The organism is Sorangiineae bacterium MSr11367, from assembly GCA_037157805.1.
In the GTDB taxonomy this organism is placed as follows: domain Bacteria; phylum Myxococcota_A; class Polyangia; order Polyangiales; family Polyangiaceae; genus Pendulispora; species Pendulispora rubella.
This window is the reverse complement of sequence record CP089983.1, coordinates 10,663,086-10,720,756: the sequence shown is the minus strand read 5'-3', so window position 1 is coordinate 10,720,756 and position 57,671 is coordinate 10,663,086. Positions and strand designations below refer to the sequence as shown.

Genomic DNA, 57,671 nt, shown 5'->3' with positions numbered 1-57,671 from the left:
CACTCGCGTAGACGGGATGCAGTGACTCCGGCGATTGTGGCCACACGTCGAAGGTCAGCGAGTCTCGCTCGGATGTGCGGTTCGGAAGGCACTTTTCGAGGCTTTGGTGCGTGATCCCGACGCGCGTCTTGCGCAATGGGACTGTGGTGCAGCCCACTTGCGCGGACGTGGTGTCCTTGGCCTTCATCTGCAGGGAATCCGAGAGCGCGCACGCTTCGGCGACCTTTTCGCCGCCGATGGAATTGTCGGGCTTCGTCCCGAGCAACCACGCCACGTCTCCGCGCTTGCCGTCCAAGAGCGAGGCTCCGTTGGGCAGGGTGAACGCCCACGTGCGGGGCGTGCCGGTTGGCGCGGCGATGCCGGAGGAGACGCTTCCACCGATCTTCCAAGTGACACCACCGCTCGACGACGTGGTCTCGGTGACGGTGAGCTTCTCCCCCGATGCGGGCACGGCATCCGGCCGCCCGAGAACATCGGTACCGATGTCGAGGCGATGTCCCTGAACGACGTAGAGCCGGCGGTCCGCCCCATCGAGCACGTAGCGATCGCCCTCCGGTGGCGCGTCGAAGCGCACCCCGCCATCGACCCGGGCGCCATTTTGCAGCGGTCCGCGAAAGCCCGCATTGGTGAGCACGTACACCTGAATCGCACTTGGTTCGAGCGCCCCGACCGTGCAGCGCACGTACGACGCATCCGGTCCGGCATACCCTGTCGTTTTTTGCACGAAGAAGGCGCTTGGATCCCCGGCGTCCGCATCGTCCGAGCGCGCGACGCAACCCGTCGGCAAAACAGGCGCATCGCTCTTCGCATCGCCGATCGGCTCCGAGCCATCCTGCCGTGCATCGGGCCCGCCATCGCCCGCCGAATCATCGCGCAGCCGTGTCTCGTCGAGCCCAAGGATGGAGGTGCACCCCAAGGCTGCCGCCAGCGAACCAACGCCCGCGAGCATCGCCAGCCGAACGATCCTCCTCCTCGTCATGTGCGCATGATACGTCAATCGGTCCTACGATACGATCCGGACGATGGCATCCTCGAGCGAGATTCACACGGACCGACTCCTCTTGCGCGACTTCCGCCCATCGGATGTCGTCGAGGTCTTCGCGTACCAGCGCGATCCCAGGTACCTGCTGCACACGCCCTGGGAGGAGCGCACCGAGTCGGAGGTGCGCAGTTTCGTCGACTTGATGATCGCGTGGGCGGAGGAATCACCGCGAACGAAATTCCAACTTGCCATCGAGCGCGAGGGTCGCGTGATCGGCAGCTGCGGCATCCGGCTGGCGGCGGCCGGCGAGCGCGAAGGCGAATACGGCTGCGAGCTCGCCCCCGCCGCATGGGGCCAGGGCTACGCCATGGAGGCGAGTCGCGCCATCGTGAACTTCGGATTCACCTCGCTCGGTCTCCATCGAATCTTTTCGAGCACCCTGGCGGCGAACGCGGCCGCCATCAACCTCGCCGAGCGTCTCGGCTTCCGCCAGGAGGGCCGCCTGCGCGCGCAATCGTGGATCCGCGATGGCTGGCGGGACTCCATCCTGCTCGCCATGTTGGAAACCGATTGGGGCCTGCCGCAGGTGCCGGGCCCCTAGCGTCTCGCGAGCTCAGCGACGAGAGGCCCTCGTCGCTCGAATCCCATGCCCTAAGGTCGAAGGCGCATGAGCACTTCGACCCGGAAGCACACGGTGGTCACGTCCCATGGAGCTCTCGCCGTCGAGGAACGCGGGGAAGGGGGGCTGCCGGTGCTCTTGATCCACGGCAATTCATTCTGCCGCGATGTATTTCGTCATCAATTGCAGGGACGGCTCGCGGAAAAGCACCGTGTCATTGCCTTCGACTTGCCGGGACATGGGCAGTCGAGCAACGCCGTCGACCCCACGACGACGTACGCGCTCGGTGGATTGGCGGACGCCGCCTTGGAGCTGCTCGATCGCTTGGCGGTGACCGAGGTCATCGTGTTCGGGTGGTCCCTTGGTGGCCATATCGGTATCCACATGCTTTCCCGCTTTCCGGGAATGCGGGGGCTCATGATCACCGGCAGCCCGCCCGTTCCGATGGGCGGCATGGCACAAGGTTTCAACGCCGGGCCACACATGGCGCTGGCGGGCAAACAAGATGTTTCGAATACCGAAATCGAATCCTTCATTCACGCAATTTTCGGTGACGGCGCCGAGCCATTCCTTCGCGACGCCGTGGCCCGCGCGGATGGCCGTTTTCGCAAACGGCTTTTCGAAGCTGCGCGCGCCGGCGACGGTGTCGACCAGCGCATGACGGTGGAAAGTAGCCCCGTTCCCATCGCCGTGGTGAACGGTCGTGAAGACCCCGTGATCAAACTCGATTACTTCGACACTGTCGCCTTTGGCCATTTGTGGGAAGGCCAGTGCCATCGTCTCCCCGGCGTCGGTCACGTCCCGTTCTGGTCGGCGCCCACCGATTTCAACCCCATCCTCGAACGCTTCGTTCGCGACGTCGATATCGGCTGAATTGCAAAATCAGCCCTGGCCCGCGATGCGGGACGGGTCGAAGTCGCTCGACGGGCCGAGCCGCTTGGCGCATCTTTGGGCCATGGCCGACACACGACTCCATACGTGCATGCTCTGCGAGGCTGTCTGCGGCGTGGCGGTGAGCATCGAGGACGGACGCGTCCTCTCCATCCGCGGCGACGATGACGACCCCTTCAGCCGCGGCCACATCTGTCCCAAGGCGGCCGCCATCGGTGACGTCTCCGGCGATCCCGATCGCATCCGCGAGCCCATGCGACGCGTCGGCGACCGCTGGGAGACCATCTCGTGGGACGCCGCGCTTTCCGAAGCCGCCGAGCGCCTGGCCGCCGTGCAAAAGGAGCACGGACGCAGCTCCGTCGGGCTCTACCTCGGCAACCCCAACGTGCACAGCTATGGGGCCACCTTGGGGGCCATCTACTTTGGCAAAGCGCTCGGCACGCGTTCGCGCTTTTCGGCCACGTCGGTCGATCAACTGCCGCAGATGCTCGCGGCGCTGGAGATGTTCGGCCATCAGCTCGCGTTCTCCGTTCCCGACGTCGACCGCACCGATCACATGTTGATCCTCGGCGCCAATCCGCTCGCCTCCAACGGCAGCCTCATGACGGCGCCGGGCATCAAGAAGCGCCTCGAGGCCATCCGCGCCCGCGGGGGTCGCTTCATCGTCATCGATCCGCGCCGCACGGAGACCGCGCAGATCGCCAACGAGCACCACTTCATTCGCCCCGGCAGCGACGCGTTCCTGCTTCTCGGCATTCTGCATACGATCTTCGCCGAGTCGCTCGAGCGCACCTGGCGCCAAGGGCAGCCCGTAGAAGGTTGGGACGACCTTCGCCGCATCGCCGCGGCGTTTCCGCCCGAGCGCGTGGCCGCACGCACCGGCATCGCCGCGGAGACCATCCGCACGCTCGCGCGCGACTTCGCCAAGGCCGAGAGCGCCGTGTGCTATGGCCGCATCGGCGTGTGCACGCAGGAGTTCGGCGGACTTGCCGCGTGGCTCGTGGTCGCACTCAACGCCGTCACCGGCAACCTCGATCGCGTGGGCGGGGCGATGTTCACCACGCCCGCGGTCGACATCGTCTCCCTCGGCAGCAAGCTCGGACAGACGGGCCACTTCGGCGTCTGGAAAAGCCGCGTGCGCGGCCTCCCCGAGTTTGGCGGCGAGCTCCCCGCGATCACCATGGCCGAGGAGATGGAGACCCCAGGCAAGGGCCAGATCCGCGCGTTGGTCACCGTCGCGGGCAACCCCGTGCTGTCCACGCCCAACGGCGCACGCTTGGATGGCGCGCTCTCGAAGCTCGACTACATGGTGTCCGTCGACATCTACCGCAACGAGACGACGCGCCATGCGAACCTGATCCTCCCCACGACGTTCGGCCTGGAACGCGATCACTACGACGTCGCACTTTATGGCCTCGCCGTGCACAATGCCGCGCGCTACGTGGAGGCCGCGATCACGCCGCCGCCGGGTGTGCGCTCGGACTGGGACGTGCTCTTCGGTCTGGCGTTGGCCCTCCATGCGAAGGGCGGCGGCAAGCGCGATCGCAAGTTCAACCTGATGATGCGTGGCCTGAAAGCACTGGGCCCGAAGCGCGTGCTCGACCTGCTCCTGCGCATCGGCCCGCACCGCCTCTCGCTGGCCAAGTTGAAGAAGGCGCCGCACGGCATCGACCTCGGGCCGCTCGAGCCGCGTCTCTCGCACGTGATGCGCGGTCGCCCCGTGAAGCTCGCGCCCCGCCTTTTCCTCGACGACATCCCGCGCCTCGAGGCCGCGCTCGAGCGGCCGGAGCCCACGAGCCTCGTGCTCATCGGCCGTCGGCACCTTCGCAGCAACAATTCGTGGATGCACAACAGCCTTCGCCTGGTGAAGGGCAAAGACGGGTGCACCCTCTTCATGCACCCCGACGACGCGAAGCCGCGAGGCTTGAAGACCGGCGATCGCGTCGTAGCTGGCTCGCAGCGCGGACGCGTGGAGACCACCGTCGAAGTCACCGACGCGATCTCACGCGGCGTCGTGAGCCTCCCCCACGGCTGGGGCCATGGCCGCCGCGGTACCGCGTTGAGCGTGGCCAGCCGCCACGCCGGCGTGAGCATCAACGATCTGACCGACGAAGCCGAGTTCGACACGCTCTCCGGTACGGCAAGCCTGAGCGGCGTCCCCGTCACCGTCGAACGCGCCGCCCAAGCCGAATTGGGCACCGCCGTCCCCGCGGAGTGATCCGCGAGGGCCGACCGGTGGCTCACCCCAAGAATGCGCGCGCCGTGCGCTCGAAGTCGGCGCGCCATTCGCCGAACACTGGCGTGTGCTCGCCGTTGGGGAGCACCCAGAGCTGCGAACGCGGGATGGCTCGATAGAGCTGCACGGCCATCTCCACCGGATAATACGGATCGCGATCCCCGTAGACGATCAACGTGCGCGCCGCAATCGTCGCCAGGTGCGGCGGTGTGAAGCTCAAATCGTCGTGCGGTGTGCCCGTCACCGCGCGCACGTCTTCCGGCAGATACGGTGCCGGTGACACGAGGACCATCGCCTCGACGAGCTCGGGCCATTGCGTGGCCACGTGAAGAAGGGTCTTCGCCCCGAGGCTCACCCCCACCGCGCGAACGCGCTCGATCTCGAGATGATCGAGCAGCGCTCGCACATCACGCGCGCACTGCCGGAACGAGAACGCCTTCTCGGGATCCGTCGATTTCCCGTGCCCCCGAGCGTCCGGCATGACCAGCCGCCGCCCCCGCGCCAGCTCGTCCACATCGAACAGATGCTGCCAATCCTGATTCGAGCCCCCATACCCGTGGAGCAAGAGCCACGGCGTGCCATCCCCACGCTCTTCCCAATGCAGGTTGATGCCATGAATCGATGTATCCATGGCCTCCTCATAGGCTGGGCGCAAACTCCTTGATATCTAGTTCTTTTGCCCGTAAAATACGGATTCCTAGGTAGAGATGCGAAGTTTCATCCCTTCGTGCGAGCTCTCGAAGCCCAGCTTCGCGTAAAAGCGGTGCGCGTCGGTGCGTCGCTTGTCGGTGGTCAATTGCACCAAGCGACAGCCGCGCTCCTTGGCGCGTTCGATGGCCCACTCCATCATCTGCCGTCCGAGACCGCGGCTGCGCAGATCGCTGCGGACGCGCACACTCTCGATCAGTGCGCGCTCGCTTGCGCGGCGGCTCAGGGACGGAATGTATGTAATCTGCAATGTCCCGACGATGGCCCCGGCCTCCTCGGCCACCACGAGCCAGTTGCGCGGATCGCGATCGATCGCATCGAAGGCTTGCTCGTAGTCGGCCGGCGCGTCGTCGGCTCGGTAGCGTGAGAGCGTGATGGCATCATCTTCCAGAAGCGCAACGATGGCCGGCACGTCTTCGCGCCGGGCACGACGAAATACGACGGAGGGGTGGCTCATGCGGTCTCGACCTCGGGGCGGAGCATCGGTATGGTTCCATCGCGGGTTATATGGACACGATCGCGGCCGTCAATCGTCAACCAGGCGCACTCTGGCGCTTCCTGCAGTTCCCGTTGACGCGGCTCGTCCTCGCCGCGGTGAGCATTGCGCTGGTCATTGCCCTTGCGCAGTTGCTCGGGGGGCCGCTGCCACGCCCCGTCGTGCACCTGCTTTCCGCGGCTGCGGCCACGGCGGTCTACATCGCCAACGTGCGCGCGATCGAACGGCGCGAACTCGTTGAATTTCGCCTCGATGGGGCAGGGCGCGAAACCGCGATGGGTCTGCTCATCGGGGCCGCATTGTTCAGTGTCACCATGGCCATCTTGTGCATCGGCGGGGCATGGACGCTCACCGGCGTGAATTCCGTCGGGGCCATGGGCTACCCCCTGGTGAGTGCGCTCGCGGCGGGCGTATCCGAGGAAATCCTCTTTCGCGGCGTCTTCTTTCGCATCGTCGAAGAAAGCTTGGGAAGCTGGATCGCGCTGGCGCTGTCGGCGATCCTCTTCGGACTCGTGCACGCGCCCAACCCCGGTGCAACCACGGTCAGCACGGTGGCCATCGCGCTCGAGGCGGGCATCTTGCTGGCTGCGGGCTACATGTGCACACGCCGTCTCTGGCTGGTCATGGCCCTGCACATGGCTTGGAACTTCACGGAGGGCGGCATCTTCGGAACGAGCGTCTCGGGCACGGAGGCCCATGGCCTGCTCGCCATCGAATTCCACGGCCCCGATCTTCTCACCGGCGGCGCGTTCGGTCCCGAAGCCTCGCTCGTGGCCGTCGCCGTTTGCATGGTTGCAGGCGCAACCTTTCTCGCGCGAGCCCATCGGACGAATCGCATCGTGCGGCCCTTTTGGCGGCGCAGCTGACTAAAGTTGATTAGCGTCCCACCGTTGCAAGTTGGCAGATGTCGTCCACCTCCAGGCCCCATTGGCGTGCGATGTTTTGATAATAGCTACCGGGGTGATGCGTCACGATGCAGAGCGCGGCCCATGGGGCACCCTCCGCGCGTGCCGCGCGTAAAGTGCCGACGACCCCGCTCGTAGCCGCGAGCAATGCGGAAAAATGTTTGAGAGGGTGCATCACCCTCCAGGTGTTGCATCGCGAATGCCATTCCCACGCTCGAGGCCGGAAGGCGCCCCATGGCACCCGCGTTGCCCCGTGCGGCCGGGGAGGTGATCAGGATGCTTTCCACGGAGCTAGACCATCGGTCTTTGTGGCAGGAAACGGCGTCGGGCGTAACGTGCCCGCGCCTCGAACGGGGGCTGCACGTCGACGTCGCCATCGTGGGCGCCGGCATCACCGGATTGACCGCCGCGTTGCTGTTGAAACGCATGGGCCATCGGGTCGCGGTGCTGGAGGCTCATACCGTCGGCGGGGAAAATAGCCTTCACACCACCGCGCATCTGACCGAAGCCGTCGATGCGCGCTACGCCACCATCGAGAAGAAATTCGGCCTGACCGCCGCCCAAGAGGTCGCGTTCTCGGGCCAAGCCGCACTCGCGCGCATCCGCGGCTTCGTGCGCGAGCTGAACATCGACTGCGTGCATCGCACCGTGCCAGGCTTTCTCTACACCGAGCGCGAAGACGGCCTTCGCGATCTGCACCTGGAATACGAGGCGGCAGCACGCGCCGGCGTCCACGTCGACATGGTGCGCGACGTGCCCCTGCCATTTCGCTGCGCCGCCGCGGTGAGGTTCCCGGATCAAGCGCAGATCCACGCCGCCCGCTACCTCGAGGGCCTCGCCCACGCGATTCCGGGCGACGGGTGCCACATCTTCGACGGCGCCCTGGTGCGCGAGGTCGAAGAGGGAGAACCGTGTACCTTGCACGTAGCCAGTGGCCTCGATGCGGGGGCCCCCGAGCAGCGCGTGACCTGTGATCGGGTCATCTTCGGAACGAGCGCGCCGCCGACTCGATTCGCCTTGCAGACCAAGTTGGCGCACTATCGTTCGTACGCCATTGCCCGCGTGGATTCGGGCGACGTGCCCCTCGCGCTTTTCTGGGATACGGACGACCCCTATCACTACACGCGCATCGCCGAGATCTTCGGAAAACGCTATTTGATCGTCGGTGGCGAAGACCACAAAACCGGTCAGAAAGGCAATGCCGAGGATTGCTGGACGAGGCTCGAAGAGTACGCGCGCGTCCGTTATGGCGCCGCGCCGGTGACGCATCGTTGGTCCGGCCAGATCCTCGAGCCGGTCGACGGCCTTCCGTACATTGGGAAGATACCCGGCAAGGAACGGCTATCCATCGGCGTCGGCTACAGCGGCAACGGCATGACCTTCGGGACCCTCGCCGGGATGCTCCTGGCCGAGCCGGAATCGGCGCGCTCGAAGGACCTCTTGCAACTGTATGCCCCGTCGCGCATGACGCCGGTGGCCAGCGCCAAGGACTTCGTGACCGAAAATGTGGATTTTCCTGCGCACTTCCTGGGCGACCGTTTGCGCGCGCCCGACGCGCGCTCGGTCGAAGACGTGGAACGCGGCGAGGGCAAGATCGTCAAGCTGGGCGGCGAGCGGCTCGCCGTTTACCGCGACGACGGCGGTGCGCTCCACACCTTCTCACCGGTGTGTCCGCACCTCGGCTGCCACGTGGCCTTCAACAATGCAGAGCGCTCGTGGGACTGCCCGTGCCACGGTTCGCGCTTCGACACCGAGGGCCGTGTGCTGCACGGCCCTGCCACGCGCGGTTTGACCGCGAAGAAAATATAGCTCGAGGCGCTACTCGACGAAGGTCGTGGCCGTCGTGATGGAGTTCCCGGCGCGCGTCTGGATGTTTCCCGTCCGCGTGATCCCATTGTTCGTCGTCGGGTATCGCGCCATGGTGCACCCGTCGCGGGCGACCGCGAGCGAAAGGGTGGTGCTCACGGCCACGTTGTAAATGATGGCCGACGTCTCCTGGCCGGCGCGCACGTTCGTCGCGCTGGCATTGGGGACGCCGTCGCGGAAATAGGCAATGCGCGAGGCGCCCGCCGGCGAGATGGTCAATGTGGCGCCATCCTCGTTCGTGCACGTGCCGCGCGCGAGCACGCGCACCGCCACCGCGCCCAAGCTTGCATCGTAGCCGGGCAGCGCACTGCGTAGCGCGGTTTGCCCCTCGAGCGACAGAATGGGAATCTGACCTTGGTCCGCATCGACGTTGACCGCGAGCTCCTCGTAGAGCCGCTCGCTGTAGTCGGCCTTCGTCACGGTGGGTCGCGCATAGACGCCGGTCGGCACGCGCAGGGCGAAGCGCCCCACCACGTCGGTCACCGCGGTCAGCGAGCCGGCGGCGATGGTCGCACCCTCGACGACTCTTCGACTCGTCACGTCGACCACCCGTCCCGTCAGGAGCGCCGTGGTGGCGGCGTCCACCTCGGCATCCGGCGAGCCGGCATCTTCCGCGCTGGCATCCCCGCCGCCATCGTTTCCGCTGTCTTCGGTGCTGGCATCCCCCGAGTCGTCGCCGCCACCGTCGAAGGCTGCATCGGATTGCGCATCGCCGTCGGGGCGTGCATCGGCCGCATCCTCTGCAGCATCCTTCGCCGCATCGGCCGGCGCGTCGGTGCGCGTATCCGTGAAGGTGCCGTCGCGCGGGCCCCCATCGGACGTGTTCCCCACACGCGCGCCGTCCGTACCGGAGCACGCGGCGGCGAAACAGGCCACCGCGCACGAAGGTGCCACCACCAGCCAACCGAACGCGAGCAACCGCCTACGCTTGGGTTTCGATGCAAGCTGCATGCGATGGAAAAGCTACGCGAACGAATCCCAGTTTGCCAGTACGCGCCCCAGGCCCGTTCGCGGGCCGTTCCTGATTAGTGAAGCCCCAAGTCGTAGGAGAACCTGAAAACTCCGAGGATATTGGAATAGTCATCGCTCCACGGTGCAGTTTCGGGTTTGGCCTCGAGCCTCTTCCATTCCCGCTTCCGTGGCGTCTCTCGCGCCAGCAGCGCATCCAAGGCGGCGGGATCTTTGGACATCACGACCCACTCCGAGGACATGTATTCCTCGGCGGCGGCGCTCCGTCCTTCGGCTTCGTCCATATCGGTCACATCGACCCGCTCCACGATGGCCAACCCGTTGGCGCGCGCCAAGCTGGGCATCTGCTTGTTCAACTTCAAATACTGATTCGAAATGTGGAACGCCAGGAGCCCATCGGGCGTGAGCTTTTTCGCATAAAGCGCCACTGCCTCCTGGGTCAGAAGGTGCACCGGGATGGCATCGGAGCTGAACGCATCCAGGATGATCAGCGAATAGCCGCCATCCGCCGCATCCTCCATCCTCAGCCGCGCATCGCCCACCTCGATGTGCAGGTTGCGCTTGTCGGGGAACGCATCGGAAAGGAAGGTGAAGTACCGCCTATCCTCGGCCACGCGCACCACCGCCGGGTTGATCTCGTAAAAGGTCCACGCCTGATCCGGTTGGGCATACGCGGCCACGGCCCCCGCGCCTAGCCCGACCACCGCCACGGATTTGCCCTTTAGGCGCTCGCCGAACACGTCGAACACGTCGCCGAGCGGTCCTTTGCGATGGTAATACGCCAGCGGTTCACGCTGCCGCGCTGGCTCGATGAACTGCAGACCGTGAACGATGTGTCCATGGATGATGCGATGGAAGCGCTCCGTCGGGTCCACGGTCACATCGAGCACACCGAAGAAGTTGCGCTCGGTCATGAGCGATCGCCCCAACGCCCCGGTATGAAAGGCGCTGGCCAACAGAATGGCGCCAAGGCCGAGCGCAAACCGCCGCGGGCGTTCCCGCCCGGCATAGTTGACCAAGGCCAGCAACCCGAGCGCGAGCCGGAAGACGATCGACGTGCGATCCTTCCCCAGGAGGACGAACACGGCCACCGCGGCCGCACACAAGGCCAGCGGAATCGCGATATCGAGCACCCTGGCCCGCGTGCCCTCGTCTTCGCGTTTTGGCGTGGGGCGGGCGAGGGCGGCCAGCACCAGGGCCAGCGGGTACTCCGTGATGTGCGAGAAAATCGCCGGCGCGATCAAGGCATTGAAGAAGCCTCCGGCCACACCGCCGATGGATATCCAAAGATAGAAATCGGTGAGATGCGTTTCCCCCGGCCGATTGGCCGCGAGCCGCCCGTGGCACACGTAGGTCGCAATGAAGAACGCCGCCAAATGAATCAGGGCCATCGGCGCCGACGCCGTGAGCAACGTGGCAATCGCGGCCAACGTCAGCCCGAAGAGGAGTGGGCGATCCATGGCTTGGAGCCCGACCCATTGCTTCTTGGCGAAAACGAGAATGAACGTCACTAAATACAAAAGAAGCGGGAAAACCCAAAAGAGCGGAATGGGCGTCACATCGGTGGTGATGTGCGTCGTCACACCCATCAAATACGTCGCCGGAATGAACGCGAGAACGAACCACGAAAGCCGCTGTTTCCAGCTCACGGCCTCGTCTGTCGCCGCCGCGGCGAGGGGCATCGAATCCGGCGGCGCCGAGCGAAACAGCGCCACGGCGCAAAAGGCCACGGCGAGAATGAAAACGCAGTATCCGTAGCTCCAATACGACATTTGATGGGACAAACCGACCAGCGGCTCGACCAAGAGCGGATACGCCGTGAGTGCGGCCACGCTGCCCGCGTTGCTGGCCGCGTAGAGAACATACGGATCCCGCCCCGTTTTCAGCGACGCAAACCAACCTTGGAGGAGCGGCGCACTCGTCGAGAGCACGAAAAACGGAGGCCCCGCGGTCACCGTGAGCAAGAGCAACAAGCGCAGTGCGGGATCGCCGCCGCCCGACCACCCGCGCACGGCGTTGGCATCGACATGGATGGGCAAGAAGAAGAGCGGGACGAGGACCACGGCCAATTGCAGCAGGGCCTGCCTTCTCGCGCCGAGCCATCGCAGAACGACGTGTGCATACACATATCCAGCGAGCAGCAGCGCCTGGAAGAAAAGCATGCACGTGATCCACACGGCGGACGCACCACCGAGGAGCGGCGTAATCGCTTTTCCTACGACCGGTTGAATGGAGAACAAGAGGGATGCGCTCACGAAAAGCGCGGCACCGAAGCGCAAAAGCGGAAAGCCCGCCGTCGCCGACTTCGATGAATCCGTTTGCAAAGGGAAGCGAGCCGCTCCGAGCGACATCCACCGGGGTCGATTCATCAATCGGCACCCGCAATCAACTTCGGTGCCACGCGCAATACGACGTACCACTCACTCGGTTTGCGTGATGGTCTTCGAAACAGTTGCTGCGCGCGCCCCGCCGAGTGGCGCGTGACCCTGGTGGAAGCGATCCACCTTGGCCGGCTCCATGTTCTGTGGGCCGTCCGAGGACTCTATAGGTATTTCGTGTGTTTCGAGATTGTGACGGAGCGGGTGGCCGGACGGGTGGGGATCGATCTAAGGTGTCCGCATGCGAGGATATCTGGCACCGCTCCTACTGCTCTTCGTGGCCTGTAGTTCCAGCGATAAGGACGAATCGACATCGTCCGACGTGGCCCAAGGCCAGGCTGGCGCGCTCGCGCAAAATCTACGCGCCTCGGGATTTGGACATTCGAACGTCGATCGCGTCAATCCGATGATCGGCACGACGGGAACCGATCCTGCCGAATACGGCGGGATGATTCCGAGTGTGGCGCCTCCGTTCGCTATGACGCGCTGGTCGGTCATGACCCGTGAAAACTGGGTAAGCCGGCTTCCCTATCACCATGACGATAAAAAAATCCGCGGGTTCATTGGTACACACCAACCCGCAATTTGGATGGGCGATTACGGGTACGTCGTCGGCATGCCCGGCGTGGGCGAGGTGAAAGTCGGTGCGGAGGCGCGCAGTTTGGCATTCACGCACGACGACGAGATCGCCACGCCGTATACGTATGCGGTCGACATGACCACGGGCGGAGGCCAAACGCTGAAGGCCGAGCTCACCGGAACGTCGCGCGTCGGGTTCCTGCGCTTCGATTTCCCCAAAGGCCCCCAACCGCACTTCGTGCTCGAGGCGACGCGGGCCAACATCATTGGAAATGTGCACATCGATCCGGTGAAGCGGGAGATAACCGGCTATAACCCGGACCGCCAGGACGACAAGCTGGGACCGTTCAAGGCACCTGGCTTCAAAGGGTACTTCGTGGCGCGCTTCGATGCGCCGTTCGAGAGCTTCGGCACCTCCACGGGCGAGGCCCTCCACGCGGGCGAGAACGACCGCACGGACGCTGCGGCGGGCGCTTATGTCCGCTTCCCCGCGGGCACCCGCCGCGTGCAGGTGCGCATGGCGTCGTCCCTCGTCTCGGTGGAGCAGGCGCGCGAGAACCTGGATCGGGAGATCCCCGATGGGCGCCGCTTCGAGTCCGTTGCTAGGGCAACGAAGTCGGCCTGGAGCGAGAAGCTCGATCGGGTGGACATCAGCGGAGCCACCGACGACGAGTTGGCCACGTTCTACACGGGCATGTTCCACGCTCTGCAATATCCGTCGGAGGCGTCGGAGTATGGCCGCTATTACAGCGCATACGACGACAAGGTGCACGAGGGTGAGAGCTACAACAGCTATTCGATCTGGGACACCTTCCGCGCAGAAAATGCGTTTCTCACGTTGTTCGCGCCCGAGCGCATCAACGGGATGATGACGTCGATGCTGCACGACTACCAAGAGGGCGGTTGGCTGCCGATGTGGAAGAACCCCACCGAGACGAACATCATGGTGGGAACGAATGCCGATTCGCTCATTGCCGAGGTGATCAACAAGGGCTTCACCGGCTTCGATCTCAATCTGGCATACGAAGCCGTCTACAAGGACGCGATGCAGCCGCCCGAGCGCGATACGGAATTGCGTTATCGCGATCGGGAGGAAGGGACGCCGGTGGAAGCGCGCGCCGGGCTGACCTGGTACAAGGAAAAAGGCTGGGTCGCCGCGGATCACACGGCCGAATCGGCGTCGCGCACGCTCGATTATGCCTACGAAGATTGGGCGGTGGCCCAAGTGGCCAAAGCCGTCGGCAAGGAAGACGATGCGAAGTTCTTCCTCGAGCGAAGCAAGAACTACCGCACCATCTACAACGCGGCCACGGGCTTCATGCAGGCGCGCAACTACGATGGCTCATGGGCACCCGGCGGGTGGACCGAGGGCAATCAATGGGTCTACACCTTCGACGTGATGCACGACGTTCCGGGCCTCATCGAGCTGGAAGGCAAAGAGGGCTTCACGGCGCTTTTGGATCGGCATTTCGGTGAGGGGCACAACAACCATACGAACGAGCCGAGCCATCACATTGCGTATCTGTACGACTATGCGGATCAAGCGTGGAAGACGCAGGCCCAGGTGCGCGCCATCGCCGAGTCCAATTATTTCAATCGGCCCGATGGTCTGAGCGGCAACGACGACTGCGGGCAAATGTCCGCGTGGTATTTGCTGTCGTCGATTGGCATTTACCCGGTGAATCCCGCATCGGGCGAGTATGCGATGGGCAGCCCCTTCTTCAAGAAGGTGACCATTCGGCTGCCGGGCGTTCACCGTCCGCTGGTGGTGCTGTCGCCCAACAATTCGACCACGAACAAATACGTTCGCGCGGCCTACCTCAATGGTAAGCGCATCGAGAAGCCGTTCTTGAAGCACTCGGACATCGCCCAGGGCGGCATCCTCTATTTCGATATGAGCGACACTCCGCGGCCGTGGGGGGGGGAATAAGCCCAGAGGAGCGAACCGCCAAGACGCCAAGGTCGCCAAGAGTGGAAGAGGAAACGATGATAAACAGAATTTGGTGTTTGTCGTTTTCTGTTTGACGATCTTGGGCGAATCTGTCTTGGCGGTTGAAATCTCTCGCTCAGTAGCGGTCCCACAATTGGCATAGCAAACAGACGACCGTGGTGAGCACGACGACGAAGGTCGTAGCCGATGTCATCATGGTGGCGATCCTCGTGTGCACGAATTCTCGTGCGGAGGCCCTTCCGCCGGGGAAGATATGAATCTCCGCACCGGGGGCAAACGCGAGAGCGCTTCCCCGGTAGGGCCCTTCTTCGGTCGAACCCGAGAAGCGACTGGCCAGTACACATGGGCCTTGAAGCGGTGCGCCGCGCACGAAGCCCCTGAGACGGACGTGTGCACGCGGTAGCGTAAAAACCCCGGCGGTGGAACGAATGGCCATTTCCGTTCCGCGGTCCTGGACAATCTCCCCTTCGATGGCCCCGAACGCGATCTCGTGTGCAATTCTTTGCCATCGGAGCCGCAAGCCGGCACCGATCAGCAGCACCAAGAGAACCACGCCCGCCGCCGCGCGGACGAAGATGACCTGCGGGGTCCACGGGAGGCTCGCCTCCGGTAGCGGCGGGCTTGGGGGCGTCTCGTGAGAAATGGACCGTGGCTTCAGATTCGCATCCAGAAGCAAGTAGCGAGACGGGCACGCGTCCGCCTGATAGCGTGATATCTGGGAGCAGCCGAACTCGATGCAGTGGCGGTCGGAAGCATGACCGATGCGGCGGAGAAAAAAGTGGATATCGGGTCCAGATGGCACCCGAAAGGTGCGCGGTTGCGCGAGGTCCTGGAGGTCGGCTCCGAGATGGGCCACCGTCACCTCGGCGATCGAATTCGTCACCATGTAAAGACCTCCACGGCCGTCGGGGTCGAAGAGTTGCTGCCCGCCATCTGGACTGATCCCGCGGCGCTCCGCGACGACGTTCAGCGCATCATCGAGCTTGCGCAGCGTACCGTCGGAGCTTACGTCGGCCGAGAAAAAGCCGTCCCCCAACTCTCCGAACGTCGATGGATACCCAGTGACGTCTTCTCGAAATGCAAGCACTCGATGGCCGGGTGATGCATCGACCCTCGCCAGCCAGTGAGCCTTTCCGGCATTCATTCCGATCAGGGTCCCGCGCGAGGTCACTTTGGGCGAGACAACGGACTCCGTGGGCCTCAGCGGGATGGTGGGAACCCCGGACAGCGGCGAAGTGGCTCTCAATTTGTCGAGCTTCTTGAGCCGAGCGGGCCAACCTGCCGCAATCAAGGCGTCGTCCGACATCCATTCGAATTTTTGGTAACTGGGGCTCTCCAGTGAAGGGCATGACGCACGTTCGAACGTCGCTTGATCCACGAACGGCCCGGCCGAATTCTCAGTGCTCCGTGGCGGTGGCGCCTCCGCGGCACTCACGGGTTGCGGTGGTTGCTGCAGGATGGAGACCCAGCAGAATACGACCCATGCAACCAAGACGAAGAAAAGCACACGCGCGCCGAGCTGCCGCCACATGACGCCATCTTGCAACGGCAATGGCGCCTGTCCAGTTGAGTTGCGTCCGCGAAGGCTCCTTCTCGAGCAAAATCGTGCATCGAGCAACATCTGCACAACGGAGTGCGCGTAATGAGCAAACGTTGCTCAATATGCTCATACTCCGAAATGCGCGCCGTCCGGAGTAGGAGAATTCACAGGAGAGCGGGAAGACGGAAAGGGGTGAGAGTTGGCGCCGCTCATCGCGGTTTCGCCCATTTCAAGCCCTTCCTGTCTTCCCGTCTTCCTGTGAATTCTCTCTCTTCGGTTATGGCTGCACGGTTGCCGTGTATTTCGCTTTGTTTTGTTCGATGGTCATGATGACCGCGCTCTTGATCGGATTGTGATCCCCGTCGATCGTCACGTTGCCGCTCACGCCCTTGAAGTCTTTCGTCTTCTCCAGCGCATCGCGAATCGCCGGCCCGGAGAGCTCCGTTGCGCGTTCCATGGCATCCATGGCCACTTTGGCGGCGTCGTAGCCGAGGACGGCCAGCGTGTCCGGCGGCGTGTTGTAGATGGCCTTGTAGCGCGTGATGAAGTCTTGCACCGTCGGCGACGGATCGTCCCCGCTGTAGTGCGTCGAGAAATATGACCCGTCCAGGGAGCCCTTGGCTACTTCGTAGAGCTTCCCGGAATCCCACCCATCGCCCCCGGCGAAGGGCTGCTTGATCCCGAGTTCGCGCGCTTGACGGGCAATGAGCGATACTTCGGTGTAGTAGCCCGGCACGTAAATCAACTCGGGATTCTTCCCTTTGATGGCCGTGAGCTGCGCTTTGAAGTCCTGCTCCCCGGACTTGAAACTTTGCTCGGCCACGATCTCGCCGCCGCGCTTCTGAAAGGTCTCGCGGAAGAACTGCGCGAGGCCCATCGAATAATCGTTTCCGACGTCGCGCAGGATGGCCACCTTCGTCAGCTTCAGATTCTCGGTGACGAATTTCGCCATGACCGTTCCCGCGAAGTTGTCCAAGAAACAGATGCGGAACACATACGGCCGTGTCTTGTCGCCATCCTTGGTGACCCGCGGGTTCGTCGAGCCGCTGCTCACCATGGGGATGTGGTTCGAGTCCGCAATGCTCGCCATGGCCAGCGAGCGCGTGGACGCCACCTCGCCGAGCAGCACCGAAACCTTGTCCTGCGTGATGAGACGCGTCGCCGCGACCGCAGCCTCCTCGGGCTTGCCCTGATCGTCGAGCGTCTTGAGCATCACCTTCTTGCCCTTGATGCCGTTCTTCTTGTTCTGCTCTTCGACGGCGAGCTTCGTTCCGTTGTCGGTCGACTGGCCGAAGACGGCGTCGGTGCCGGAGAGCGACCCGATGTGGCCGATCCAGACCGTGTCCCCCGTCGTCGCGGCGCCCGTCGTCGGCGTTTCGCTCTTCGCCCCGACGTCAACCTGTTGCTTTTTCTCCCGGCACCCAAACGCCGCGATGGTCAGTGCGGCGAGAACGAACAAGCGCGCGTTGCGCATGACAAAACTCCATCTTGAAAGACTTGGACGAGCCAAGTTTGGCCCCACACTCGGGCCATGATTCCGAAAGCGTCGGCTTGGCTTAGCATGGCCCTAGGTTTGTGGGCATCCTCGTTCTGTATCGCCTGCTCGGGCAGCGCCAAGACCGCCACCGACTCGCCACAGTCGCAGCGCGTCCGGCTGTACACACTGGATTGCGGCCACTTCGAAATCGACGATATGGGGTTCTTTTCCGCTGATGGCAAACCCACCGGGAAAGGGGAGCGGATGCCCGTTCCGTGCTTCGTCATCCGCCATCCCAAAGGCATACTTCTCTGGGATACGGGCCTCAAAGACTCGACCGCTCAATCGAAAGAGGGCGTAAAAGACCTGGTCGGTCGGGAGTTTGTGGACGTCCCGCTGAGCGAACGACTGAAAGCCCTTTCACTGAGTCCGAGCGACATCACGTTCGTGGGCCTCTCGCATCTGCACGCCGATCATGCGGGCAACGCGAACCAATTCACGTCATCGACCTGGCTCCTCAACCGGCACGAGTTCGAGAACGGTACCAAAACGCCACCGGCCCTCGGCATCGATCCTTCCGTCTTTTCCGAATATCGAAAAGCCAACATCAAGCTGCTCGACGCCGACTACGACGTGTTCGGCGACGGCAGCGTTCGCATTCTGCAGACACCCGGACACACGCCGGGCCATCAGTCCCTCGAACTGCACCTCGCCAACAGCGGGGCGCTCGTTCTCTCCGGAGATTTGGCGCACAGTCGCGCGAATTGGAAAGGTCATATCGCGCCAAGTTGGAACTTCGATCGCGCGCAGACGCAGGCGTCGATGGATCGCGTCGAAGGCCTGCTGCGCACCGAGCACGCTCGGTTCGTCGTCCAGCACGATCCCGAAGACTTCGCCTCGCTGCCGAAGGCACCGGCATTTCTCGACTGAAACGGGGGGCTCGTGTAGATTGCAGGCTGCCGATGAACGACGTCAAATTGGCAGAGCTGCGCCGCACGCCGAATGCACTCGCGCCGCACTATTCGCAATTCCAAGTTGCCAAACGGCTTTTGCTGTCGGGCCATTCGCATCAGGCGTGGCCCGACTTCGCCTTGGAGGGCCAAATCGAGGCCTTCCAAGACGCCGCGCGCGACGTCGACGAGAAGTGGGGGCGCGCGTTCGCCAAGGCCGACGAAGTGCGGGCCGGCCTGCGCACCTTTCTGGACGATCCCCAGGCGGAACTGGCACTCGGCGCCAGCACGCACGAGCTCGTTTTGCGCTTCCTCTCCGCGCTGGATCTGCGCCGCCGTCCGCGCATCGTCACCACGTTGGGGGAATTTCACACCCTGCGTCGTCAGCTCACGCGCCTCGGCGAGGCAGGGCTCGACGTGGTCGCCCTGCCGGTGGATCCCGTGGACACGTTGGCCGAACGTCTCGCGGGCGCGGCGGACGAACGCACCGCGGCTGTGTTCGTGTCGTCGGTGCTCTTCGAGACCTCGCGCATCGTCCCCGGGCTGGGCGAGCTCGCGGAGCGCTGCCTATTGCGCGGTGTCGAGCTGGTGGTCGACGCGTACCACGCCATCGGGCCCGCGGCGTTCTCCATTCCGGGGCAGGGGCTATCGTCGGCGTGGGTGCTCGGCGGCGGGTACAAATACCTGCAGCTCGGCGAGGGAAATTGCTTCATGCGCGTGCCCGCGCACGCCGAGGGCATGCGGCCCGTCGTCACCGGGTGGTTCGCCGAGTTCGACGCGCTCTCCGACGAGCACGAGCCCGGCAAGGTCGCCTACGGCACGGGCGCGAGCCGTTTCGCCGGCGCGACCTACGATCCGACGAGCCACTACCGCGCCGCCCGCGTGTTCTGGTTTTTTGCGCAGCACGGCCTCACGCCGGCGTTTCTGCGCCGTGTGTACCAGCATCACGTGGGCCTGCTCGTCGCGCGCTTCGACGCGCTGAATGCGCCGGAGGCGCTCATCACGCGCGATCGCACGACGCCGCTCGAGGGCCTGGGCGGCTTCCTCTCACTCCGCACCGCGCGGGCAGGGGAGCTGCAACGCGCACTCGCCGCACGCGGCGTGCGCACGGACAGCCGCGCCGACTACCTTCGCCTCGGCCCCGCACCGTACCTCTCCGACGACCAAATCGTCTCCGCGGTGGACATCCTCGGCGAGGTGCTTCGAGAAACGCCATGGACCTGAAGAAGATCGCCGCGGAAAAAGCCCGCGAGCTCATCGAGCCGGGCACCAAAGTAGGCCTGGGCGCAGGCTCCACCATCGCGTACCTCGTCGAGCTTCTCGCGGCCAAGCCCGTGCAAGGCGTGGAGTTCTACACGTCGGCCGATCCGACCGCGGCGCTGCTGCGCGCGAAGGGCATTCCCGTTCACGACACCGCGAACGTCGCGCGGCTCGACCTGTACCTCGACGGGTGCGACCAACTCGATCGCGAGCTCAATGCACTCAAGAGCGGCGGCGGCATCCACACGAGTGAAAAGCTGCTCGCCTGCATGGCCGACGTCTTCGTCCTCATCGGCGATACGTCGAAGCTCGTCGATCGGTTGGACACGCGTTATCCGATCACACTCGAGGTCCTGCCCGAGGCCGTGGAGCACGTGCGCGCGCAGTGCCTTCGCGCGTTCCCGACCTCCCGCATCGAGGTGCGCCGCGACGCCGGCGGAAAGCCGCTGGTCACCAAACACGGTCATTGGCTGGCCGACGTGCGATTCGGTGAAATGCCGGAGCTCGCGGCGGCGAACCAGGTGCTCAAATTCACCGCCGGCGTCGTGGAAACGTCGCTGTTCTACCGCATTGCCCGCAAGGCCATCCTCGCGGGCCCCGACGGCATCACCGTGCTTACTGCAGGCAATTCGCCTTCGTCTGCGTAGACGCGCCGAAAAGCACGTTCGACGTACCAGAGAGGTACGACTGCGAGCTCTTGGTCACGTTGTAGACCATGAAGCTCCCAATCCCATTGTCCTTCACGTACTGCGCGGCCCGCGGCCCATCGCTCCCGCCCGTGGAAGCGCCAATGCCCAATTTGGCCTTGGTCATCCCATTGGAGAGGTACCCACTCAGGCGGCTGCCGTAGTTGGTCGCCCCGTAGGTCATCTCGAAGCCATAATCGAGGTACTCGGCGAGCTTGTGCCCATTCCACGAGGCCTGGAAATACGAAAGATCCGTGAACAGGGCCTTGGAGATGATCTTGGTCGGCATCGCCGCGCGCATTTTGCTCGCCACGATGATGAGCGACGTATTGTTCGACGTGCAATTCGAATACTCGTCGTCGATGTCGATCCCATCGAGCCCATATTTGTTCACCGCATTGGAAAGCTGCTGCGCGAAGTTTTGGGCGGTAGCTTCATCGCGGAAACACGCCCAGCCGGCATTTTGATGATTGCCGAGCACTGTGAGCAGCACCTTGATGCCTTGCGATTGCAGGTTCTTGACGTAATTCGTCCCATTGAGAACCTGGTCGACCTGGGGGTTGAAGTACAATATAGGCTTGCCGCTGGCGCTGTCGTAATTGATATTGGCCGCAAAAATCGAGGCCATGTTGAAGTATTGTTTTGCGGGTGAGCCGTACGTATAGCAACCAATGTTGTTGAAGTTGTTCGAATTGACTTCGACGTACGCCATCGTCTTCGGCACGGCGTTCACCGCATCCGCTTCGAGCTCCGAGGCATTGGACACCGGATCGGCTGCATCGTCGTTGGCGGAGCCGCTGCTACTGCAGGCGGAGCTAGCGAGTGCAATTCCCAATAGGAGAAGCGCGGTAGTTTTCATGGCGACCCTTCGTGCGGTTGACGCGATTGGTGGTGCGTGACGTGGGCACTTCGAGGTCGCGGACGATATTGAAGACGATATGGCGATGCAATTGCCTACGCAACGTCCCGCCATAATTGAATGTGCGTGTGAGCGCGCCTCTCCAAACAGGCGCGCACAATCGAACCAGATTGACCAGTAGGTCCGTCTAATTTGGCTCGGAACTCATTGCTGCAGGCCGCGAAACGCAGCCGCAATCATCGCTTCGGCGTGGGCGTCGTCGAGGGGGGCGTGGCCCGCCAATAGGCGGTAAATCATTGGCCCATAAATCAGGTCCATGACCGTGTCCTCATCCAACCCGTCGCGGATTTCACCGCGTTTCACCCCGCGTTCCCAGATGATGCGCACCTCGGCGCGTCGATTTTTCAGGAACCGCTCGCGAAACAGGGCCAAAAACGCAGGATCGCTCTGCCCTTCGGCGATGAAGTGGCGGATGCACGCCCCGCCCGGGCTCGTGTAAAAGCGAATGACCGCTTTGATCTGCTCCGTGAAGTCTTGGCACGCCGAACCCGTGTCGGGAACCGGGACGCTTTGCCTCATTTTCGCGGTGAACGCGTCGAGCGCGATGAGGTTCTTGTTCGGCCACCACTTGTAGAGGGTGGCTTTGCTCACACCCGCCCGCTGCGCGATCGCATCGGCCGTGACCTCCCGAAGACACTTTTTTCGAAGCAGATCGATGGTCGCCGTCATGATGGCCGCTTCGGCCTCCACGCTGCGCTGGCGCCCGCGTGGTTTCGGTTCCGTGCTTCGAGACGCGTGTTTCGTCCGGGCTTCGGTCATGCGATCTCGACTATAGCTCAAACTGTACGTTCAGTTTTGCTCGACTTCCAAAAAAGATTCAGGGGCAGAGGCGCGCGTTCGGGCTGCTCATGATGCCCGCGCCCACCGAGGTCGGCGCTTCGTTGCAGCCCACGCCGCGGTAGCCCGGCGACTGAGCCGTCGCATTGACAGGAGCCTCCTCGACGCGGTTCGGCGAGGGCGCGTAGGTCGTCGAGCGGTCGATTTCCGCGTAGGAAACGGCGCTACCCGACGCACTTTGCGGGGCGGTGACGCCGCTGCTTGCGCAACCCAGGAGAGCCAGACTGAGGGAAACGAATGCCGCGGTGCCTTTCAACGAGATCATGGGAGCCTCCGAATCGACCTTTAGAAAACTGTTCGTTTAGTTTCGTTACACCCCGATATGTAAACCGCACGTTTAGTTTGTAAAGTGCTCGACCAAGCGGAAGCCCAACCTTTTTCTTCCAGTTAAAGATCCGATGCCGGCGCGTAGACCCAGTGCGCAAAGAACGGCTTCAAATCGCGCCCCGCGGCGGCCTCGAGCGCGGCGCGGAGGTGCTCGGTATGCGCCGCGCGACCGGACTGCTCGCGGACGTAGCGTTGGATCCCCGCCCAGAACGCAGCATCGCCGAGTTCGGTTCGCAGCTTGTGGAGGACGAGGGCACCCCGCGAGTACGTGACGCCGCGGGCGGCAGGTTCGGCGGGATGGCCTGGCAGCGAAACCGGCGCATCGCGCCCTTCGTCGTGGACCTTCGCCGAACGCGTGCGCCACAAGGCGACCTCGCGCGCATAGGCCTCGTGTCCCCAGCGCTCTTCCTTGTAGGCGGCCACGAGAAACGTCGCGAAGCCTTCGTTGAGCCAGAAGTCCCCGAAGTCGGCGCACGCGACGCGCCAGGCGAACCACTGATGCGACAGCTCGTGCGAGAAGATCCAATCCTCGGTGGGATCGGTCCGCACGTCGTCCAGCGATTCGGCCGAGAGAAACGCAAGCCCTGCAGCTTCTTGTGCGGCGTCGCCGTGGACGAACACCTGCGTGTACTCCGTGGACGGGATGGCGAGGCCAGTTCGCTGCCGCAAGAAGCGGTACATCGGCGCCGTGATGGCCAGCGCGCCCGCGAGATCGGCCCCCGCCGGCCCGAGGGCCCGCAGCTTCACGCCGTCGACTGCGAGCTCCGCCTCCGCGAAGCGACCTGCGGCAAAGCCAAAGAGAAACGTGGGCGCGGGCTGCTCCAACGCGAATGCATGGGTCGTGCGGCCTTCACCGGCGGGGCGGGCACCGAGGGCGCGCCCGCTCGCCACGACCTTCAACTCCGCGGGCGCCGTGATGCGCAACGCCAGGGTGGCCCGCTGCTCGGGCGCGAGCAAGGTGGGCATCCAGGCCGAGGTGCGGTAGCCCGCCCATACTTCGCCGTGCTCGCGTGAAAGGCGCGGCATCTTCCCCGTGAGGGACCCCTGCCAGGTGAATTGCAAGGTGGCATCGCCCTCGAGCGGTGCCGAAAGCTCCACGAAGAGCCGCTCGCCTTCCTGCCGAAAGGGGAGAGGTATTCCGCTGCGCGCGACTTGGGTCACACGCAGGTCCTTGGCATCGAGCACCAAGGTCTGCGTCGGCTGCGTAGCCCGCACGCGCAGCATCGCGCTCCCCGAGAGCCCCGGCGGTTCGAGCTGGAGCGCGAGGTGCACGTCGTGATGCATGATGCGCACCGGGGGCCCTTCTTGGGGGCTCGCGGCGGTGACCGTGGTGTGCACCGGCGCACGGTCGTGCGTACACGCACCATTCAGGCAAAGGGCGGTCGCCGCCAAGAAGCCGTATCGGCATTTCGGATTCATTGATGATAAAAGAGCACAATGTCCTCTCGGATCCGTCACCGAGTCGTCGTTCTGGCCATCGTCTCTTCGCTTTGCGCGGCCGCGTGCGCCACCGTCTTGGGGTTCGAGGATAACCTCACCCTGGGCGATCAGGATGCAGGGGCCGACGCCCCCAACGGTGGCGGAGGGCCTTGTGACACGAGCAAGCCGTTCGCAAAGCAAGAGGTACCCGGCATCTCGACGTTGAAATGGGCGATCCTCGGCTCGGCCACGCTATCCCCGGACGAACAGGAGATCTATTTCAATGGCGCCGAGAGCGACGGAGGAACTTCGAAACTCTACATGGCAACGCGGAGCAGCCCGGCGGGTAAATTCGTGGGCATTCAGGAGCTGCCCATTGGGAATGATGGTTCGATGAGCGATGGGAATCCGAGTCTCTTTTCGAACAAATTGAAGATTGTCTTCTCTAGACAATCAGGTAACTTTTCATCGCTCCAAGTCTTCATTGCCTCTCGGCTGCAAACGATTGCGAACTTCTCTAACGTGCAGGCGATCGGCAATGTGAACAGTGAGGCCGCCGATCAAACCCCGTTCATTAGCGCCGACGCTCGCGAGCTTTGGTTTTCGTCATCTCGGTCCGATTTGGCAACCAACAAGGGACAGTTGTTTCGAGCGCTGGCTTCTGGGGAAGGTTTCGGTGAAGCCAAACCCGTTGAACCTCCGAACGCGAGCTCCACGCGGCAGGAGGCCCCCGTGCTCAGCGCCGATGGCAAGACCCTCTTCTACGCGGGCGACGGCGATGGTGGTTACGACCAGAACGACATTTGGGAGGCCCGCTGGGACGCGGAGAGCACCTCATTCAAGGGAGGTCTCTTCGTGGCGGAGCTTAGCTCCGCGAATTCACGCGACTACCCATCGTGGGTTTCCCGTGATGGCTGCCGCCTGTACGTACACACGACGAATGCCGACGGCAAGCAAACAATCCTCGTCGGCGTCCGCCCGCAGTAAGCTTCCCGTGTTCGCGATGGGCGAAGCTTGAGCGATCGTGTGAAGCTAACGATCTTCGGTGAACTAAGAGATCCCATGCCTTCCCGAATTCGTCGTGTAGCCGTCGTGATGACCGCCCTTGCGTCGCTCTGCGCGACGGCTTGTGCCACCACATGGGCCTTCGAGACCGACCTCTCGCTGGGCGATCCGGATGCTGGTGGCGATGTCCATGTGCCCGACGCTCCGGGCGTGACCGACGCAGGGTGTAACCCGGACGCGCAATTCACTCGGCGGGACGTCCCAGGTATCACCAGACTCGGGTGGCCATCCGTGCGATCGGCGACGCTTTCCCCCGACGAACGGACCATCTATTTCCACGGAATACCCGTGGATGGCGGAACCGAAGACATTTACGTGGCGACGCGTAACAGTTCGGTCGAGAATTTTGACGATATTCGTCTTGTGGATGGGGTGAACACGGCTGCGAAAGAGCTCGCGCCGTCCATCTCCGCCGACCAACTGAGAATTGTTTTTACGCGGCAAACCGGTGACCATCACACAGCCAAGCTCGTTGGTGGCTCCCGACTGATTATCGATGCGGGCTTCACGCCGTTCGATCTTGGCAGCGTGAATAGCGACGCGGGAGACCAAAATCCATTCCTCACCCCGATGCCGGGGAGCTCTGGTTCGGATCGTATCGGGACGGTGCATCGCCTCATCTCTTTCGGGCCTTCGCATCCGGTGGAGGCTACCTCCGTACCGAAGCCGTTCCGCCACCCGACGAGACGTCTAATCGACAAGATACTCCCGTGCTCAGCGCCGACGGGATGATCTTGTTCTACTCAGGTGATGGACGCGATGCGAACGATGGCAACGACATTTGGGAGGCACGCCGTGAGACCGCGAACGGTCCGTTCAAAAAGGTGGCGTCAGGTAACGGAGCTCGGCATCGCGGATCTCGAATATCCGTCGTGGATATCGCCCGACAATTGCCATTTGTACATGCATGTAAGAAGCGGCAATCTGTTTACGATTTACGTCGGTGAGCGCGAGCCCTGATCAAAAGCGACCCGACACCACGACGCCCGCGCGCCCCACGCCGCCGTCAGGCGCCACGCGCAATGCCGTACCCGAGACTCGCTTCGGCGCCGTGAAAAAGAGCACCGCGCCGGTCACCGTCATCGCCGCGCCGGCGCCGACGAGGATCGTCGAGACCAACGCTTTGTCCTTCGCGCTGTCCGTATCCTGAAGGCCCTGGCTGTTGCACGTGTTGGTGCTGTCGTTGCAATTGCCCTTGAAGGCATCGTCGTAGGTCGACTTGGCCGATAGCCCGAAATACCCGCCGACGAGCATCGTCGCCACACCCACGCCACCGATGACGAGCCCTCCCGTGCGCTGCCACCCATAGTGCGCGGTCTCGGACTTCGGCGGCATGTCGCCGATCTTCTCCGGAGCCTCCGCCTTGGCCGCATCCGCCTCGAGCACCGGCACCTCGACGCGCGCCGTGTGGGCGGCTTCGGCGGGAACGCGTTGCGTCCACGTCTTCCGGCCGGGCGCCGTTGCCTCCACCACGACTTCACCCGGGTCGACCGCGATGGTCGATCCCAGCTCCCCCGCGGCCAAAGCTACCCCATTGCGTTTGACGACGAGGCCCGACACCGAGCCCCCTGCGGCCACCGTGATCGTGAGGCGCGCAAGCTTTGGCTCCAATGCTTTCGCGCGCTCCTCGCCGAGCGCCTGGCGATCGGCGTCGCCCGCGCGCGCTGCGAGCGCGACGACCTCGCGGTACAAGGCCCACGCGCTCGCCGTGCGCCCGAGTTTCTCGTAGCACTCGGCCAATTTGCCGCGCGTTCCAATGCCCGCAAAACGCGCCAGGCTTGCTTCGAACTTGGGGCAAGCTTCGGTGAACTTTCCCCGCTCGAACAGCTGCATCCCCTCGTCGAAGAGCGCCCGACCCGCAGCTTGCGAGTCCCCCGTCTGCGCCGACGCCATCGAGGTGCAAAGCAGGGCCGCGGCCAATGTGGTTGCGAAGATTGCGTGCGTGCGGTGCATGTTCAGTCCGGGTACGAGAAAGGGTCCGGCTTCTTCGGGCGGTTGGTCGGGCGCGTGGTCGTGCCCGACGACTTCGTCTTGGGAGGACTAAGCTTGGGCGGAGGAGCACTCGCGCTCTCGGCCGGCAACGGTAGCGCACTCGCCGTCGGGGCCGAAAGCGCGGACGGAGCCGGCGCGCTCACGGTCTCCGCGGCCACCGGAGGAGGCGGCGCCGCAATCCTATCCGCCGCCGTGGGCGCGTCCTCCTGATGACGGAGCTTGCGCAAGGCAAGTGCTCCCAGGAGCACCAGCACCACCAGGCCGATGGCCGCGAATCCGCCAATGAGCACAGCTAGGTTCGTGCTCGCGCGCGGGTTGGTGCTGGTTCGAGCGTCGGACCTGGTCGTCGATGCCGGCCCCAATGTCGTCTGGGCGGTGGCAACATGCAGCGAGGGTGGCGCCTGCACACCCGCCGATGCCAGCGTGCCCGCGAAGGACGCCGTAGTCAAAAAGGGATGCAGCGCCGCGGCAAGCTCGCGAACATTGGGAAAGCGCCCGCCGGGATCCTTGCTCAAGCAGCGTGAAACGACCGACTCCAGCGCGATGGGGGCGTCGGGACGGAACTCACGCAGCGTGCGCGGCTCCCGGGTCAATATGGCCGAGAACAACTCGCCCAGTGATTGCGTGCCATAGGGCGCCTCATTGGTGAGAAGCTGAAACAGCACCGCACCCAGCGCATAAATGTCGGCCCGCGCATCGACGTGTTTGGCACTTCGAATTTGCTCCGGTGACATGAAGGCGGGCGAACCCAGAATCGCACCGCTATGGGTCGCACTCGCGCCCATCTCTTCGTCGTGGGCGAATTTCGAAATGCCGAAATCGAGCACCTTGACGATGGGCGTTCCATCGGCACGCTGCGTGAGAAACATGTTCTTCGGCTTCAAATCACGATGGACGATGCCCGCCGCGTGGGCCTCGTCCATCGCCTTGCACGCATCGAGCACGTAGCCGACGGCCTCGGGAATCGGAAGCGGACCGCGCTTCTTTCGCAGATCGTCGAGATCGCACCCTTCGAGCAGCTCCATCACGATGTAGGGTGCGCCCGTGTCGAGCGTCCCGAAATCGCTCACGCGGGCCACGTACTCGCTTTTCAGCGCCGCTGCCGCGCGCGCTTCCCGCATGAACCGCGTGGCCGCCTCCGGCACGCGCAGCGCCTCGCGCGACATGAACTTCAGCGCGACCCGCGAGCCCAGCTGCATGTGCCGGGCTGCCACCACCACACCCATGGCGCCGGACCCCAGCACCGTCTCCACACGGTACTTCGAGGCCAGAATCTCGCCATTTTGAAGAGGGGCTTCCACCGAACCCGAAAGAATACACGGCGGACGCTCCAAGCCGCCGCAAAACGCAAGCCCCCGCAAGACGGGCGTGGATGTCGTCTAGGCATCCACCCCGTCTCGGCGTGCTTCTTCTAGCGCGTCAGCGCGTCTTGACGTCTTTCAAGTACCCATTCAAGCCGCCCTGGTTCTTGAGCAGATCGAGGCACTCATCCAACGTGACCCGCTTGTTCTGCCGCAGCGACTCGAGAACGCGCACGATGATGAGGGAGACCTCGGCGGCGTTCTGATTGTTCTCCGCGCGCTTCTGGGCCACGTAGGGCATCACGTCGTACAGGATCGCATTGGCCTCTTGGTACGTGATGTCCGCGCGCTGGCCGTGTGCCTGGATCCAGTGCGGATTGTGGAGCACGTCGTTGATGTGCAGGAGCGATAGGTACGTCGCCCGCCCAACGAGCTTGAAATTGGACGGGTTCACGTTGGTCATCGTGTTGCCGACCACCTTGTCGAGGCGGGTCATCACCGCCGTCGAGTGCGCATTGAGCAGCACCTTGAGCGCAATCTGCTGGTCGACGTGCATCGGGTCGTTTTTGTCGTCCACCTGCACGTGGATCTTGGGCGCACCCGACGCCGTGCCACGCCACTCCGTGTTGGCCGACGTGCCCACCGTCACGAGCGCCACCTTCGCTTCCTTGTTCTGGAACGCGTACGTGAACTTGTCGAAGTCGAAGTTCGGGTCGTTGACCTGCTTCGACTCGTCGTCGACGGCAATCAACACGCCCAAGTCGTCCTTGCTGGGCCCGCGGCGCTCCACGTTCGCGGGCGAGTACGAGAAGTCGTAGTAGTTCTGCTGCTCCGTCCCTGCGTCGATCAAGCCACGGTTGGCGGGGGCCAAGAGGTACGGGTCCTTGATCTCGGCCTTGAACGCCGCATCGTAGCGTGGCTGGTCGAGACCTTTGAACGGACGGCCGAGAAACGCCTGCCAGGCGTCTGTCTGTGTTTTCGCGGTCGTCCACACCTGGAACCACGATTGGCGCGGCGGCACACCCCCGCCGGGATTCTTCGGGTCCACGATGGTATCGAGCTTTTGCAGACGGAACGTCGGCGCGCGCTCGGTGCCGTCGATGAAGACGGTGATGATGCCTTTGTTGGCGAAGTACGTGGAGAAGTGGTTGTTGCGGTACGTGTCGGCTTCGAGCTCGGTGAGCTTGGCCATCGCGGGGCCGCTCGCCTTGACCGCGGCCAAGATGTCTTTGAAGCGCTGCAGGCGCTCCTTCAAGGTGAGCTCTTGCTCGAACCCGAGCGCCGTCAGCTCCGTCGCATCGAGGCCGGCGTCGTTCTTGAGGAACTTGGCGACCGCGTACTGCAGCGCGTGGGCGATGACGTACGTCTCGATGGTCGTCGCCTGCATGCGCGTGGAGCCGGTGATGGCTTGCGGGCCCGTGGTCAAGTTGACCTTGGTGATGCCAGCCTCCTCGATGACGCTGCGGCTACGGTCGAACGGCAGCAGCTTGTCGTCGGGGTTGTTGTACACGAAGAAGAGGTTCTTCGCGGCGGTGGCCGCGTCGTAGCCGTCGGCGTCCTTCCACTGCTTGTGTCCGGCCAGCACGGCGCCGATGCCTGCGGAGGTCTCTCCGCCCTCGGTCACCTCGATCACCACGTCGCCCTTCGTGATGTTGTGATCTTCGAGCTGCATCCTGCCGATCATCTGCAGATCTTCGAAGCCCTCCAGGGAAGCAATCAGGGCTCGATCCGCGCCGGTCATCTCCCCGACGAGCGCATCGCCGATGGCCTCCGCCACCTTGCTCTTGATCTTCGCTTCCCAGATGGTGCCATTGTTTGCGGCCTGCACGGCTTTCCAGAACGGGCGCCAGAACGTGCTCTCCATCTCTTTGGCGAGACGCCCGGTGGCGCCGGTGCCGTAGACGAAGATCTTCCGCTTGGCTTTGAGGGCCTCGTAGATGGCATTGGACATCGTCTCGATGGGCCCGAGATTTTGCGTGTACGCATCGAGCTTCGCCACGATGTCATCGTCCACGGAAAACAACTTCGCGAGGCCTGCCGCGGGGTCCGTCGGCATCACGTCGCTCAGGTCGTTCGTCTTGTCGTGGCGCTGCTCCGTGAGCAGCGTGTGAAGCTGGAATTGCTTCTTGTTCTCCACGTAGTCGATCGAGTCGGCGTTTTGCGTCACGCCGAGGAACTGGAGAAGGCTCTGGTTTTGGTTCGGGGGCGGGTTCTGGGGACCGCCGTTGTTCGAATCGTCGCTGCACGCCACGACCGGGAGAATGAACGCGCCTGCGAGAAGTCCGAAGGACTTTCTAAGAACTTTATTCATGAGCACATCCCTGGTAGACTGGAAGGTTTGCCAACCGTCAGTCCGTATCAACATTCGAGGTCACGCTCAAGGCACGAAAAGTCGTTCCTCCGTTGCGCGGGATGCAATGAAGCAACGCGTCGCGCTTGGCGGAGGAACATTTCACTCTCACTTGCTGCACCACGCATGATCGCATCGATCATCGTGTGAAGTGCCTCTTCACTTGGCGTAACAAGATGCTTTTGACTCAGCGAAACGGATTATCGAGTAGGCCGCGCGCGCCACGCGATAGACGCACCATCTCCAGCAGAATAGGCTCGACCGCTGCGGGATCCGCGAGCGGCGCCGGGAGCCGCGCTTCGACCGCATCGAGCCCAACGTGGATATGTTGCACCTGAGCGCGTAGCTGCGACAGGTCGCCTTGGTAGGGGCGCGTCAGCGGTGGGTCGATGGCCAGGCGCACCAAGGTCGATGGCGGCTGTCCAGTCCAGTCCGTACCGATGCTGAAACGCTCCATGCCCAAGGTCGCCTCGTGAATCCACATGCGCCCGCACTCGAGCCGCCCGCCAAAACGTTCAGCGAAGGCACGCCATGCAGGCGCATGAGCTGCCATTTCCGGCGCCGGTGGGACGTGCGCGTGGGCGGTTCCGAATCTTCTGGCTACGTGGACCGCGCGAGCGACGAAGAGCGAGAGCGCAGCGGGGGCGGTGCTGATGACGAGCATGCGCTTGACCAGAACGGCGCCCCGGTCGTCGACGTTGACCTCGTCGAAGTGGCCTATCGATTCGACCATCTCGGGGGATAACCAACTTCGCAGTTGTTCGCTATTTCTGGCCGTGGTCACGTAGTCCTCGTCGAAGTCCGCCGTTTCGAATTCCACCGTGTTGGGCCGCAAGATGTCGGACCATCGCCGCGGGTCGATGTGCAGGTCGAGGCCGAGGGAAGCCCACGACACGCGGGCCACGGCGTGGAGGCCTCCGGCGGTTCGCTGCTCCAAGGCAATCTCGAGCGATGCCGCTTCGAAGGAACCGGTCATGCGCTCGTTTTCGGCGTCGCACACGAGAGCATGCTCCTGGGCCACGGCACTCCACACCTCGGCACGGCGCTCTTTTCCCACCGGCGCTACCGGGCCCGGGGCAAGCGCGGGGCGACCCGACGGCGGGGTGACCACGATGGGAATGCGCAGGCCGACACCCGTGCCCGTGGAGACGCGGGCGACGACATGCAGCCACCAGTACATCCCGAAGGTCTTTCCGGCATACGTGGGGGTGATGTGCTCGGGCAAAGCGGCTTCGAAGGGAATCCGCGCACCCTCGGCCTGACGCCCTCGGGCGATGGCGAATTCGAGGCGAGCCGTTTCGACCTTGACCGGGATGTCAGGTATCGTCTCGCACGAGGCTATTTGGAGTGCGATGGCCTGTACGTTGCTGCCATTCGTCACGGACACGGCGCCGCGCAAGGTGCCTCTGTATTCGATCGACGTGCTCTCCAGCGCCACCTCCAAGTGAGGCCGCGGGCGTGGGTAATTGGGGTTGGTGAAAAAGGTCTCCGGTGTTCGCGGTGTGGGGATGGTGGGACCCCAACCCATTGGAACGGCGTATTGCTTTCGCAGGTCGGGCCACCATGGGATCGAGATATGGAGCTCGAGCCAATAGAGGACTTCGGATGTCGCTCCGATGAAGCTCGCGGGGGCGTCCTGGGGGACGTCGAAGGTCGAGCGAAAGCCATGCGTGCCAGCGGTGAGCACGCGCGGCTCGTGCCTCTCGGTCAGCCGTAAGAGCTCATGGTATTCGCGGTTGTGGTCGATGCTCGCGAATTCGTGACCGACGAGGGTGAGGGAAATCGCATCCACGGGTGTGTCGGCGGAGCTGACCACCACCGCTTCCACCTCGAACAGTGCCCCCGGCAGGGCATACGGTGTTCGGAATCGCACGTCTACGAGGGGGCGTCGTCGCATGGGGCCTCACCGAAATGGATTCTCGAGCAGCCCGCGCGCGCTGCGCGACAAGCGGACCATCTCCACCAAAATGGGCTCCACGGTCGTCGGATCCGCGAGCGGCGCCGGTAGACGCACCTCGACGGCGTCGAGTCCAACGTGGATATCCTGCACCTTGGCGCGCAGCCGCGAGACGTCGCCTTCGAAGGGGCGCGTCAGCGGCGGGTCGATGGGCACCCGCACCAAGGTCGTTGGCGGCGTACCGCTCCAGTCCGTACCGATGCTGAAACGATCCATGCCCAAGGTCGCATCGTGGATCCACATGCGCCCTCGTTCGAGGCGGCCACCGTGGCGTTCGGCGAAGGCGCGCCACACGGGCTCGTACGCGGCCATCTCGGGTGGCGGTGGTACACGATCGTGCGCGATCCCGAAGCATTTCGCGGCATGGACGGCCGCCGCGACGAAGCGCGAGAGCACGCCTCGCGGGTCACCCGTGATGACGTGGATGCCCATGAGCAAGAGCGCGCCGTCGTCGCGGACGCTGGCTTGAGCGAAGCCGCATATCGAGGGGGCGAAATCGACCGATAGCCAACTTCGGAGTTGCTCGCGATCGCGCCCGGTGGCCACGAACGCGCTGTCGAAGATCACCTCGCCCAGCTCCACGTCGTCGGAGCGCAACATGTCCGTCCACTTCCGTTCCTCGATGCGCAGGTCGAGTCCCAAGGCAGGCCACTCGAGGCGTGCCACGGCGTAGAGCCCCTCGGCAGCGCGTTGCTCCAGGCCAATCGTGAGCGACACCGCACCGAAGGTCGCCGTCATGCGCTCGTTCTCGTCGTCGCAGAGAAGACCATGCGCCTTGGCGATGAATCTCCACGAGCGTGCCCGACGCTCCTTTCCCACGGGCGCCACCCAGCCGCGGGGCGGCGGAGGTTGACCGGACGGTGGCAGGATCTGGATGGGGGCGCGGACGACTTCCGTCGCGCCCGATAGAAGGTAGGCCACGATCTCGATGTACCAACGCACCTCGAAAAGCCAGCCACGGTACGATGGTGTGGCGTTCGGCGGTAAGGTGAGGCGGAACGGAAACGATTCTCCTTCTGGCGGCGGGCCTTGTCCGAGCGCACCTCCGACCAGCGGAATCTCGAGTGGGACACCCCCGTGGATCGTTTCGGACCGGATCGCCTGCACCGTCACGGACGATACGTTCGAGGCGTTCGTCATCGAGACGCGGCCGCGTACGTTGCCCTGGTACTCGACGACGGTGCTTTCCAGAGATATTTCGATGTAGGGGCGATTCCCCGCGTGCCCCGATAGCGAATGAAACACGGCTGGCACCATCGGCGCGGGCATGCCCGGTATCCAACCCATGGGGATCACGTAGTTCTCATTGAGATCCGGCCACCAGGGAATATCGACGTGAACCTGTAGCCAATACTCGATCTGGCAATAGCCGCCCTGGTAGCTTGCGGGCACGTTCGGTGGAACGAGGAACGTCGAGCGAAAGCGGTGCTCGCCCGGGGTGAGCGTGTACGGCTCGTGGTTGGCCGTCAGTCGAAAGAGCTGTTTGCAGTTCGAGTGCTCGCCCGCCCGCCAGAACTCGTGGCCCACCAGGGCGAACACGATGGCGTCGACGGGCGTCTCCACCGAGCTGACGAGCGTCGCCTCCACCTCGAACGGAACCCCGGGCAGGGCGTAGGCCCTGCGATATCGCAATCTCACTTGGGGGCGGCGGGGCACGGACCGAGGATATCCCGGCCCCGTGCCCCCCTCAAACGGCTCGAGCTGCTCGGCGTGGGAAGTGAGTCAACCGCGACAGCGCGGCGTCAATTGCACTTTTTGAGGCCGTTGTAGCTCGGATTGCCATCGAATCCGCTGGACGTATTCAAATTGACCGCGGGCACCCAGCCCCAGTTGCCATTGTCGTCCCCGAGCGTGTGGTACCAGGTCGTGTTGCCGCCGGCATGCTGCTCGCCCGTGCCCCAGCAATCGAACCAGCTCGGTGTCGTGCGCAGATGATTGACCACGCTGCTGGACGACGACGTCGACGCGTACATGGCGGCGCCGGCCGTGTTCCCGCAATGCAATTTCCCGTCGCCCTGCACCGCGCAGCTCGACGGCGGCAAGCCACAACGCGGCAGGCCATGCGCGCTGGGATCGGCATCGAATGCGCTCGTGGTGTTCAAGTTGACGCCGGGCAGCCATCCCCACGTGGACGTGTCGTCGCCCAGCGTGTGGTACCAGGTCGTGTTGCCGCCGGCGTGTTGCTCGCCCGTGCCCCAGCAATCGAACCAGCTCGGTGACGTCTGCAAGTGGTTCACCACGGCCGACGACCCGGCCATGGTCGCGCGCATCGCGGCGCCCGTCGTGTTTCCGCAATAGAGCCGGTGGTCATCGTGCACGCTGCAATCGCCACCCCCACCGCCGCCACCTCCTGAGGGGTGCCATTGTCCGAAGTCCTCGGTGAAGGCTTCGTCGATATCCACCTCGCCGCCGGCGACCACCACGCCATTTTGAACTTGCCGCAGCTGGGCACGGGAATCCCACTGGCCGCCCGACCATGCGTAGGTCTGCCATCCCCATGCGATCTTGCCCGCGTCGAACAATCGCTTGATCACATAATACCCACCGTAGCCGCCGACCCGGTTTTTGCCGAGAACGGAGATGACGCCATCGAAGTAAGCATTGATGGTCGCCTGCTGTCCGGCCGTTGCGTCGAAGTCGACACTGAAATAAATGGGCCGGCCGGCGGGCATGCCCGCGTTGTTGGCCACGCGCAGCGCCTCGCGAGCGTCTTCCACGCCACCGTTGTAGCCATCGAGCGCGTCGTCCGCGCCCCATTCCCAATTGGCCACGACGTCGACACCTGCGGCGTTGAGTGCATCGGCCTCGGGCTTGAAAAGAATCTTCCCGTGGGAGCTCGACGTATCGTAACTGAGATATCGAACCGCGAACGTGTACCCGGCGCTGCGAAGACCCGACGGCGAAGGCCGCGACCACGAGTAGTCGACCCCTCTCCGCAACGCGATTTCCTGACTCGACGAGCCGGCGCCGGTGTCGTCGGTGTCCGCGTCGCTGGCGCAACCGCTCATCGAGAACCCCGATGCCGTGAACACGGTCCACCCGAAGAAAACGAAAACGGAGCGAAGTTGCATGACGCGTTTCCTTCTATCTGAAAGGGAGAGGCAAACTTCCGTACGCGCAACGAAACGCCTTTTCGAGGCGGTCGGTCAAATGGCAAATTCTTAAATATCGGCTCTGTCTTTCATCGCTATCAAATTGGATGTGCGTCGAAATCAGGTAACGTCGCGCAGGTTCTGCTCTTCGTGAGCGATTCTTGCGCATGCATCGAAGTGCGCCGACGTGGATGGTGCCTTTTGGCGTGAATGATCCCCGCCGTGAGGTGATCCTAGCACCCGACCGCCCATGGGCCGACATGCGCGCACGAGAGGCGATAGGTGTGCCGTTCGGCCATTTTCTCGAGGCTTCCATGCTCGAGTGCGCTCACGTTGTGGCGCCGCGCAACGATGGGTCATTTCGACACATCGTTGTGTTGTCGGAGGGGATCGAGATTGGCTACGCTCGATAACGTCGCCTGTTTCACGAGGAGCATTCGGGAGGGGTTTCGGTATGAAGAGAAAGCGTCCACGTCTCGTCGTGGTGGATGATGATCCCGCGCAGCTCGGACTCTTGGAGCGCGGACTCACCATCGAGGGGTTCGAAGTCGAAACGCGCGAAGGGCCCATCGGACTCACCAACTTGATCCGCACGTTCCGGCCCGCCATCGTACTGGTCGACGTCTACATTCCGACCCTGCGGGGCGACCGCATCGTCGAGTTGGTTCGCGGCGTGGCCGATCCCGAGACCAAATACTTTCTCATTTCCGCCTACACGGAGTCGGAACTACGACTGCGTGCCACGGGGACCACCGTGCACGGTTGGCTCTCCAAGAGCCTCTCCATGACCGAGATCGGTCGCCGGCTCAAAGACAGCCTCGTCGAAGCACCGCGTCAAGTCGCCCTCCGCTGAGTCCCAGGCCATGGGCGCGCAATTGAAGCGTGCCCGCCGCGGGAGTTGCGATATCGTCGGCGTATGCCGATCAAGGGCGTTGCGTCTCTGCAGGACATCCATTCCATCGAGGCGGAGAGCCTTCCCGCCTCGCTTCCGGCGAGCACCTACGAGCTCATCGCGCAGGGGATGCGCATCGACCCCAAAGCGCCCGCGCTCTCGTTCTTCCTGCGCGTCGACCAGCATCGCACGCCGGAAACGTGGACGTACGAGGAGCTCTTCGCGCGCATCACCCAAACGGCGAACCTGTTTCACGGCCTCGGCGCGACGAAGGACACGGTCATCGCCTACGTTCTTCCGAATCTGCCGGAAACGCACTTCGTGCTCTGGGGCGCGCAGGCGGCGGGCATCGTGTTTGGTGTGAACCCGTTGCTCGAGCCAAAAACGATGGCCGAGCTGATGAACGTCGCGGGCGTCTCTGTGCTGGTGACGCTCGGTCCCTTTCCGGGGACGGACCTCTGGGCCAAAATCCAGGCGGCCGCGCCGCAGGTCCCGTCGCTTCGTCACCTCGTGTTGGTGGACCTCGCCGAGCATGTCCCCGGCGTGCCGGGCAGCCCTGTGCCTATCTCGGCGCCGGAGTCCGTGCAGGTGCACGACTTTCACCAGCTGCTGCGCCAGCAGCCGGGCGACCGCTTGGTGAGCGGGCGCCGCATCGCGCGGGAGGACGACTCGTCGTACTTCTGCACCGGCGGCACCACCGGCCTGCCGAAGATCGCCATGCGCCAGCACGGCAACGAAGTTGCCAATGCGTGGAGCGCCGGCCAAGTGCTGGGCGCGGACATTCTTCCGGGGAAGAATCTCTTCTGCGGCCTTCCGCTCTTTCACGTGAATGCGGTGCTGGTCACCGGGCTGCTCCCATTCTCGCTGGGGGCGCACGTCGTGCTGGGCACCGCGCAGGGCTACCGCGGCGAAGGCGTCATTGCGCGCTTCTGGGAAATCGTCGAGCAGCACCGCATCCACTTCTTCAGCGGCGTGCCCACGCTCTATGCGTCGCTTCTGCAGGTCCCCGTGGAGGGGAGGGACATTGGCTCGCTCTCCTTCGGTCTGTGCGGTGCGGCGCCCATGCCCGTCCAGGTCTTTCGCGACTTCGAAGCGCGCACGGGGCTGAGGATCCTCGAGGGCTACGGCCTCACCGAGGGGACGTGCGTCAGCAGCGTCAACCCGTCTCGCGGCGAGCGGCGCGTCGGGTCGATTGGATTGCGCCTGCCGTGGCAAGACATGACCGTGGCCATCCTCGATGCGCGGGGGGCGTACGTGCGCGATGCCGAACCGAACGAGGTCGGCGCCATCGTCCTCACCGGCCCCAACGTGTTTCGCGGCTACATGATCCCCGAGCAGAATCGCTGGGTGGACATCGATGGTCGCCGTTGGTTCGACACGGGCGATCTCGGCTACCGCGACGCGGAAGGGTATTTCTGGCTCACGGGGCGCCAGAAGGAGCTCATCATCCGCGGAGGCCACAACATCGATCCGGCGACCATCGAGGAGCCGCTTCATCGGCACCCGGCGGTGCAGATCGCCGCCGCCGTGGGCCGGCCCGACGTGCACGCGGGGGAGCTCCCCGTGGCCTACGTGCAGCTGCGCCCGGGTGCTTCGGCCACCGGGGCCGAGATCCTCGAGTTCCTGCGCGGAGAGATCTCCGAGCGTGCCGCGCTGCCCAAAGCCATCCACGTCATCGACGCCATCCCGTTGACGGTGGTGGGCAAAATCTTCAAACCCGCCCTGCGCCGCCGCGAAATCGCCGACGCTCTCTCCGCGGCGTTGATTCAGGCCGGCATCGAGGCGTCCAGCGTTGAAGCCATCGAAGACCCCGCGCGCGGCACCCTGGTGCGCGCCGCCCTCCGCCGTGCCGACGACACGACGGAGGCTGCGCGCATCTTGGGTCAATTCACATTGCCGTTCGAGCTGGTCCCTTAACGCAAAAGTCGATTGATTGTAGCGGGCTCGATCGTTGCCTTACTGCACCGCGGAACCGACGCCGACGGCTGCCCACGCATTGCTGACCGACTTGATCTCGTCGGCCGTGAGCCCCAGCTGCTGGGCCGCCTGCTCGGTGCCGGTGCGTGCCTGCGCGTAGTTCGTCGACGACGTGAAAATCGTCGTATTGGCGCGGTAGAAGACGGAAGCCGCCTTCTCGATGCCAATGCCGGTCACGCTGACCGTCGTCTTGCCGCGCGGATGCGTTCCACCCTGCGACAAGAGATAGAACGCGAGGTTCGGCACGCCCGACGTGTAGTGCACGTTCTGATTGTTGTAGTCCGGCGCATAGTCGATCGACTTGCCGTCCTTCGTCGGGTTGCTCATGTAGCGGAGCGCATCGCCCGGCTTGTTCGGCGTGTACACGTCGTCGCCGACGAGCCACGTGCTGTCGTTGACGACCTTCCCCTCGTGGTACCACTGCACGACGGAGCCGAAGATGTCCGACAGGGCCTCGTTCAAACCGCCCGACTGACCCGAATAGGTGAGGTTCGACGTGGAGGTGGTCACGCCGTGCGTGAGCTCGTGGCCCGTGACGTCGATGGAGTATGCCAAGTTCGAGAACGTGCTCCCGTCGCCATCGCCGTAGCGCATCTGCGAGCCGTCCCACGAGGCGTTGTTCTTGGTCTTGCCGAAGCAGAAGATGTCCGTGCAGAACACCGAATGCACGGAGCTGATCAAGGTCAGCCCGTTTCCGTCCAGCGAATCGCGGTTGTACAGGGCCTTGTACGCGTCGTAGACCACGCCCAAATTGTCGTAGCTCACGTTGACGGCGGCATCGGACACCTCTGCCTGACCCTCGCTGCGCTTCAGCGTCCCGCGGGCCGTGCCCTGCGCCGCGTCGTAAACCTTGCGCGACTTCACCGTCATGATCGTCGGAATGCGATCCACGAGCGAGCCATCCTGCGCGTCCACCAGCACCGTATCGACCAGCTCTCCATCCTCGTCCGCGCCGCGCACCGTGAGCCGGTGAACGAGCTTCAACGCGTCGCCTTCCGGCGCGCGCCAGTAGGCCAAATCGCTCGCGGCATCGACGGACACCTGCGCATTGGCGCCGTACGAGGCCACCGCCTTCGCCGCGGCCACCTTGGCCGGGACCGTGGCCGCCGCGGGCGCGGGCAAGTCGCTGCGGACATTTCCATTGGCCGCGTAAATGGCGCCGTCCTTCACGTGCACCGCGATATCCGCGCCGAGCACCTCGAGCCCATTCTTCTTTTGCGTATACCGATAGTGCGTTCCGCCCGATTCGTCCGTTTGGACGTTCTTCAAATCGAAGTCGCCCTCGCCGTGCAGCACAGACGCCACCGTCGGAAGGGCGGCACGCACCGCGCTCTCCGTGGTCACCTTCGCGCCGTGCAGGCTTCCGCGCACGAACGTCGGAACGAGGGACGCACGCTCGGCGGAAAGTACCGTTACGCCGGCGGGAACGTCCGCGGCCGCACCCGTATCGCTTCCCGAATTGCTCGAGCATGCAGCGGGGATGCACGCGAAAATCGGCAATGCCAACACGCCGGCCAAACGACGACTCGAGAACACAATCCCTGATTTCATGATGAAACCTCGCGTTCCAATGGGGGCTCGCCCTGCGGCGAAGCCGGGCTAGGAGATAGGTCGCAGCCCGCAAGGGAATTCGCAGTGGGGTGGGCGCCACGAGCACGTGCGCCGCCTGCAAACCCGCTCATCCGGATCAGCTAGGTTAAATGGGTACCATGCCTAGTGTTCCGAGGCGTCATCAATTTATGAACTTTGAAATCTTTTGCGCACCCCGACCGGGCGTGCGGTGCCTATGTAAGTACATAGGTCGCACGTTGCGCCAATGGTCCGAGTCTGCGCGCCGCTCTTCGCGGGGGGTGCGATACGAAGGGGACGCGACGCGCATCCTCGGTCAACTTCCCCGATCCCCTTCGGCCGGATGCTTCAGCGATTGACGGCGAGCTTCACCAGCTCGATGACCAAATCCCTGATTTTTCGCGGCTTGTCGCCGTTGTTGTCGTCCAGGATCTTCGACACGTCGTCGCCTGGCGCGTGGTAATCCGGATTGAGGTCTCCGCCCCCGGCCGGATTGCTCAACCCCTCGAACAAGAAGAGGACGTCCTCGCCCTTGTCGTAGAAAGATGCGCCATCCTGCCGGCGCGCGTACTGGTTGATGTCGTGATTGATCGTATCGAACGGGGAGGCCAACTTGGCATTGGCCTGCGTCAGGAGCCCGGCGAGATAGCTCGTGGTGCCATCCGATTTCTTGTCGATCACGCTGATGCGCTGCGCATCCCAGCGGCCCACCATGTCGGAGTTGATGACCCCGACGATGTTTCCGAGGCCGATGTTCGCGATGGGGTGATCGACGAAGTACTTCGAGCCGACCAGGCCATCTTCCTCGGCCGCCGTCCAGATGAACAGCACCGAGCGATTCAGTTCCCCATTGGCTTTCGCCTGCGCCAATGCGGGAACCGCCGCCAAGTTCGTGCCACTTCCCGACGCATTGTCGTCGGCGCCATTGTTGACTTGTCCGCTCGAGGTCGTGCCAATGTGGTCGAGGTGGGACATCACCACGATGATTTCCTGCTTCTTGGCGCCGGTGCCCTCCAAGAGACCCAACACATTGTGCGTGTTGCCGGCCGCGTCGACCGCCGCCGAACGAACGTCGGAGAACGAGGCGTTTTCCCCGCGCCCCGATTTTCCAGCGACGACGCGGAAAGCCTCGGGATCCATGTGCTCGTCGAGGTAGAAGCTTCTCTCGAACAACGTGTTTCCGAAGTTTCGCGCGTGTGCGGCCTCGTCGTGCGGGGCACCATTCGCCACGGAATTCTCGGCGAACGAGCTTTGCGTGAATGTCTGCGCATAGGCGCCGTTCGCATCACCCTCGTTTGGCCCCTTGAGACCATATTTGACGAGTCGATCGGTCACGTACTTCGCCGCCTCGTCGAATTGCGCCGAAGGACTGTTGCGCCCCTTCATGGCGTCCGACGACAGGTACGTGATGTGCTCCATCGGATCCGAATCGTCCGCGAGCGCGAGCGAATGCGTGGAGGTTCCTTCGCGGGGGGCCGCTTCGCTGCATGCCCACAAGCCCGCGCCAATGCTCAGTGCCAAAAGCAGTGTCGTTCGTTTCTGCATGTCCTTACTCCGCCACCGGAGCCGAGCCCACGCCCACCGCCGCCCAGGCCGCGCTGACCGATTTGACCTCGTCCGCCGTGAACCCGAGTTGCTGCGCCGCCTGCTCAGTGCCCGTGCGCGCTTGCGCGTAGTTCGTGGACGAGGTGAAAATCGTCGTGTTGGCGCGGTAGAAGACGGCGGCGGCCTTCTCGATGCCAATGCCGGTCACCGTGACCGTCGTCTTGTCGCGCGGGTGCTTTCCGCCCTGCGACAAGAGGTAGAACGCGAGGTTCGGCACGCCCGAGGTGTAGTGCACGTTCTGCCCGTTGTAATCGGGCGCATAGTCGATCGACTTGCCGTCCTTCGTCGGGTTGCTCATGTAGCGGAGCGCATCGCCCGCCTTGTTCGGCGTGTACACGTCGTCACCGACCATCCAGGTGCTGTCGTTGACGACCTTTCCGTCGTGGTACCACTGGACGACGGCGCCAAAAATATCCGACAGGGCCTCGTTCAGGCCGCCCGATTGGCCCGAGTAGGTGAGGTTCGACGTGGAGCTGGTGACCCCGTGCGTGAGCTCATGGCCCGTGACGTCGAGCGAGTTGGCCAGGTTCGAGAAGGTCGTCCCGTCGCCGTCGCCGTAGCGCATCTGCGAGCCGTCCCACGAGGCGTTGTTCTTTGTGGTGCCCGTGGTGGTGCGGAATATGGCGTGCACGGAGCTGATCAGCGTGAGGCCATTTCCATCGAGCGAGTCGCGGTCGTAGAGCGTCTTGTACGCGTCGTACACCAGACCGAGGTTGTCGTAGCTGATGTTCACTGCGCCGTCGGAGACCTCCGCCTCGCCCTCGCTCCGCTTGAGCGTGCCGCGGCTGGTGCTCTGGTTCGCATCGTAGATCTTGCGAACCTTCGCCGTCATGATCGTGGGAATGCGGTCGACGATGGTGCCGTCTTGCGCGTCCACCAGCACGGTGTCCACGATCTCACCTTCGGCGTCGACACCGCGCACGGTGAGGCGGTGGACGAGCCGCAGTGCGTCACCCTCGGGTTCGCGCCAGTAGGCGAGATCGCTCCCCGCGTCGGCCGAGACCCGCGCATCGAGCGCGTACGAGGCCACCGCCTTGAGCGCGGCGACCTTCGCCGAAACCGCGGCCGTCGTTGCCGCCACCAAATCGGTGCGCGCATTGCCATTGGCCGCGTAAATCACGCCATCTTTTACGTGGATTGCGATATCGGCGCCCAACACGTCGAGCCCATTCTTCTTTTGCGTGTAGCGCTGGTGAATCTCACCCGACGAGTCGGTAATCGTGTTTTTGAGGGTAAATTCGCCATCGGCATGCAATGCCGCGGCGATGGTGGGCAGCGCGCTCAGATGCCCGCGCACGAACGTGGGGACGAGCGATTTGCTCTCCGCCGAAACGACGTGCACGCCCGCCGGCGCGTCTCCTGTCGAACCACTGTCGCTAGAGTTGCTGGAGCATGCAGCAGGAAGGCATGCCATCACCGGCAATGCCAGAAGAGCGGCCAAACGACGATTCGAAAACAGGATACCTCGCGTCATGGAAAACCTCGCATTCCGAATGGGGGTCGGGGGGGATGGTCTTCGCTCACCGATTCACTGGGAGCCGTTGGAAGAAAGCCAAGCGATACGTGCGGGGCGGCCGTGATCTGCAGGGAAGAACCCTGCCAAAGGCCTCAAGTGCGTTGCCTCATCCCGCAAGCGTATTCGCAGCTTGGCTGGCGCCTCGTGTACCTTGCGCCGCTGCAAAACCACTCATCCGGAACAGCTAAGTAAACGCGTACCATAGATGGTGCGCAACACGTACCCAATTTATCAATTTTGGAAATATTTCCGAGGTGCGACCAAGACCGTCAACGTAAGGCGGTCGTTTCTTCACATCGTGGTTGTCCCGCGCAAATTCGGGGCTCCTCGGCAATGTTTGTCGGAAAGGAGAAACGCATCCTCATGCACGACAACTTCGTGGAAGCGAACACAGCGCGTCTCGACCTGACGGATCCATACAGCACGGGAATCCTCAACAAGGACATGCCTACGGAGTTCCTTCGCCTTCAAGCACTGGAACGATGGAGTGATCCGACGACCATGGCCTTGGTCGAGAAATTCGGGATTCCACCGGACGCACGGTGTCTCGAGATGGGCGCGGGCGCCGGCTCGATGGCCTACTGGTTTGCGGAGCAATGTCCACGAGGGCATGTCGTCGCGGCGGACATCGATCCGCGTTACCTGGATGCGAGGCGTGCGCCCAACTTGGAAGTGGCGCGGGTCGACCTCACACGCCACGATTTTCCTGCCGCATCGTTCGACTGGATTCACACGAGGTTCGTGCTATCCCACATTCCAGAACGGGACGACATCTTGCGCCGCGCCATCTCCTGGCTCAAGCCAGGTGGCGCAATCCTCGTGGAGGACTACTACGTGCTCTCCTTGGAGCACATTCACCGCGAGGAAATCAAGGCGGTATTCAGCGCCCTCGCCCGAACGTTCGTCACGCAAGGGAGTGACATCCATTGGGGCCGTCGAATCCCGAACAAGCTTGCGGAACTTGGCATACGCGATCTTGCGATGACGATGACGCCGATCACCTTCGGACTTCCGGGGCCGTGCGAGGACCTGTGGACCGTCGCCGTCGAGCAATTCTTCTCGTACATGCTGGAGAAGCAATCTCTCACGGCCGAGCAAGCGGCGGCGTACCGGGCGCTCTCCACGTCGGGTATGCCGGATGCGATCGACGTGCCTTGGGTTCTGTTTTCCGTCGCGGGCCGCAAGCGTTGACGCTCGCACGGTGGGCCCCCATGTGAACCATCATGGTCGCACATCGTGAGGTTCACATCGACGGAGTCCGCATCTTTTACCGCGAAGCCGGACCCGAGGGCGCACCCGTGATTCTGCTGCCGCACGGTTATCCCTCGTCGTCGTTTCAATATCGCCACTTCATGCCCGCGCTTGCTGACAGATGGCGCCTCATCGCGCCAGATTATCCAGGCTTCGGCTACAGCGATACGCCGGATCCAAGTCGCTTTTCGTACACGTTCGACGGCTATGCCCACATGCTCGATCAGTTCGCGACGCGACTCGGGCTCTCCCGGTATACGCTTTACCTTCACGATTACGGTTCGCAAATCGGCCTGCGTCTGGCCATGAAGGCGCCGCAGCGCATCGTGGCGCTCATTCTCCAAAATGGCGACATTTACGAAGATCAGCTCGGCCCGAAATACGATGTCCTCAAGGCCTATTGGAAGAATCCGACGCCCGAAGGCCGCGCCGCACTGACGGAGGCGGTGAGCGAAGCCGGCTTTCGCGACGAGTTCGTCGGTGAGGTCGCCCCGCATCTCGTGGACCGCATCAGCCCCGACCTTTGGAAGCTGTCCTGGTCCCTGATGCGCGAGCCGCGGCGCCGGGAAATCATGGTCGGCTTGATGGAAGGCCTGAAGGACAACCTCGGCTGGTTTCCCAAGTACCAGGCCTACCTGCGCGAGCACCGCCCGCCGACGCTAATCGTGTGGGGCCCTCAGGATGGATACATGCCCGAGGGCGCCGCACGCGCCTACCTCCGTGATGTGCCCGATGCCGAGCTGCATTGGCTCGACACCGGGCACTGGGCACTCGAGACGCACCTTACCGAGGTTGTATCCCTCGTACGGGATTTCCTAGGCCGGGTGCATCACCGCCTAGCGTGACATTCGATTGAACCGTGTCAGGTTTCGAATGACTTGGTGCTGGAACCCGCGGCAGCGGGACGAACCGGCGAGACCGGCGCGATGTGCGATCCAGAAAGGCAGGATCGTCATATCTCTGGCGATCCTGCCGTTGGGGACAGGCTAAGGCGCCGGCCTCGCCGGGATTGTCCCGCTGCCGCTGCTCGCCTGCAAACGACCCGCGAGTCCGTCACAAATCCATCGACTTTTGCGTTATTGCGCAAAGCAGAGCGCGCCGCCGCTACCGGGAAAGCACTGAATCGAACGGGATGCCGTATCCGAATGGCCAGCACCATCGGACACGGTCAACTTGGCGGCGAACGTGGTGACCGACGATACGGAATAGGCATGCGTCGTGGAGACGCCGGTCGCATTTTTTCCGTCTCCGAAGTCCCACGCGTACGAGGTGGCCCCGCCCGTCGAGCTCGATCCATCGAAGGCGCACGGTTTTCCGAAGTTGGCGCATGTGACGTTGAACGACGCGGTGAGGGGATCGGGCTCGTTGTTGATCTGAGCCTTTACCCAATCGCCCATGTCGTTGTTCAACCGACCGTAAACGCTGTACCAGAAGAAGTCGCTGCGGCTCCAGGAGGCCACCCCGACGATCACGTTGTTGACGAGGAAGGGGCCGCCGCTGTCCCCTTTGAGAATGCTGATCCGGCCATCGTTGTAGCCGGTGCAAATCATGGTTGCTTCTTTGAACCCGGCCCCCACACCGTTGCAGTTGTCCGGCTGGACGACGGGAAGGACGGCCTTTTCCAGGGTGACGTCGCGGCTGGTGTCGTTTTCGTCCTTCATGCCATAACCGAGGCCGTACCCTTCGTTGCCCGGTTTGTTCAAATCCGTGTCTGCGGAGGTGGCGACTTTCGGGTAGACGTACCCCGGCGGCACCGGAATGTCGTCGGCCACCGTGGCGATGGCCACGTCGTAGCCTTGGTCGAAGTTCACGTATTTGGGGTGCTTTTTGTAGTCGACGACGGCCGTACGAAAGCCTCCTCCGGCGTTCAAGTCATCGAGTCCGTAGAGGTAGCTCTTGTCACCCGCCGCATCTTTGCAGTGGGCCGCCGTCAGGATCTTGCGCGGGGCCACGACGGATCCCGTGCACGATTGGCCCTGCGGGCGAGAACCGCCTGCGCGAAGTCCGGCGATGATGAAGGGGTAATCCTTCACGGCGACCTTCGTGCCGCCGCGAAATTCCTGCTCCGATTGGCTGATCTCCTCCTCCGAGACCGCCGCGGAGCTGCAGCCGGCGCCCATGCTCATGATGGCCGCCGCGCCCAGGAAAAGCTGAAGATGATTGCGCAATTTCATGTTCTTGACCCCTCTCACTGGGAACCGCGGGCGGTGGTTACGGCTTTGTAGGCGTTGATGATGCCGCTTCCGAACGTATTGTTCGGAATCGAGGAACCGGAAACGCCGCCACAGGATTGGCTCGACGTTTTGGGCGTGGCGGTGGAGGTGACGAGCCGCGTGAGCTCGTCGACTTTGCCGTGCAAACTCGGGACGGCGGAAAGGATCAATGCGATTTCCCCGGCGACGTGCGGCGAAGCCATCGACGTACCGCTCATGCTCGAATAGCCGTTACCGGGATACGCCGAGCGGATGGAATTCCCGGGTGCGGAAACGTCGGGCCCGAGCTTTTGGTCCCATTTCGACGGACCTCGGCTGGAAAACGATGCAATGGCCCCATTGCGGTGATCCACCGCGCCGACGGAGAGAACTTCGGGGCTGATGGTGCCGGGTTGATCGATGATCGTTCCACATCCCGAACCGGAGTTTCCGGCGGCCGCCACGAAGACGATGCCCGCAGCGCGAACGGACTTGAGGACGTCGACGAGTTCATTGCCCCGGCAGCCTTCGCTCGCCGTGCATCCCCATGAATTGTTGATGATGTCGGCGGCCTTCGACGGATCGGCTTTGTCGGGCTGGCCCGGCGGGTAGGGAGCCATGAACCATTCCGTGCATTCGATGTAGGTCGAGGCTTTGCCGACGTTTTCATCCATGTTGCGGCAGCCTATCCATTTCGCGCCAGGCGCCATTCCAATTTGATTTCCTGCGCCATCGTCGCCGACCATGGTTCCCACGGTGTGCGTGCCGTGGCCTTGGTCGTCGCACGGGGCGGCGACGTCGTAGCCGCAGGAATTGCCGGTGCTGGAACCTTTGTGAATGGCATCGTGCCAGCTGAACGTGTGATCCGCCGTGGTGCCGTTCCATCCGCGGTAATGCGGTTTCAGTGTGGGGTGCGTCCAGGCCACCCCGGTATCGGAGCTGCCGATGACCACCCCCGCACCCTTCACATTCAGCTCGTTCCATACGCGGGTCGCCCCCGTGTAGGTGATGTTCGCCTCGATGGCGAGGCTCGCGCGAGGCTCGGATTCACTCACGGGATCGCCGCTGGGAAGGTCGTCGCGGCGTATGGGCTTGTCGAGCATGAGCCTCTTTACGTCCGTCCGGGCGGCGAGCTTTCGCAGAAGGCTCGGGTTCGCATTCTCCACGAGAACGGCATTGACGATATGGAAGGAGCGTCCGGTGGCGCCCTGCTCTCCAAGCCATTGGAGCAACGGGGCTTGGGTGGCTGCGGCGTGTTCCACGAGCGACTTGTGCACGGCGGCCACGCGTTCGGTTTTGCCGGCCGCGCGTTCGCTCGGCGAGAGATCGGCCGATTCCTTCAAAAAGACCAGAATGGATGAAGGCGCATGTCCGTCGACCATGGCCGATTGGACACCGTCGCTCAAATCAGCGGTCGGTGTACCTTCGGTTTCATTCATCGGATCACTGCAGCCGATGAACACTGCCACGATGGATATCAAACTAGCACCGAAGTGGATTCGTTTCATGGAGTTCGCCTCCCGAGTTGGCATCATTGGAATGGAGCGCCGGCGTCGTGCCGGCGGCACGTCCAGCGCGATGTGCCGACGCTCCCTACGGATTCGAATACGAGCACGTCATCCGCAAGAACATCCGCAGCACTCCGGGGTGCTCACATCTCACCCGCCGCGAAGGTTCCCGAGCGAACTCGTGGTCGCGAAGTCAATAGCATGGGCAAAGTGGTATTACGAACCAATTTCGTGGACACGAAATCTTTTTTAGCGAAGGCCCTAGTGATGAGTTACGACGCATGGCAGTATAGGAGCGTGAACTCGCCAACGACATTGGTCCTCTGGGATATCGATATGACCCTCGTCGAGCTGCCGGGGCTCGGCCGCAGCTGGTACGAGCGGGCGTGGCTCAAAGTGCACGGCCGCGAATTGCTCCATCATCCCACCTTGTCGGGGCGGACGGAGAGGTCCATCACGACGGAGCTTCTCGCGAGCCACGGTGTGGAGCAGACCGAGGAATTCATCGAGCGAATGTTCGCCGCGCTGGAAGCCGTGGTGGCCGAGGACAGTGCCACCCTCGCCCAGCGCGGGCGGGTCTTTCCTGGGGCCGAAGAGGCCTTGGTGGCCTTGGGGGCCTTGCCCGGTGTGGTGCAGTCGCTGGTGACCGGCAACCTGCCGTCGATTGCCGGGCACAAGCTCGTTCCCTTCGGCTTGGATGTCCATTTGGATTTCGAAATAGGCGGCTACGGATCGCTGTCGGCCCACCGGCCGGATCTGGTGGGCGCGGCAATGCGCAATGCCGCGCGCAAGCATGGTGCGCCGTTCGCCGCCGAGTCCGTGGTTGTCATTGGCGATACCCCCCACGACGTGGCGGCGGCGTTGGAACATGGCGCGGTTGCCGTTGCGGTGGCCACCGGCGTGTTCTCCGAGGAGGAGCTGCGCGCGTCCGGTGCCCACGTGACCTTTCCCGAGCTATCGGACACGAAGGCGGTGTTGGCGGCGATTCTCCGTCAGACTTAGGCGGCGCGTCGGCCGAGCATGTCCAGTGCGGCGGCGAGGCCCGCCGCATCGCCGGGCGCGATTTCCACGCCCGCCACGGCGAGATCGATGAAACCGGCTGCGCGGTGGGTGGCCACGACGGGCACGCCCAGCCAGGCGGCGCGTGCGACCTCCGGCGCGTGGCTCTCGCACCAGGAGGGGGCGACGACGACGTCGATGCCGTCGAGGCGCTCGATCTCGGCGCGCGTGGCCACGCGGATGCGCGGATGCGCCAGGAGATCGGGCGGGTCGAGCCCTTCGCCGGCGCGCACGACCGCCGTCCAACGTGGTTGCGCAGCCAATGCCGCGCGCAGCTCCATCGTGCCGTTGCGCGCGGTGGCCAAGCCGGCCAAGAGCATCACGCGATGCATGTTCTGACCATTGCCCGCACGGCGCGTGGGCATCGGTCCCTCCGGGGAAGGGAGCGCGCGCAGGCGCGCCGCCGGAATACCCCGCGCCATCAATTGCTCGCGCGCAAAGTGGCCGCGCACGTGGATGACGTCGGCCAACACGTATTCCGCTTCTTGTCGCGCTACCATGGATGCCGGTGCGCGATAGCGACGCAAGAATGCGCAACGAGGGTGCACGAGCGCGGCCCGATCGAGATCGGCGTGCATCGGCCGGAGCATGGGCAGATCGTGCATCAGCACAGTGCGGAGCCCCCGTCGGCGCGCCTCCGCGAAGGTGCCCAGTGCCCCGCAGGTGGGCGCCGTGACCTCGGCGCCGGTCTGCAACGTAGCCTCCAGCGTGCGCGCAGCCCACGCGTCGGCCCCGCGCCGGGCGGCAAAGCGCGCGGTCATCCGCCTCCCTGCGTCCGTTCCGGCGAGGGCGAGAAGCACACGCTCCCATTTCGAATGCAACGCCGTCACGGTCGCCTCGCGCATTCGTGAACGCCGCACGTAGTGCATCCGCCTCGTTCATCGCGGGTCAGTAGCCGTTTGCGGTTGCGTGCAACCACGGTGCTCTCGATGCATTCGCCGCCCGCACGCCGAATGACGTCGCGCACGATGCGGTTCTCCCGGAATACGCCGGAGCGTCGCAGGTACGTGCGGTCGTCCAACGTGTGCAATTTGCAATCGTACGCTGCAGGCGAGCGCGCATGCACCGCCAGGCGCAGCGTCCCGTGGGCGATGCGCACGCTCAGACGTGCGTCGCCTTCCCGCGGAGCAATGCGCAGGTCCACATGTGGCCAGAACACGGTGGCATCGATGCCCCACACGGTGCCCGGCGCGGGCGGAATGGCCTCCATCGAGTGCCCGTGGCGCTCGAGAACGAGCCAGCCCAGGGTGAGCGCCATTTCGAACAGCGCATTCGACAACAGACAAAGCCCGCCGCCGACGGCTGGAACGACGCAGCCCCCGCGAAGCTCCATACCCTCGACGAAGCCGCGTCGCGCCGATGTGCGACCGAGGGCGCGCCAGAACGAAAGAGGGGCATGCGGCGCCAGCACGAGGCCATCGAAGTACGGTGCGGCCAGCGCCAAATTCGTCCTCTTACCCGCCTCGAGGCGCGGGTTGGCCTCCGGATCGAGCCGCGCGATGCGTACCGTGCGCTCGTAAATCCGATGAGGGTAGGTGATGCCGTCGTCCGCGGCGCCGAGGCCTGGACGGGCCCACTTGGACGGTGCAGTGGACCACCGTGCCACACGTTCGGCCTGGCGCAGTACGAGGCGAAGGCGGCGAATGGGCTCCAGCACGCTCCATCGTACGCGCGATGGCGCGTTCACATTCCCCCCGTGCCGAGCTGTCGAACGTTGCATCTCTCCTCGATCCATCTCCTCAGTCCATCTCCCGATCCATCGGCGCACGACGCGATTCGGTTGCGTTCTACGTATCGTCTTCATCCGCGCCGGGTGGACGTGAAGGTGTCCAATCAAGGCCTGCGGCCGAACCGCACACTGAGGCATTTTTGTCAGCCTTCATCCGTTGTTTGTGCGGTTCGCGCATTGGCGCTACACAGTCAGGAACGGGCCTGGAACGTGCGATACAGGCCGTTTCAAAGGCGAAGCAGTGCCGTAGCGGGGGGCTATTCCTAAGTTTCGAGGACCACTCCATGAACAACGGCCGTGAAGATCTAGCCGACCCAAGCAGAGCGGATCTGGAGAAGGCCTCCCCATCAGGGGACCTCGAAGATCGCATTCACTCCCTCGATGCCGAGGTCGGACGTGGCGTCATTCCGACGACGTTCCGCGTACTCATCGAGGCCATCAAGGACTACGCGATCTTCATGCTCGATCCCCGCGGGTACGTGGCCACGTGGAACCAAGGGGCCGCTCGCATCAAAGGCTACGCTTCCTACGAGATCATCGGCCGGCACTTTTCACGGTTCTACCCGCCGGAGATCGTGGCTCAAGGCGTGTGCGACATGGAGCTCGAGGTCGCCGCCCGCGATGGCCGCTTCGAAGACGAAGGTTGGCGTTTGCGCAAAGACGGTTCGCGGTTCTGGGCCAACGTGATCATCACCGCACTGCGTGACGACGAGGGCACCCTGGTGGGCTTCGCCAAGGTCACGCGCGACTTGACCGAACGCCGCAAGGCCGAGCACGACCGAGTCGAGCTCGCCCGCATGCAAGAGGCCAGTCGGCTGAAGGATCAATTCCTCGCCACGATCTCGCACGAGATTCGAACCCCACTCAATGCCATCTTTGGGTGGGCGTCTCTCTTGAAAACGTCGGCCGACGATGTCGCCACCGTGGAGAAAGCCGCCGAGACCATCGTGCGCAATGCCGAAGCGCAGATTACGATCGTGGACGATATGCTCGATATGTCGCGCATCGTCACCGGCAAGTTGCGTATCGAGGTTGCCCAAGTGGACTTCGCGCAAATCGTGGCCGACGCCCTCGAGGTCGTCCGCCCCGCGGCCGATGCGCGGGAGGTCGGGCTTCACGCCGAGGGCATCGAGCGGCCTTTCGTCCTCGTGGGCGATGCCGTCCGCCTGCAACAGATCGCGTGGAACCTCATGTCCAACGCGGTGAAGTTCTCCAGTCGCGGGGGATCGGTTCACGTGCGTCTCTCCCAGGAGAACTCGAACGCGGAGCTTCGCGTCCAGGACGATGGTCGCGGCATCGCGCGCGATTTTCTTCCCTACGTTTTCGAACCTTTTCATCAAGCCGAGCACGGGCCCGCGCGCCGGGTGGGGGGCATCGGTCTCGGTCTTGCGATTGTGAAACATATCGTCGAGCTGCATGGAGGTAGCGTGTCCGCCACGAGTGAAGGACCCGGTCAGGGAGCAACGTTTACGGCAACGTTCCCGATTCGCGCCGTCGTGCCCGCGCAGATTGGCGCACCCCGTGCACAACCGGCCGCGCCAGGGGTGTCGCGGTCCGAAGCCGCATCGCGCCTCGAAGGGGTGCGCGTCCTCGCCGTGGACGACGATCCGGACGCTCGCGAGATTCTGCAGGCGCTTTTCCGGGCGCGGGGCGCAGTCATCCGACTGGCCGCCTCGGCAGCCGAAGCCCGTGAGGCGCTGTCATCCTTCCATCCGGATATCATCGTCAGCGACATCGGCATGCCCGGCGAAGACGGATATCAATTGATGCAAAGTGTGCGCGCTCTGCCGAAGGAACAGGGCGGGAGCCTCCCGGCCATTGCCCTCACCGCGTACGCATACCAGGAAGACCGGCGCCGCGCTCTCGCAGCCGGGTTCAACTACCACCTGGCCAAGCCCGTAAACCACGAGGATCTGCTGCGCGCAGTCGACAACCTCATCAAGGTCGCCGGTGTCCGTCGCCCGAGCCTCTGACGTTTTGCGTGCGAGTTTTGCGGCGAGGTAACGTGCGTGGCCCTACGTAGTGGGTCATGCTTCCTAGCACCATGATAAGTCGGGCCGGCGTTGTCATGTTTTCCGTGTTGCTCTGCAGTGCATGCGCAAACACGACGGCCACGGCCCCGCCGCCCACCAGCGGTGCGGCCGAGGATCCGTCCCTCGTGCGCATCCAGCCGAACCCGACACCGGAGAGTCCTCCGAAGCCGCTGAGCATCTCCCTGGAGTCGAGGCGGGACATGCTTCGCTCCTGCCTCCAAGGCAGCAGCGGCAAGGTCAACGTCATGGTCACACGCACCGAGAACACGGTCCATCTGGGCTTCGCGCCGGACGTATCCCTCGACCCCACCATGCGCCATTGCCTCCTGGAGACTCTCTCCACCGTGGACCTCGAGGAGGTTGGCGGCAACGTCGGCGGCACCACGATCAAGCCCACGGGATATACGTCGGTCATTCAGGTATCGTGGTAGTCGCTATTCGTTGATTCGATAATTGGATATCGCAAAATTTGGCCATGGCGGTTGGCGCGATTCTCCGTGCCGCTCCAATGGTGACGGTGCCGACACGATCCGCACGCGACGAGTGTCACGTTCGTAACGATGGGCGGCCTCGCGAGCACTTCGTGAGATGGTGCGCGCGCGCATTCGACTTCTTCCATATTTCGATTAAGAAAGCGGAACGAGTCGGATAACCCTCACCCAGAGGAGATCCCTGCCATGAAGCAGCTCATGCCGTTTACCTTCTTCGCGCTGTTGGTCGGCTGCGGTGGAGGCTCCAGCTACGTACATTCGGATGCCGCGTTGGGCCGCGTGGTCGTTTATCGCAATGGTGTCGCCTATTTCGAGCGATACGCGAAAGTGGACGAGGATTCGCTCAAACTCGCCGTGCCCGCAGACAAGGTGGACGACTTTCTCAAATCGCTCACCGTGGTCGATGTCAAAACGGGAAAGCCCGCCCCCGTGGCGTATCCGACGAATGCGTCGAATGACGGCACGGGCCTCATCGACATGAAAATCGGCCTTCTCGGGCCGGGCCCCCACCGGGTGCGCTTGTCGTACGTCACCGAAGCCCCTGCATGGAAACCGAGCTACCGAGTGGTCCTGGGGAAGGGGGGAAAAGTGGATTTGCAGGCCTGGGCCATCGTCGACAATACGTCGGGGGAGGATTGGCGCGACGTGAAGCTCGGCGTGGGCTCGAGCTCCGCCATGTCCTTCCGCTTCGACCTGCGCTCCCTCCGCATGGTCGAGCGTGAGACGCTGCAATCGAATGACTTGTTCGCCGTCGCGCCCCCGGCGGGCGGATCCGTCTACGGAGACAGTGCCCCCGATGGACAGAAGAAGGTTGCCACGTTCAGCGACGAGACCATTGCCGCGGGCGGGGCAACGCCCGTCACGCCACCCAATCGCACGGTCACCGCCGTCGCGGCGATCGGTGATGGCATCTTGAGGGGCAAGGTTCTGGACGCGACCAGTAAGAAAGGCCTGCGCGATGTCGTAGTGACCCTCACGTCGCCCGCGATCCAGGGCGAGCAAATCGTAACGACCGACGCGTCAGGTTCGTACCAGCTGAGGGCCGTGCCGCCGGGCACGTACACGCTGCGTCTCGATCGAGAAGGCTTTCGACCCTACCAACGGGACCAAGTCCAAATAGGGACTGGCGTGAATGTCCGTCTCGATGCAGACCTCCTGCCCGAGGGCCTCAAGGCCGAGGAGGCGGTTCTCACCGCCCGCTCGCCAACGGTCAATATCGGATCGAGCATGGGCGGCTCCGCCTCCACGACCATGGGAAGTCCGAATGGCGATGTCACCCCGCGTGCACCGAAGTCGAATGGCGCAGCGCCGCAAAGCCCCGAACCGCCGCCTGCGCCGCCGCCGCCCAGCCCCGTCGATGCGTTGGCGCAGCGAATGAATCGCACCGGCAATACGAATCAATTCGTCATCGAAGGTTACGCCGATCCGAAGGACGCCGACAAAGAGCGCGCAGCGTTGGATCGCGCCAACAAGGTGCGCGATCAACTCGTGCGCCGCGGGGTCGATCGGGGGCGCTTGATCGCGATTGGGAAAGGAGACGTCGATGGCCCCAAGGGCGGGGTGCGCGTCCTCGAGAAAAACGCCGCGGGTGCCGCCGACAAGCCCAGGCCGGCCGAAGGCGCCGCCACGGCGGATCCCATCGGCATTTCGCATTTCGAATCGGGCGTGACCATGAGCGTGCCACGCGGCAGCAGCGCCATGGTGTCGATCCTCAGCGCGCCGACGGATGGCGAGGCCGTTTATCTTTACGATCCGGAGAGCCCGCGGGGGAATGCGTCGTTTGCATTCAAGGCCGTGCGCATTCGGAACCCGACGGACTCGGCGCTCGAGAGCGGCCCGGTCAGCGTCTTCGGTGAGGGCCGTTTCATCGGGGAGGGCATCTCCGAGCCCATTCCACCGCGCACCGTCGCCTTCGTCCCCTTCGCGCTCGACCGGCAAGTCGTGGTCGAGGCCAAGAACGACGAGCGCGACCAGATCGCGCGCGTCCTGACCGTTCAACGCGGTGTCTTCTCCGCCGAGGTGGAGCACACGCGTCGCTCGACGTGGACGTTGCACAACCGATTGGGAGAACGCGCCGTCGTCTACATTCGTCACACGGTGCCCAAGGGGTACAAGCTCACCTCGAATTCGCTCGCGCCCGTGGAGCGCATTGGCGGGGCCAACCTCTATCGAATCGAGCTCGGGCCGGGAGCAAAACAGGATATGGCGGTGGACGAGCAAACGCCGGAATTCAAGACCATCGACGTGCGCACGGCGGGCGGAATGGATCTGGTGCGCGTGTTTCTCTCGTCATCCGCCTTGGAGGGACCGCTCAAGGCCGAGGTCTCCACGCTTCTCAAATTGCAGCAGGATATCGGCAACATCGAACAACGCATCTCCACCGTACGCGATCAGATGCACGAATATCGGGCGCGCATGGACGAGCTGCATGCGCAAGTCGTCACGTTGCGTGCGGTGAAAACGGCCGGCTCTCTGATGCAAAGTCTCGAGCGCAAGTTGCAGGAGGTGGGCGATCATCTCTCGAAGAGCACCGTCGAGGTGGTCTCCCTTCAAGAGAAGCTGATGGTTGCGCGTGTTCGCTTCCAGGATGGCGTGGCGGATTTGACGCTCGAGAAGAAAAGTACGAATGCCAATGCGCAAAATGGGAAGCTGAAATAGCGATTCGCTAGCACGGTTTTCGCTAGTGGGTTATTACCATGAACACCGCTAGAGTATCCCTGTTTGCCATTCTTCTCATCGTTCCTGCTTCCCTGGCCATCGCCGGCTGCTCCGCCGAATCGGACGTAGCCGCCGGCGGAGATCGCGGTGCGAGCAAGGTCTCGGAAGGGGAACTCTGCAACGCCGTGCCCGCATTCGTGGGCTCCTACGCATGGCACGGCGAGGGCGCGAGCGAGTTCGGCGAGCTCGAATCGCTCTCCCTCGCCGCCGACGGGAGCTACACCGCCATGGTGGAGGCGTCGCTGGTGGACCCGAACATCCATTGCGTCGCCTTTCCCTGCACCGTGCCCGAGGCCGGCAAGTGGTGCGCCGACGAGTCGGCTGGCGAGCTCCAACTTCGCCCCGAGGGTGGGTCTTTGCGCACCTCCTCGATCACCCTCGAGCGCGGCACACTGGAACTGGTCCGCGGCGCCACGACGAGCGTTCTCGTCAAAGAGGAAGTCGCGCCCGCGTCCTGCGCCGCCGTCCTCTGCCTCGCCGGCGACATCTGCACGGTGGTCAACGGGGAAGCGAAGTGCGTGGCTCCTTGATCGAGCCGCACTTGCCCCCGTCGTGATTCCCGCAGCCGGCCTTGTCGCCGGCTACCTGCTCGTCCGCGGCGAGTTTTGCGCCCGCCTGCGCGCTTCCGAAAGCGGCCGCGGCACCGATGATTCCCATGACCGCCGAGATCGCGAGCTTCTTTCCAAGGTTCATATCGTTGTCCTTTCGAACGAGTAGGCGGCGATGCCGCCGCGCGTGACGTTTTTTTTTCGGTCACGCTCCGGGGACCTCCTGCCTAGACGTCGCAAGGAGGTTTCATGTTCATCCGAAAAGCCCTTACCGTTCTCGTCGTTGCCAGCAGCGTGCTCGGCATTCCCGCGGTGTCGTTGGCTGCGGGGTCGCCCCCGTGCGAGCTGCGGGAACACCACATCGTCTCCGTGGAGCCGTACCGTCCAGAGGAACGCTTCGGTCGTGCCTCGCTTCCCGTGCTCCGCGGCGCCCGCATTTACGTGCAGGCCGAGCCCGGTCTTACCGCGGAGTGGTTGCGCCATTCCTTGGCCGGCCATCTCGCTGCCCAGCAGTCCGATTGCGCCCTCGACGTGGACGGCCTCAAGGTCGATGTCGAATCGGCCGGTTCCGGTTTTCGCGTGACCCTCAGCTCCCCCGACTCCGAAAGGAGGGGCGAGGAGATTCTTCGTCGTGCGCGCCGGCTGGTCGGATAATCCAAACCATGGACGGAGGAGAGCTCGACGCGCTGATGGCCCGCCTCGCCGATGGCGATCGTTCGGCGTTCTCGTCCGTGTTCAAGCACCTTTGGGGACCGGTCCTGCGCTTCTGCACGAGCATGTTGAAAAACGAGGCCGACGCGGCGGACGCCGCCCAACAGGCCATGCAAAAGA

The 57,671-nt window shown here is 63.7% G+C and carries 48 protein-coding genes (2 of these 48 cut by a window edge); 22 read left to right on the top strand and 26 right to left on the bottom strand.

All coding sequences use genetic code 11. The annotated features are described in order from the left end of the window. Positions 1-979, bottom strand: partial view of a hypothetical protein gene (locus LVJ94_41425; GenBank protein ID WXB03353.1) — the 5' portion only. The gene continues 602 nt to the left of window position 1, outside the view; the window shows 979 of its 1,581 coding nt (coding positions 1-979); the start codon lies at positions 977-979; its stop codon lies off the left edge, out of view. A 43-nt stretch (positions 980-1,022) separates the two neighbouring features. Between LVJ94_41425 and LVJ94_41420 the strand changes: the two genes are divergently transcribed. From LVJ94_41420 to LVJ94_41410, 3 genes are all read left to right on the top strand, one after another. Beyond that, positions 1,023-1,583 (top strand): GNAT family N-acetyltransferase, encoded by a 561-nt coding sequence (locus tag LVJ94_41420; protein ID WXB03352.1) that lies wholly within the window; start codon positions 1,023-1,025, stop codon positions 1,581-1,583. Between the two features lie 66 nt (positions 1,584-1,649). Beyond that, positions 1,650-2,474, top strand: coding sequence for an alpha/beta fold hydrolase (locus LVJ94_41415; protein WXB03351.1), 825 nt, complete (start codon positions 1,650-1,652; stop codon positions 2,472-2,474). Between the two features lie 82 nt (positions 2,475-2,556). Beyond that, positions 2,557-4,710 (top strand): molybdopterin-dependent oxidoreductase, encoded by a 2,154-nt coding sequence (locus LVJ94_41410; protein ID WXB03350.1) that lies wholly within the window; start codon positions 2,557-2,559, stop codon positions 4,708-4,710. 22 nt (positions 4,711-4,732) lie between these two features. Here the strand turns inward: LVJ94_41410 and LVJ94_41405 are convergent, their stop codons facing one another. Further along, on the bottom strand, positions 4,733-5,359 hold the full coding sequence (locus tag LVJ94_41405) for an alpha/beta fold hydrolase (GenBank protein WXB03349.1): 627 nt from the start codon (positions 5,357-5,359) through the stop codon (positions 4,733-4,735). 66 nt (positions 5,360-5,425) lie between these two features. Beyond that, a complete protein-coding gene (locus tag LVJ94_41400; protein ID WXB03348.1) occupies positions 5,426-5,893 on the bottom strand; it encodes a GNAT family N-acetyltransferase in 468 nt (155 codons plus the stop codon). A gap of 50 nt (positions 5,894-5,943) precedes the next feature. Here LVJ94_41400 and LVJ94_41395 point away from each other — a divergent pair, with 50 nt between their 5' ends. Beyond that, positions 5,944-6,798 carry a CPBP family intramembrane metalloprotease gene (locus tag LVJ94_41395; GenBank protein WXB03347.1) on the top strand — a complete coding sequence of 285 codons (855 nt, stop codon included), beginning with the start codon at positions 5,944-5,946 and terminating at the stop codon, positions 6,796-6,798. A gap of 10 nt (positions 6,799-6,808) precedes the next feature. Here the strand turns inward: LVJ94_41395 and LVJ94_41390 are convergent, their stop codons facing one another. Continuing rightward, a complete protein-coding gene (locus tag LVJ94_41390; GenBank protein WXB03346.1) occupies positions 6,809-7,012 on the bottom strand; it encodes a hypothetical protein in 204 nt (67 codons plus the stop codon). 59 nt (positions 7,013-7,071) lie between these two features. On the opposite strand from LVJ94_41390, the gene LVJ94_41385 reads away from it, so the two are divergent. After that, positions 7,072-8,646 (top strand): FAD-dependent oxidoreductase, encoded by a 1,575-nt coding sequence (locus tag LVJ94_41385; protein ID WXB03345.1) that lies wholly within the window; start codon positions 7,072-7,074, stop codon positions 8,644-8,646. Between the two features lie 9 nt (positions 8,647-8,655). Here LVJ94_41385 and LVJ94_41380 read toward each other — a convergent pair whose 3' ends face one another. Both LVJ94_41380 and LVJ94_41375 read right to left on the bottom strand, forming a co-directional pair. After that, on the bottom strand, positions 8,656-9,654 hold the full coding sequence (locus LVJ94_41380; GenBank protein WXB03344.1) for a hypothetical protein: 999 nt from the start codon (positions 9,652-9,654) through the stop codon (positions 8,656-8,658). 74 nt (positions 9,655-9,728) lie between these two features. Next, complete coding sequence (locus LVJ94_41375) at positions 9,729-12,041, bottom strand: fused MFS/spermidine synthase (GenBank protein WXB03343.1); 2,313 nt, start codon at positions 12,039-12,041, stop codon at positions 9,729-9,731. Positions 12,042-12,291: 250 nt separating this feature from the next. Here LVJ94_41375 and LVJ94_41370 point away from each other — a divergent pair, with 250 nt between their 5' ends. Then, positions 12,292-14,559, top strand: a complete 2,268-nt coding sequence (locus tag LVJ94_41370; protein WXB03342.1) for a GH92 family glycosyl hydrolase — start codon at positions 12,292-12,294, stop codon at positions 14,557-14,559. Between the two features lie 136 nt (positions 14,560-14,695). Here the strand turns inward: LVJ94_41370 and LVJ94_41365 are convergent, their stop codons facing one another. Both LVJ94_41365 and LVJ94_41360 read right to left on the bottom strand, forming a co-directional pair. Further along, a complete protein-coding gene (locus LVJ94_41365) occupies positions 14,696-15,886 on the bottom strand; it encodes a hypothetical protein (protein WXB03341.1) in 1,191 nt (396 codons plus the stop codon). Between the two features lie 511 nt (positions 15,887-16,397). After that, positions 16,398-17,594, bottom strand: a complete 1,197-nt coding sequence (locus LVJ94_41360) for an ABC transporter substrate-binding protein (protein WXB03340.1) — start codon at positions 17,592-17,594, stop codon at positions 16,398-16,400. A 267-nt stretch (positions 17,595-17,861) separates the two neighbouring features. Between LVJ94_41360 and LVJ94_41355 the strand changes: the two genes are divergently transcribed. From LVJ94_41355 to rpiA, 3 genes are read left to right on the top strand one after another with little or no spacing between them, the layout of a single operon-like run. After that, positions 17,862-18,527: an N-acyl homoserine lactonase family protein gene (locus LVJ94_41355; protein WXB03339.1), complete on the top strand. Its 666-nt coding sequence runs from the start codon at positions 17,862-17,864 to the stop codon at positions 18,525-18,527. 32 nt (positions 18,528-18,559) lie between these two features. Next, positions 18,560-19,771, top strand: a complete 1,212-nt coding sequence (locus LVJ94_41350) for a kynureninase (protein ID WXB03338.1) — start codon at positions 18,560-18,562, stop codon at positions 19,769-19,771. Further along, positions 19,762-20,454, top strand: a complete 693-nt coding sequence (gene rpiA / locus LVJ94_41345; protein WXB03337.1) for a ribose 5-phosphate isomerase A — start codon at positions 19,762-19,764, stop codon at positions 20,452-20,454. The genes LVJ94_41350 and rpiA overlap by 10 nt, the downstream gene beginning before the upstream one ends. On the opposite strand, the gene LVJ94_41340 is transcribed toward rpiA, so the two are convergent. From LVJ94_41340 to LVJ94_41325, 4 genes are all read right to left on the bottom strand, one after another. Further along, positions 20,423-21,352 carry a glycosyl hydrolase family 18 protein gene (locus LVJ94_41340; GenBank protein WXB03336.1) on the bottom strand — a complete coding sequence of 310 codons (930 nt, stop codon included), beginning with the start codon at positions 21,350-21,352 and terminating at the stop codon, positions 20,423-20,425. The two genes, rpiA and LVJ94_41340, sit on opposite strands and share 32 nt — an antisense overlap. Before the next feature lie 204 nt (positions 21,353-21,556). Continuing rightward, the gene (locus LVJ94_41335) at positions 21,557-22,171 is read right to left on the bottom strand and encodes a TetR/AcrR family transcriptional regulator (GenBank protein ID WXB03335.1); all 615 of its coding nucleotides are present in this window, start codon (positions 22,169-22,171) and stop codon (positions 21,557-21,559) included. 58 nt (positions 22,172-22,229) lie between these two features. Further along, entirely contained in the window at positions 22,230-22,514 is a 285-nt protein-coding gene (locus LVJ94_41330) for a hypothetical protein (protein ID WXB03334.1), read from the bottom strand. A gap of 122 nt (positions 22,515-22,636) precedes the next feature. Further along, positions 22,637-23,995 carry a hypothetical protein gene (locus LVJ94_41325; protein ID WXB03333.1) on the bottom strand — a complete coding sequence of 453 codons (1,359 nt, stop codon included), beginning with the start codon at positions 23,993-23,995 and terminating at the stop codon, positions 22,637-22,639. Positions 23,996-24,316: 321 nt separating this feature from the next. On the opposite strand from LVJ94_41325, the gene LVJ94_41320 reads away from it, so the two are divergent. Together LVJ94_41320 and LVJ94_41315 are read left to right on the top strand one after the other, a co-directional pair. Beyond that, the gene (locus LVJ94_41320; protein WXB03332.1) at positions 24,317-24,982 is read left to right on the top strand and encodes a hypothetical protein; all 666 of its coding nucleotides are present in this window, start codon (positions 24,317-24,319) and stop codon (positions 24,980-24,982) included. Positions 24,983-25,021: 39 nt separating this feature from the next. Then, positions 25,022-25,792: a hypothetical protein gene (locus LVJ94_41315; protein WXB03331.1), complete on the top strand. Its 771-nt coding sequence runs from the start codon at positions 25,022-25,024 to the stop codon at positions 25,790-25,792. 228 nt (positions 25,793-26,020) lie between these two features. Here LVJ94_41315 and LVJ94_41310 read toward each other — a convergent pair whose 3' ends face one another. The 6 genes from LVJ94_41310 to LVJ94_41285 all read right to left on the bottom strand — a co-directional run bounded on the left by LVJ94_41310 (position 26,021) and on the right by LVJ94_41285 (position 35,731). Next, complete coding sequence (locus tag LVJ94_41310; protein WXB03330.1) at positions 26,021-27,013, bottom strand: tetratricopeptide repeat protein; 993 nt, start codon at positions 27,011-27,013, stop codon at positions 26,021-26,023. A gap of 2 nt (positions 27,014-27,015) precedes the next feature. Further along, positions 27,016-28,353, bottom strand: coding sequence for a protein kinase (locus LVJ94_41305; GenBank protein ID WXB03329.1), 1,338 nt, complete (start codon positions 28,351-28,353; stop codon positions 27,016-27,018). Positions 28,354-28,471: 118 nt separating this feature from the next. Next, positions 28,472-30,664, bottom strand: coding sequence for a hypothetical protein (locus LVJ94_41300; protein ID WXB03328.1), 2,193 nt, complete (start codon positions 30,662-30,664; stop codon positions 28,472-28,474). 226 nt (positions 30,665-30,890) lie between these two features. Next, positions 30,891-32,600 (bottom strand): hypothetical protein, encoded by a 1,710-nt coding sequence (locus LVJ94_41295; protein WXB03327.1) that lies wholly within the window; start codon positions 32,598-32,600, stop codon positions 30,891-30,893. Positions 32,601-32,606: 6 nt separating this feature from the next. Beyond that, a complete protein-coding gene (locus LVJ94_41290) occupies positions 32,607-34,298 on the bottom strand; it encodes a hypothetical protein (GenBank protein WXB03326.1) in 1,692 nt (563 codons plus the stop codon). A gap of 104 nt (positions 34,299-34,402) precedes the next feature. Further along, the gene (locus LVJ94_41285; protein WXB03325.1) at positions 34,403-35,731 is read right to left on the bottom strand and encodes a DUF1906 domain-containing protein; all 1,329 of its coding nucleotides are present in this window, start codon (positions 35,729-35,731) and stop codon (positions 34,403-34,405) included. Positions 35,732-36,206: 475 nt separating this feature from the next. Between LVJ94_41285 and LVJ94_41280 the strand changes: the two genes are divergently transcribed. Both LVJ94_41280 and LVJ94_41275 read left to right on the top strand, forming a co-directional pair. After that, entirely contained in the window at positions 36,207-36,605 is a 399-nt protein-coding gene (locus tag LVJ94_41280) for a response regulator (GenBank protein ID WXB03324.1), read from the top strand. A gap of 63 nt (positions 36,606-36,668) precedes the next feature. After that, the gene (locus LVJ94_41275) at positions 36,669-38,561 is read left to right on the top strand and encodes an acyl-CoA synthetase (GenBank protein WXB03323.1); all 1,893 of its coding nucleotides are present in this window, start codon (positions 36,669-36,671) and stop codon (positions 38,559-38,561) included. A gap of 39 nt (positions 38,562-38,600) precedes the next feature. On the opposite strand, the gene LVJ94_41270 is transcribed toward LVJ94_41275, so the two are convergent. The 3 genes from LVJ94_41270 to LVJ94_41260 all read right to left on the bottom strand — a co-directional run bounded on the left by LVJ94_41270 (position 38,601) and on the right by LVJ94_41260 (position 43,269). After that, entirely contained in the window at positions 38,601-40,172 is a 1,572-nt protein-coding gene (locus LVJ94_41270; protein ID WXB03322.1) for a M4 family metallopeptidase, read from the bottom strand. A 366-nt stretch (positions 40,173-40,538) separates the two neighbouring features. Then, on the bottom strand, positions 40,539-41,735 hold the full coding sequence (locus LVJ94_41265) for a M28 family peptidase (protein WXB03321.1): 1,197 nt from the start codon (positions 41,733-41,735) through the stop codon (positions 40,539-40,541). A 4-nt stretch (positions 41,736-41,739) separates the two neighbouring features. Beyond that, positions 41,740-43,269 (bottom strand): M4 family metallopeptidase, encoded by a 1,530-nt coding sequence (locus tag LVJ94_41260; GenBank protein WXB03320.1) that lies wholly within the window; start codon positions 43,267-43,269, stop codon positions 41,740-41,742. Between the two features lie 405 nt (positions 43,270-43,674). Between LVJ94_41260 and LVJ94_41255 the strand changes: the two genes are divergently transcribed. Both LVJ94_41255 and LVJ94_41250 read left to right on the top strand, forming a co-directional pair. Next, the gene (locus LVJ94_41255; protein WXB03319.1) at positions 43,675-44,502 is read left to right on the top strand and encodes a methyltransferase domain-containing protein; all 828 of its coding nucleotides are present in this window, start codon (positions 43,675-43,677) and stop codon (positions 44,500-44,502) included. Between the two features lie 32 nt (positions 44,503-44,534). Then, positions 44,535-45,407, top strand: coding sequence for an alpha/beta hydrolase (locus LVJ94_41250; GenBank protein WXB03318.1), 873 nt, complete (start codon positions 44,535-44,537; stop codon positions 45,405-45,407). A gap of 231 nt (positions 45,408-45,638) precedes the next feature. Here the strand turns inward: LVJ94_41250 and LVJ94_41245 are convergent, their stop codons facing one another. Beyond that, positions 45,639-46,736, bottom strand: coding sequence for a trypsin-like serine protease (locus LVJ94_41245; GenBank protein ID WXB03317.1), 1,098 nt, complete (start codon positions 46,734-46,736; stop codon positions 45,639-45,641). 14 nt (positions 46,737-46,750) lie between these two features. Further along, on the bottom strand, positions 46,751-48,262 hold the full coding sequence (locus LVJ94_41240) for a S8 family serine peptidase (GenBank protein WXB03316.1): 1,512 nt from the start codon (positions 48,260-48,262) through the stop codon (positions 46,751-46,753). A 297-nt stretch (positions 48,263-48,559) separates the two neighbouring features. Between LVJ94_41240 and LVJ94_41235 the strand changes: the two genes are divergently transcribed. Then, positions 48,560-49,264, top strand: a complete 705-nt coding sequence (locus tag LVJ94_41235) for a haloacid dehalogenase-like hydrolase (GenBank protein ID WXB03315.1) — start codon at positions 48,560-48,562, stop codon at positions 49,262-49,264. Here LVJ94_41235 and LVJ94_41230 read toward each other — a convergent pair. Further along, complete coding sequence (locus LVJ94_41230; GenBank protein WXB03314.1) at positions 49,261-50,166, bottom strand: hypothetical protein; 906 nt, start codon at positions 50,164-50,166, stop codon at positions 49,261-49,263. The genes LVJ94_41235 and LVJ94_41230 overlap by 4 nt on opposite strands. Continuing rightward, complete coding sequence (locus LVJ94_41225) at positions 50,148-50,978, bottom strand: VanW family protein (GenBank protein ID WXB03313.1); 831 nt, start codon at positions 50,976-50,978, stop codon at positions 50,148-50,150. The genes LVJ94_41230 and LVJ94_41225 overlap by 19 nt, the downstream gene beginning before the upstream one ends. Positions 50,979-51,334: 356 nt before the next feature. Between LVJ94_41225 and LVJ94_41220 the strand changes: the two genes are divergently transcribed. The 4 genes from LVJ94_41220 to LVJ94_41205 all read left to right on the top strand — a co-directional run bounded on the left by LVJ94_41220 (position 51,335) and on the right by LVJ94_41205 (position 56,822). Further along, a complete protein-coding gene (locus LVJ94_41220; GenBank protein WXB03312.1) occupies positions 51,335-53,023 on the top strand; it encodes an ATP-binding protein in 1,689 nt (562 codons plus the stop codon). 56 nt (positions 53,024-53,079) lie between these two features. Next, positions 53,080-53,514 (top strand): hypothetical protein, encoded by a 435-nt coding sequence (locus LVJ94_41215; protein ID WXB03311.1) that lies wholly within the window; start codon positions 53,080-53,082, stop codon positions 53,512-53,514. A gap of 246 nt (positions 53,515-53,760) precedes the next feature. Further along, the gene (locus LVJ94_41210) at positions 53,761-56,232 is read left to right on the top strand and encodes a carboxypeptidase regulatory-like domain-containing protein (protein ID WXB03310.1); all 2,472 of its coding nucleotides are present in this window, start codon (positions 53,761-53,763) and stop codon (positions 56,230-56,232) included. A gap of 38 nt (positions 56,233-56,270) precedes the next feature. Further along, complete coding sequence (locus LVJ94_41205) at positions 56,271-56,822, top strand: hypothetical protein (protein WXB03309.1); 552 nt, start codon at positions 56,271-56,273, stop codon at positions 56,820-56,822. On the opposite strand, the gene LVJ94_41200 is transcribed toward LVJ94_41205, so the two are convergent. Further along, entirely contained in the window at positions 56,791-56,985 is a 195-nt protein-coding gene (locus LVJ94_41200) for a hypothetical protein (GenBank protein ID WXB03308.1), read from the bottom strand. The two genes, LVJ94_41205 and LVJ94_41200, sit on opposite strands and share 32 nt — an antisense overlap. 104 nt (positions 56,986-57,089) lie before the next feature. On the opposite strand from LVJ94_41200, the gene LVJ94_41195 reads away from it, so the two are divergent. After that, complete coding sequence (locus LVJ94_41195) at positions 57,090-57,494, top strand: hypothetical protein (GenBank protein WXB03307.1); 405 nt, start codon at positions 57,090-57,092, stop codon at positions 57,492-57,494. An 8-nt stretch (positions 57,495-57,502) separates the two neighbouring features. After that, a protein-coding gene (locus LVJ94_41190) for a sigma-70 family RNA polymerase sigma factor (GenBank protein WXB03306.1) crosses the window boundary here: on the top strand, positions 57,503-57,671 show its 5' end (the start). Its footprint extends 353 nt past the window's final position; 169 of the gene's 522 nt are visible here — the first part of the coding sequence; it begins with the start codon at positions 57,503-57,505; the stop codon falls past the right edge of the window.

Excerpts from the sequence above, each read along its gene's own strand:
- LVJ94_41420 (WXB03352.1), top strand. The coding sequence starts at position 1,023 with ATGGCATCCTCGAGCGAGATTCACACGGACCGACTCCTCTTGCGCGAC.
- LVJ94_41415 (WXB03351.1), top strand. The coding sequence starts at position 1,650 with ATGAGCACTTCGACCCGGAAGCACACGGTGGTCACGTCCCATGGAGCT.
- LVJ94_41410 (WXB03350.1), top strand. The coding sequence starts at position 2,557 with ATGGCCGACACACGACTCCATACGTGCATGCTCTGCGAGGCTGTCTGC.
- LVJ94_41405 (WXB03349.1), bottom strand. The coding sequence starts at position 5,359 with ATGGATACATCGATTCATGGCATCAACCTGCATTGGGAAGAGCGTGGG.
- LVJ94_41400 (WXB03348.1), bottom strand. The coding sequence starts at position 5,893 with ATGAGCCACCCCTCCGTCGTATTTCGTCGTGCCCGGCGCGAAGACGTG.
- LVJ94_41395 (WXB03347.1), top strand. The coding sequence starts at position 5,944 with ATGGACACGATCGCGGCCGTCAATCGTCAACCAGGCGCACTCTGGCGC.
- LVJ94_41390 (WXB03346.1), bottom strand. The coding sequence starts at position 7,012 with ATGCACCCTCTCAAACATTTTTCCGCATTGCTCGCGGCTACGAGCGGG.
- LVJ94_41385 (WXB03345.1), top strand. The coding sequence starts at position 7,072 with ATGGCACCCGCGTTGCCCCGTGCGGCCGGGGAGGTGATCAGGATGCTT.
- LVJ94_41380 (WXB03344.1), bottom strand. The coding sequence starts at position 9,654 with ATGCAGCTTGCATCGAAACCCAAGCGTAGGCGGTTGCTCGCGTTCGGT.
- LVJ94_41375 (WXB03343.1), bottom strand. The coding sequence starts at position 12,041 with ATGAATCGACCCCGGTGGATGTCGCTCGGAGCGGCTCGCTTCCCTTTG.
- LVJ94_41370 (WXB03342.1), top strand. The coding sequence starts at position 12,292 with ATGCGAGGATATCTGGCACCGCTCCTACTGCTCTTCGTGGCCTGTAGT.
- LVJ94_41365 (WXB03341.1), bottom strand. The coding sequence starts at position 15,886 with ATGTCGGACGACGCCTTGATTGCGGCAGGTTGGCCCGCTCGGCTCAAG.
- LVJ94_41360 (WXB03340.1), bottom strand. The coding sequence starts at position 17,594 with ATGCGCAACGCGCGCTTGTTCGTTCTCGCCGCACTGACCATCGCGGCG.
- LVJ94_41355 (WXB03339.1), top strand. The coding sequence starts at position 17,862 with ATGCCCGTTCCGTGCTTCGTCATCCGCCATCCCAAAGGCATACTTCTC.
- LVJ94_41350 (WXB03338.1), top strand. The coding sequence starts at position 18,560 with ATGAACGACGTCAAATTGGCAGAGCTGCGCCGCACGCCGAATGCACTC.
- rpiA (WXB03337.1), top strand. The coding sequence starts at position 19,762 with ATGGACCTGAAGAAGATCGCCGCGGAAAAAGCCCGCGAGCTCATCGAG.
- LVJ94_41340 (WXB03336.1), bottom strand. The coding sequence starts at position 21,352 with ATGAAAACTACCGCGCTTCTCCTATTGGGAATTGCACTCGCTAGCTCC.
- LVJ94_41335 (WXB03335.1), bottom strand. The coding sequence starts at position 22,171 with ATGACCGAAGCCCGGACGAAACACGCGTCTCGAAGCACGGAACCGAAA.
- LVJ94_41330 (WXB03334.1), bottom strand. The coding sequence starts at position 22,514 with ATGATCTCGTTGAAAGGCACCGCGGCATTCGTTTCCCTCAGTCTGGCT.
- LVJ94_41325 (WXB03333.1), bottom strand. The coding sequence starts at position 23,995 with ATGAATCCGAAATGCCGATACGGCTTCTTGGCGGCGACCGCCCTTTGC.
- LVJ94_41320 (WXB03332.1), top strand. The coding sequence starts at position 24,317 with ATGGCAACGCGGAGCAGCCCGGCGGGTAAATTCGTGGGCATTCAGGAG.
- LVJ94_41310 (WXB03330.1), bottom strand. The coding sequence starts at position 27,013 with ATGCACCGCACGCACGCAATCTTCGCAACCACATTGGCCGCGGCCCTG.
- LVJ94_41300 (WXB03328.1), bottom strand. The coding sequence starts at position 30,664 with ATGAATAAAGTTCTTAGAAAGTCCTTCGGACTTCTCGCAGGCGCGTTC.
- LVJ94_41295 (WXB03327.1), bottom strand. The coding sequence starts at position 32,600 with ATGCGACGACGCCCCCTCGTAGACGTGCGATTCCGAACACCGTATGCC.
- LVJ94_41285 (WXB03325.1), bottom strand. The coding sequence starts at position 35,731 with ATGCAACTTCGCTCCGTTTTCGTTTTCTTCGGGTGGACCGTGTTCACG.
- LVJ94_41280 (WXB03324.1), top strand. The coding sequence starts at position 36,207 with ATGAAGAGAAAGCGTCCACGTCTCGTCGTGGTGGATGATGATCCCGCG.
- LVJ94_41275 (WXB03323.1), top strand. The coding sequence starts at position 36,669 with ATGCCGATCAAGGGCGTTGCGTCTCTGCAGGACATCCATTCCATCGAG.
- LVJ94_41270 (WXB03322.1), bottom strand. The coding sequence starts at position 40,172 with ATGAAATCAGGGATTGTGTTCTCGAGTCGTCGTTTGGCCGGCGTGTTG.
- LVJ94_41265 (WXB03321.1), bottom strand. The coding sequence starts at position 41,735 with ATGCAGAAACGAACGACACTGCTTTTGGCACTGAGCATTGGCGCGGGC.
- LVJ94_41260 (WXB03320.1), bottom strand. The coding sequence starts at position 43,269 with ATGACGCGAGGTATCCTGTTTTCGAATCGTCGTTTGGCCGCTCTTCTG.
- LVJ94_41255 (WXB03319.1), top strand. The coding sequence starts at position 43,675 with ATGCACGACAACTTCGTGGAAGCGAACACAGCGCGTCTCGACCTGACG.
- LVJ94_41250 (WXB03318.1), top strand. The coding sequence starts at position 44,535 with ATGGTCGCACATCGTGAGGTTCACATCGACGGAGTCCGCATCTTTTAC.
- LVJ94_41245 (WXB03317.1), bottom strand. The coding sequence starts at position 46,736 with ATGAAATTGCGCAATCATCTTCAGCTTTTCCTGGGCGCGGCGGCCATC.
- LVJ94_41240 (WXB03316.1), bottom strand. The coding sequence starts at position 48,262 with ATGAAACGAATCCACTTCGGTGCTAGTTTGATATCCATCGTGGCAGTG.
- LVJ94_41230 (WXB03314.1), bottom strand. The coding sequence starts at position 50,166 with ATGCGCGAGGCGACCGTGACGGCGTTGCATTCGAAATGGGAGCGTGTG.
- LVJ94_41220 (WXB03312.1), top strand. The coding sequence starts at position 51,335 with ATGAACAACGGCCGTGAAGATCTAGCCGACCCAAGCAGAGCGGATCTG.
- LVJ94_41215 (WXB03311.1), top strand. The coding sequence starts at position 53,080 with ATGCTTCCTAGCACCATGATAAGTCGGGCCGGCGTTGTCATGTTTTCC.
- LVJ94_41210 (WXB03310.1), top strand. The coding sequence starts at position 53,761 with ATGAAGCAGCTCATGCCGTTTACCTTCTTCGCGCTGTTGGTCGGCTGC.
- LVJ94_41205 (WXB03309.1), top strand. The coding sequence starts at position 56,271 with ATGAACACCGCTAGAGTATCCCTGTTTGCCATTCTTCTCATCGTTCCT.
- LVJ94_41200 (WXB03308.1), bottom strand. The coding sequence starts at position 56,985 with ATGAACCTTGGAAAGAAGCTCGCGATCTCGGCGGTCATGGGAATCATC.
- LVJ94_41195 (WXB03307.1), top strand. The coding sequence starts at position 57,090 with ATGTTCATCCGAAAAGCCCTTACCGTTCTCGTCGTTGCCAGCAGCGTG.